The sequence below is a fragment of the Paenibacillus sp. MAH-35 genome (assembly GCF_058135425.1).
The window spans coordinates 1-57,671 of the sequence record NZ_JBYUPU010000008.1; the positions used below are offsets into that span (position 1 = coordinate 1).

The following is a 57,671-nucleotide window of genomic DNA, read 5'->3' on the forward strand; positions in this document are numbered from 1 at the left end:
TTGTTTGAGATTCCTTTTTGGGCCGATTACACGCCAAAGTGACTGTAAAAATAAGTTATTAATGTTCTTTGTTTACTAATAAATGAAAACTTAACGTTCTATGTTACTGTTTTTGCAACGCTAGTGCTGCAAACCACTCTTATTCCTTGCAAAACGGCGGTCGGTTGCCCCATCCCATTCCGCCCCTTTCCTTCTCACCTGTCCACAAGCATAGGGCCGGGCGGTCACGATTCATGATTCACGATTCACAAATCTGCACTTGCTGAACCGCTTAAGAAAAACTTCTTAAGCGAAGCCTTTGTCCCGAAGCCTGGACCCGGCGTATCAGATAGCTTTTTTTCGTACAGAAATTCGCTCTGAAACCTTAACAAACCGCGTTCCTTACGGACGCGGTCCATCTTGTATGGCCAGTCAGCTGCAGGTTCTTTACAGCGCTCCGGGTTCTTGTGCTTGCGACGCCCTTTCTCCCGCTCCCGCCTCGGCCTACAGCCGTAAATGCTGGTTTCCATGGAAAGCTCTCAGAATAAACGGCCCGTCTGGAACGTTCAGCAAGGAGTAGGATCGCAAAAACAAACTGTTATCGTATGGCGCTTCCTTCAGCTCGATCGCGACCTCCCCGTCCCGAACCGTGACGACGCCGTATCGGGCGACCGGCGTATCGCTGCAGCCGAGGGCTCCCGGATTCATGTACTGTCTGCGGACTGTTCTAAACAAATGAACAGGGTGATGGTGACCGAAGCAGACGAGATCATAGCCGCTATCTCCGTACAGCTTATCGAGCTTGACGCCGTCCGGATCGGGGTCGATCGCCGCATATTGGCCGTCGTTCCCGAGATGGTAATGCGTCAACAAGATTCGGCGTCCCTCGTGCCGCACCTCCTCCTGAAGCGGCAGCCGGCTGAGATACGGGACAAACTTGGAATCCAGCCGTCCCGCGATCCACTCATGATGGGCAAATGCTTGCTCGTGCCCCGGCAAACACCCGTCGCCCCGAATGATACGCAGCACAGCCTGCTCATGATTGCCGGTGATACAAAACATGTCGTTACGCGCCGTCAGTTGCTCCAGCACTTCGTTCGTATCGGGACCGATCCCGATCAGATCGCCGAGGCAGTAGATCCGGTCGAAATCGCCGGCTGCGTCGATGTGCCCAAGCGCCGCTTCGAGAGCCGGGCTGTTGCCGTGAATGTCGGTCAGTATCGCCGCCTTCATTGCAGTCCTCCTTGTTTAAGCTTGGATCGGCGTCCAAAACGTCTTCTCCACTTCGTCCGGCGGAAGCGGTCTGCTGAAATAGTAGCCCTGGATTTCCTTGCAGGCGTTCGCTTTTAATATTTCCAGCTGGTCCTCCGTCTCGATTCCTTCCGCGATAACGTTCATATTCAGATGGCGGGCCATCGAGATAATGGTCTCGACGATCGCTTTATCGTTGTCGTTCATCGTGATGTCGGCAATAAACGACCGGTCGATCTTCAGCTTATGAATCGGAAACTGCCTCAAGTAGCTTAGCGAGCTGTAGCCTGTGCCGAAATCGTCCAGACTGATCCGGATACCGAGCCGGGCCAGATCGTCCAGGATCGCCTTCGAAGTGGCCGGGTCCATCATCATGCTCTCCGTAATTTCCAGCACCAAATATTCCGGCGCCAACCCCGTTTCTTCGAGAATGCGGGTCACATAACCGACCAGGTTGTTCTGGTGAAACTGCAGCGAGGACAGATTGACGGATACCGGAATCCGCGGCCCTCCTCCATCGTGCCAATCCTTCATTTGCCGGCAAGCTTCGCGCAGCACCCACGTTCCGAGATCATAGATCAGTCCGGTCTCTTCGGCGAGCGGGATAAACGTTTTCGGGTACAGTAATCCTCTGGCAGGATGATTCCAGCGGACCAACGCTTCGATTCCGATCATGCTCCGGTCGGACGTGTCGAACTGCGGCTGGTAGTGAACGGTCAATTCGTCCCGCTCCAACGCTTTTCTCAGATCCGCTTCGAGCTCCATTTTCTCCGCCAACCCGGAATCCAGTTCGCGTGAATAATAACGATAGCCGTTTTTTCCGTGTTTTTTCACTTCATACATGGCCGTATCCGCGTTGCGGAGCAAGATCTCGGACATTAGGCCGTGATCCGGATAGGCCGCGATTCCGATACTCGCGGTTACATAATAATCGTTGTCCTTGATCCGGTAAGGAACTTGCACCGACCGGATGATCCGATCCGCAAGCCGCGCCGTATCACCGCTATATTCCTGACCGCTGCGGCACAGAATCGTAAATTCGTCACCGCCCATTCTGGCGATTGATACGTCGAACCCTTCCGCGTTAAGGAGCAGCCGCTCGCTTACTTCTTTCAGGAACATATCGCCGTAAGTATGGCCGAGCGAATCGTTAATGAGCTTGAACCGGTCGATATCAAGAATCATAACCGAAAACCGGCTACCCCGCCTCTCCCCGTCCTCGATCGCTTCCGCTAACAGCTGGTTGAACTTTCGCCGGTTCGGCAGCCCGGTCAGCTCGTCATGATAGGCCAGATAATGGATCATCTCTTTGGAACGTTTCTCTTCGGTTATATCTTTGATTAACAGATGGGTGCCTGCCGCTTCCCCGTCGATCTCGACGGGAACGGGATTCACGCTCAGCTCCACGCGGCTGTTATCGTTTCGTACGAAGGTCGTTTCATAACTCGAATCTGCCGAGAGGCCCCCAGCGATTCCACTGCCGAGCGACGCGATGGGCGCATCTTTGTATCCCGCCTCGGTGAATCCGGTAAGGATCGAAGCCGCCGGGTTGAAGCTGATAATCTTTCCCTGCGTATCGATCGATATAATCCCGTCCGAATTATTTTCGTACAGCGACCGGTACCACCGTTTATGCTGTTTGATCGCCGAATCTTTTTGCGAGAGCCGCTTGTTCACATAGACGCTGAACAGCGTGAAGCCAAGAGTAAGCAAAATGCCTGCCGAGATAATCAAAGCGAGCATACCGGGCTCAATCCGCATCCCCCCGCCGGTCGGACCGTCGCCGGATCGGAAAGTAGCCGCCGCCATCCCTGTGTAATGCATGCCCGCAATAGCCGCGCCCATTATAGTGCCGCAGCCGAGCTTGTACAGGACGACGTAACGGGACTGGTTTTTGCGAAAAACGTACAGCAGCCATAAGGCTGCAAGCGAAGCGGCGATCGCGATCGCGACCGACAGGGCGACGAGCATCGGGTTGTAGGTGATTTGAACCGTCATCGCGGCCATCCCGATGTAATGCATCCCCGATATTCCCGCGGCCATCAGAGCCGAGGCGGCCACCAGCTGCTTGGCGCCGAAGACGGTTCCGCTGACCGTATGCAACGCTACACTGGAAACGGCTATAGCGAGCAGAACCGACATAACAAACGGCCCGAACTTATACGATACGTCCATCGGCAAGGAAAAAGCGAGCATGCCGACAAAATGCATCGACCAGATGCCAAGTCCCATCGATACCGCTCCGCACCCAAGCCAGATCGAGCGAGCCTTCCCTCTCGAGGTGACGATCCTTCCGGCCAGATCAAGAGCCGAATAAGACGCAGTTACAGCGATAATATAAGATAACGCGACCAGAAAAAGGTTGTACGAGCCGTGCACATGATCCATCGGTTTCCCCTTTCCATCCGCATTGATTAAGTAGGTTATACGCAAGAAGGCCGGCTGCGTTGCGCGGCCCCGATATCCCAGGATGCCAGTGAAAGCTTCGCGGCGTCCTGAAAATAGACACCCTGTAGGTGTCTATTTGTGCGTCGCCTCGAACTCTTTCGGCGTACAGCCGACAAGCCTTTTAAACGTCTTCGCAAACGATTTCGGGTCGGAGAAGCCGACCGCTTCGGCAATTTCGTACACTTTCATCTCGCCGGAAAGCAGCTTTTTCTTCGCTTCCTCGATACGGATCCGGGTTAACGTCTCAGTCAGCGACTCCCCCATCTCCTTGCTGAACAAATCGCTGAGATAGCTGCGGCTCAGCTTCACGTGATCGGCGATATCGACGGTTCCGATGTTGCGCCGGTATTGCTCGCTCATGAACTGGACGGCTTTTTTGATAAACGGATTGTTCGACGCTTTGGAGCGCTCTCCGCCGTACGGCCTTCCCCACAGCTGCTCCGCTTCCTCGACCATGAACGAACACATCAAGTCGGCCCGCGGGATGGAGCGGATCTGCTCCAGCGACACAGATTCAGGCTCGTCTTCGCTTCGCCGGGACTGCTGCCTGGCGAAGCCGGCCGCCAAGCCCAGCATATCGCATACGAAGCTTTGAAGCTTGGCGACGTTAGGCTTATAGCGCCGGATGGACTCGGCAATCATCTCGATCCAATGGCCGGCCGCTTCTTTGTTCCCGTTGGATACGGCCCGCAAAAAGTCGTTTCGCTCCTGAACGGGTAGCGGTGCTTCTTCCGCAGCGGGAAAATCGTCAACGATCAGCGGTCCGGCTTCTCCATAAAAGTACCGGTGCCCTTGCCGGCGATGAACCGCGAGTGCATGAACGAAATCTTGTGCCTTCGGGATCACCGGGCCCAGCCCGACAAACCAATCCGCTTGCGGTGGAGCGGCTTCCTTCAATTTCGTATACACGCTTTGCGCGCATCCGAACATCCATTCATGACGTTCCTTCTCGGACAAGCTCCGGTCGGTGCCGCCCATCACGATCCATACTTTGTCGCTCCATTTCAATACGGCCTTACTGTGCGGGATCGTCCACTCCTCCAAGGAAGGGCGAAAGACGGAATCGGTCTCGACCCAGATGCTGAACGTTCCCGCCCCCCGCTGAAACAGCTCGGCCTCCAGTCTTGCCTCGCCCACGCCGGCCTGCACGTATTGACGCAGCCAATCGGCGAGACGATACGCTTTCGACTGCTTGAGCTGCTCCTGCCATTCCGCGATAACCCGCTTCGTATGGCGCTCTTCATCCAGCTTGGCGCGCACCGACCGGAGAATGTCGACCAGCCCGTCCGGCTCCATCGTCGGCTTCAGGATATAGTCCTGGGCGCCGAGCTTCATCGCTTCCTTCACGAGCGAGAAATCGTCGAGGCAGCTGAGGACGAGAAGCCCTACGTCTTCCTGCAATTCCTTCACTTCGCGCATCAGCGCAAGGCCGTCCATTCGCGGCATCCGAATATCCGTTATTACAATATCGATCTGTTCCTTGCGGAAACATTCCAGCGCCTCTATGCCGTCGGAGGCTTCGCCGACCAGATGGAAGCCGTGCTCCTCCCAGTCGACCAGCGTTCGCAAGCCGATCCGGATAATCGGCTCATCGTCGACGATCAACACATTCATAATCAGGACTCCTCATTTCGGTGTATAGGCAAAGACAAACGGACGGTAGTCCCCACATTCAACTTGCTGAACACATGCATCTTGTAATCCGGCCCGTAGTACAGCTTAATTCGCTCCCGGATATTGCGCAAGCCGATGCCGCTCATTCGTTCCTTGCTGCTCGCAGGGTTATGCTGCGGATTCACAACCCCGTCCGGCTCGGCTATGCCTATGCCGTTATCCTGTACCTGGCACAGCAGCATATCGCGGTCGAGCCAAGCCCGAATCGTAATCTCCCCTTCGCGGGGACTGTTCGCAAGCCCGTGAATGAGCGCATTTTCGACCAGCGGCTGCAGCATCAGCTTCGGCACGAGACAAACGGAGGCAAGCGGATCGACATCGAGGTTCAGCTTCACCAGATCGCCGTAACGGAACGACTGGATCGCCATATAGTCGCGCAGCAGCGCAATCTCTTCCTTCAGCGTAAGAAAATCGCCCTTCTTGCCGAGGCTCGCCTGCAGCAGACGAACGAGCGCGCTGACCGCGTCGGATATTTGCGGCGTTTTATGGATTTTGGCCACCCATTTGATCGTATTCAGCGTATTGTACAAAAAATGCGGATTCAGCTGATACTGCAGCGCTTCGATCTCCGCTTCTTTCTTAAGCGACTCCTCCAGCTTCGCCTGCTTGATCGTCTCCTCCAGACGATTCAGCATCTGGTTGTAGCTGTTTCCCAGTTCGTCGATCTCACGCACGCTACCGGAAGTCCAGTACGCCTTCAGATCGCCCGATTCGGCACGTTTCATAAGCCGGCGCAGCGAGTGCAGCGGGCGGGAGAACAAAGCGGAGAATAATACGGAGCTGACGATAGACACCGCGAGAACGATAGTGAAAAAGACGATCACCGTGTTGCGCATCGTTGATTTCAGCGCCATCCCGTCCGTATTCGGGACTTCAACATAACTCATCCACGTCTGTCCCGGTACCGATAACGGCCTCTGGGAGACGATCACATCCGGTCCCGCTCTCAAGAAAGCGTCTTTCTCCGAAAGAAACAAGGACGTGCCTTGCTCCGTACCGGGCTGCCGGGTTCCGCTCTCGAACAGCACGGAACCAGTATCCGGATCCCACAGCGCCAGATTGGATAAGCCGCTGTCGCCGCGCATCTCGTCGAGTATACGGGTCATATCCGCCAAGATTCGAATGGAGCCGTCCACATAATAGTCCGAACCGTACAAGGGACCGACCCAGGACATCCGGTTGCGGCCTTCTTCGCGTACGAAAAAGTCGGAGCGGTTAACCGGCATCCTCGAAGCGCGCGATTCGTAGTCGAACGGGCTGCCAGCCGCGCAGAACGAGCTGCCCTCTTCGATCGCAAAGCAAAAATCAATTATATGTTTCCGGTACTCCAGCCGGTACGAGGCTGAATGTACGATCGATTCCTTCACTCTGCGCATCGCGGCGTCTTCCTCTTCCAAGCCGGACTTGCCGGATTTGAGCCACAGTTCCAACCCGGGGGTTTCCAGGAGCGATCTATATACATATTCGAGCTCCCGCATTTCTTTCTCCAGCTGGCGCGTGACCCGGTCATGCTTGGCCGATACCGCCGCTTTCCATTCCGCTTCGGTACGCTCCGCCGACTGGACGTAAAAAAACGTTAAGGCAATACAAACCGGAACAGATCCGATTATAATCAAATAAAGGAACATACGCACCTGAAAGCTTTTGAACGGCTGTGCGGCGAATAAGGAAACCAGTCTCTGCATGTCGTCACCTGTATGGTTGATATTGCCGAATCGATCCTGACTTACTTCGACAAAGGAGCTCCGGAATCCTACTTGAAGGTGGAAGCGAATCGAATGCGCGCCTGAAAATCGGCGTACCGAGATCCGTTGTTGCAGCAGGACGGACGAAACCGTTATGATGAAGAGGTAGTAGCGAGGATCTCTACATAGAGGAGGCGTGACAACAACAATGACCTACACTCCTGCAAGCGACCGGTACGAATCGATGGTATACAACAGGTGCGGACGTTCCGGACTGAAGCTGCCCGCGATCTCGCTCGGGCTGTGGCACAACTTCGGCGGAGTCGATTATTTGGAGAACATGAGGGCGATGCTTCGCCGTTCGTTCGATCTCGGAATTACGCATTTTGACTTGGCCAATAACTACGGTCCACCTCCGGGAAGCGCGGAAGAAAATTTCGGTCGGATTCTCAAAACGGATTTTGCCGGTTATCGCGACGAACTGGTCATCTCGACGAAAGCGGGCTATCATATGTGGCCGGGACCATACGGGGACTGGGGTTCGCGGAAATATCTAGTTTCCAGCCTCGATCAAAGTCTGAAGCGGATGGGCGTCGATTACGTCGATATTTTTTACTCGCATCGTCCTGATCCGGACACTCCGCTGGAGGAAACGATGATAGCGCTCGATCACGTAGTGCGTCAAGGCAAAGCGCTGTATGTCGGGATTTCTTCGTACAATGCGGAGCAAACGGCCCGTGCCGCCGAAATATTGAAGCAGCTCGGCACGCCGCTGCTGATTCACCAGCCTTCCTATTCGATGCTGAACCGTTGGATCGAAAACGGTTTGCAGGACGTGCTGGACGAAACAGGGGCAGGCACGATCGCCTTTTGCCCGCTCGCCCAAGGGCTGCTTACGAGCCGGTACATTTCAGGAATTCCTGAAGATTCGCGCGCGGCCAAAGTGACCGGATTTCTGAAATCCAAAGATGTGACCGACGACAAAATTGCGAAAATACGCGCTCTGAACGAGATTGCCGAAGGACGCGGCCAGACGCTTGCGCAAATGGCGCTGGCTTGGGTGCTTCGAAGAGGCAAAGTAACTTCCGCCCTGATCGGCGCCAGCCGGGTATCCCAGATCGAAGAAAATGTCGCGGCATTAAATCGCCTGGGCTTCAGCGACGAGGAATTGGCAAAGATCGATTCCATATTGGCTTAAATGGCACAAAAAAGGCCGGCAAGGGGAACTGCCCTGCCGGTTTTTCTTGTCGCCAGAATGTTTAAGTTCTCTAAAGTGATAAAGCATCGATGTGAATAAGCGAATCCAAACATTCTGAACCAAGAAAAGCTGCCTCTTACGCAGGATCGTTTAGCGTGGTAAAGGCTTCGTTTAAAAGCTTTTCTTAAGAGATCAGAATGTTTTTGTTCTTCTCCGCATTAAAATGAAGATGAGCCCGGAATGTAAGCTAAACCATACTCTAACGGACATAGTAGAGGCTATTTCGCTGAAAAAACAGTTTTTTTAAATGTAACGGTCACCACGAGGCTGTCGATTCAATGTGGACAACCAAGTGGAAAGGGAAAAGATTACCTTCTGGCGAGTTTTGTCTGGAATCCCCTACCTTACAATCCTTATGAAATCAAGGGATTCCGGACAACCTGTCTGAGCAGAAGAAGGTAACTTTTCACTTGGAACGGTCTGCTAACACTTCTACACAATGAATCGACAGTCTCACCACAGCGCTTATTTACTCCGAACCACCTCTAAAAGTAACATTTCTCACCAAATAGTTGCATTCATGTCCGTTAGAAGTCAAATGGATCGAAATTCACCGTAATAACGACCGCTGTGTCCGTTAGAGTTTTTGTTCTTACACACCGTTCACAGCGGCATGTGCTTCGAGCCGATTCAATAGGGTTAGAGTATAACCGAGTAATCAGATCGTATCCGATACCGTCTATCGGGTCTGATTAGGAACTTGATTCGGATTTGGAACCGGCTGCTGCGTACTTCCGCCCCCTGTACCGACGGAGCCCGTCGGGGTCTGGTTGCCGCCGGATGTACTGCCCGTTCCGCTTCCTGTGCCTGAACTGCCGGTCCCGGCACCTGAATTCGAACCTCCGGGATTGCTTCCAGTGCCGTTGCCGGTGTTGTTGCCCGTGTTATTTCCGGTGTTATTCCCGGTATTGTTGCCAGTATTGTTACCTGTGTTGTTACCCGTGTTGTTACCTGTGTTGTTACCTGTGTTGTTGCCCGTGTTATTTCCGGTGTTGTTTCCGGTATTGTTTCCACCAGTATTTCCACTACCGTTGTTATTGCTATTGTTGCCTCCGTTATTACTGCCGTTGTTGTTTCCGTTAGTATTTCCGCTGCCGTTAGTATTTCCGTTGCCGCCATTATTGCCATTGTTACCGTTATTGCCATTGTTATTGCCGTTGCCGTTATTCCCGTTCCCCTCGCCGGGGCCTTGATTGCCGCCTGCCGGAATCTCGACCGTAACGATATTGGACTTCTCCGCTTCTATGCTCGTTGCCGAGTTGTACGGAACTACGTAATACTCGTACTTGTCGCCCGGAATCGCCATATCGCGCAGCTCCGGCGTCGCCGAGCTGGCCAGCAGCTTCGGCTCGCTGTCCTTCGTTCCTTTGCGGAACACTTTATATACGATATTGTCGCCTTGGACCGGAGACCAGGTCAGTTTGACGGTTTGTTCTTCCTTGATGTAGGTGCCGGCCAGATCGCTGACGGTTGGCGGCGGTGCGCTGATATCCTCGATGCCCTTCGGCTTCACGAACTGCGAAGGCTTATAATTCACAAGCGCCTTCGTCATAACTTCCTTGAACAAAATAGCGGGCCGCGCGCTGCCGTCCTTCACGTAATGCTGCGTGTCGGTCGTATCGAAGCCCATCCAGATCGCCGCCGACCATTCCGGCGTATACCCGGCGAACCAGACGTCGCGGTTATATTTCTCCAGCCCTTTCAAATCCAGCTGGGTCGTGCCCGTCTTGCCGGCTACCGCCCGGTTCATCTTGGCGCTGGCTCCCGTGCCGTTATCTACGGCGTTTTTAAGCATCTCGGTCATATACCATGCGGTTCTCGCGCTCATCACTTGTTCCGGCTTCGCCGGCTTGTACGTGTAAACCTCCGAGCCTGCACGTTCGATTTTCAACACCGAATGGCTTTCGTTCAGTTGACCGTTGTTGGCAAACGCGCCGTAAGCCGCAGCCATCTGGAGCGGAGTAGCGCCCTTGGTCAATCCGCCGAGGGCGATCGCGAGATTCCGGTCTTTCGTTTCGTCAAGCGGGATTCCGATCTTTTTGGAAAAGTCCATCCCCCGCTTCACACCGATTTCGTTGAGCAGCCATACGCTGGCGACGTTGCCGGACTTCTGGATCGTTTGCTTCATGCTCATTTGTCCCAAGTACACGTTATCCCAATTGGAAGGGGAATAACCACCGAACGACATCTTCTCGTCCTTCAGCATCGTATACGGATTGTACTTGTTGAAGTCGTACTCCATCGCCGGGGCGAACACAGTAATCGGCTTGAACGACGAGCCCGGCGCCCGCGGACGGACGGCCCGGTTCATATCTTTGGTCTTGTAGTCCCGGCCGCCGATCATGCCGATAATACCGCCTGTCTTATGATCGACGATGACCATCGCGCTTTGCATCTGCTGCTTCGGACCGTCGGCCTGGAACAGCTTGTCGTTGGCGTAAGCCTGCTCCATCGCCTTCTGCGCGGTCTGATCCATCGTCGTATAGATTTTGTATCCTCCGCGCAGCAGCTCATCCTCGGTTTTACCGGTTTTCTCGACCGCTTCGTTAACGACGTAATCGATAAAGGCGGCGTATTGGTTGCTCTTGGTCGGAGGCTTGTAGTCGTATACGACTGCGGCCGCATTCGCCCGTTCTTCCTCGGTAATGTAGCCCTGGTCCTTCATCAGCTGCAGAACGACGCCGCGTCTTTCTTTGGAACGTTCCGGATCGCTGATCGGATTATAATACGACGGCGCCTTGGGGATCGCCGCCAAGGTAGCCATTTCCCATACTTGGAGCGATGTCAGGTCAGATTTGCCGAAATACAGCTTCGCTGCCGCCTTGACGCCATAAGCCCGATTGCCGAAATAAATCCGGTTCATATAGGCTTCCAATATTTCCTCTTTAGTCTTATTCCGCTCCAGGGCCAGCGCAATGGCGGCTTCATTCGCTTTGCGGAAAATCGTCTTGTCGGCGTCCAAAAACATGTTTTTGGCCAGCTGCTGCGTAATCGTGCTGCCGCCTTCAACAAGACTGCGGTGCATAATGTCCTTGTACAGCGCGCGGCCGATCGACCAGAAGTCGATCCCGTTGTGCTCGGTAAACCGTTTGTCTTCGGTTGCGATAAACGCTTGAGCCAGTTTGTCCGGAATTTCGCTCATCGTCACCAGCTCACGGTTTTCCCTGGCAAGCGTCATCACTTCCTGATTGTCTCTGTCGTACACGATGGCCGCGTCGGCCATCACCATCTTATCTTTATTTTCCTCATAATACTTTTCCCCGTTCAGCATGATTACGATATATCCCGCCATCGCGCAAAAAGCGCCAAGCGCGCACGTAATCAAAAACCAGACAAGCAGCTTTTTCGGACGAAACTTCTTTTTCGCCTTTCTTTTTTTCGGTTGTTTTTTCGGCTGATTGGCGTTGGAGTTCCGTGTTGCGCTCATCGTCCGACTCCCTCCTTACCCGATTGAAGCAAAAGAACAACCCGGATGGGGTTGCTCTGCTTCTTTACTTGTTCATTTATTAAACGTAACGGAGGCGCAAAAAGTTTCATCCGCACGTCTTGGCCCCGCAGAAAGCGGGTTCCCTCACGATCAGGATTCGGCGGCGGGCTCTTGAGGCATCAGCGATACCGGACGCTGCGGCGTAAAGGTCGAGATCGCGTGCTTGTACACCATCTGCTGACGGCCTTCGCTGTCGATAATGATCGTGAAGTTGTCAAACGCCTTGATGTATCCGCGAATTTGGAAGCCGTTCGTCAAATAGACGGTGACTGCAATGCTCTCTTTGCGAAGCTGGTTCAGGAACGTATCCTGAATATTGATCGACTTGTTCATGAAAAGAGTACCCCCTAATCGTTTCGAATCATAAAATTCCACGGACGTATGCCGGAATTATTCGGATTGCTCCCTACTTATTCTGGATCGGGTGGAAACTTTCCTGCTATTATATCACTAATTATTTGCAAATGCGCAGAAATATTTGGCTCCGTCACGTCGACCCAGCGTATGTCCTTCATATGCCGGAACCAGGAAAGCTGGCGCTTTGCAAACCGCCGCGTATTCCGCTTCAGCAGATCTACGGCCAGCGGCAGCTCGTACTGCCCGGTCACATATCCGGCAATTTCCTTATAACCGAGACCCTGCATCGAAACGAGATCGGTCGAATACCCTTTGTCCAGAAGCGACGCCACTTCCCGGACCAGCCCCTGCTCCATCATCAGATCGATCCGCTGCTCGATTCTCTCGTACAGCAGATCGCGCTCCATCGTCAGCCCGACGATACATAGTTCGTAAGGAGATTGCTTTTTTTGTCGGGCCAAATGTTCGGATTGCGGGATTCCGGTCAATCGGTACACTTCAAGCGCCCGGATCGTGCGCCTGCGATCGTTGGAATGAATGCGCTGCGCGGACGGAGGATCGATCGCTTTCAGCTTGTCGTGCAGCGCCTCTTCCCCGTAACGATCCGCGTACTCGTTCAGCTCGCGGCGGTATTCGTCGTCCGAACCGCCCTCGCTGAACTGATAATCGTAACATACCGATTCGACGTAAAGCCCCGTTCCTCCGACGATAAAGGGAAGCTTGCCCCGGCTGCTTATCTCTTCGATCAAAGCCCGGCTCCGCTCCTGAAACTCCGCGACCGAAAACGGATAATCCGGATCATGAATATCGATCATATGATGGGGAACGAGCGAGCGCTCCTCCTCCGTCGCTTTGGCCGTTCCGATATCCATCCCCCGGTATACCTGCATCGAGTCTCCGGATATAATCTCGCAGCCGAACCGGCCGGCCAGCTCCAGACTCAGCTTCGTTTTGCCGACTGCCGTCGGTCCGACGAGAACGAGCAGCTCCGGTTTCTTTTCCGTTTCCGTCAAGGGTGAATCACTCCATATGCAATTTTCGTTCGGGTGCGCGCTGGCTGATGGAACCCGAGCCGCTCGAACTCCCCGCTGTCGCGGTGCTCCTTCAGCACGACGCTCCGGCGGGCGACTCGGACGGCTTCGCGGATCGCTTCCTCCTTCAGCGGCTCGTGATTGGCGGCCTGGCGAAGCGGGCCGATGCCGCTCGACTCCTCGACCGGCTGCCGGAACATCGGATCGAAGTAGACGATGTCGCAGCTGTCGTCAGGCATCATCCGGAGCACGTCCAGATGATGTCCCAGCTTCATCCGCACCCTTCGCATCGCTTCGTTAAAAGGCTCCAGATGAGTCACGTAGGAAGCGAGCCCTTCCTTGACGATCGTATACAACGCGGGCTCGCTCTCGACCGCGGTGACGCTGCCTTCGGCGCCGGCCACATACGAGAACACGATCGAGTCCGCACCGAGTCCCGCCGTACAATCGAGAATCCGGTCTCCGGGCTTTGCTCCCGTTATCTCGATCAGTCCGTCGTTCTCTCCGTTCATCAGCCTTTTCACACGGACAAACGAAAGGGACGGATGGAAGAAAAGCGGAGCGTCCCCGTCTCCGTAATAGTGCAGCTCCCGTTCGGACACCAGCATAAAACGGGAATCGCGGTAGCGTTCGCCCAATCTGCGTACCGATGAAGTGCCTCGCGGAACATAACGGACTCCGAGTTCCACTGCCAGCCGCTTCGCGCGCGCTTCCGTATCGGGCGAAGGGGAGTAGGAAGTCGTAACCAGCATCACATCACCCGCTTAAACATTTTTTCCAGCTCATAAGTGGAGAAGCTGACCACGATCGGACGGCCGTGCGGGCACGTATACGGGTTGCGGCAAGCGGCCAGCCTGTCGAGCAGCGCTTCGATCTCGGTCGTGCTGAGCGATTGGTTCGCTTTGATCGAAGCTTTGCAGGAACACATAATCGCCGCCTTCTCTCGTAGCTTGGTCAGCTCGACCGATTTTTTCTCGGCCAGCAGCCATTCGGTCATCTCCTCCACCAGAGCCTTTTCTTCTCCGGCAGGAAACCAGTAGGGAAGCGCCCTGACCAGAAACGTGCCGCCTCCGAACGATTCGAGATAGACTCCCACCTGTTCGAGCACCGGCAGCTTATCCCGGATGACGTCCGCTTCGGCAGACGTAAACTCCAGCGTAATCGGCACGAGTAGCTGCTGGCTCGCTTCGGCCGGCTTGCCGAATTTCTCGTAATAAAACTCGTAATTGATCCGCTCATGGGCCGCATGCTGGTCGATCAGATACAAGCCGTTTTCGTGTTGCGCCACTATGTAGGTACCGTGCATCTGGCCGATCGGGTCCAGTCTCGGAAATTGCGGAGCAGCGGGTTTCGTTTCCGCGGCATCCTCCTTCGCCGGGAGCATGTCAACCAGCTTGTCGTAAGAGAGCCCGTTTTTCGGCTGCACCGGATAGGCAGGCTCGCGGGAAACGGCTTGTTTCTGCGAATACGGGTTAACCGGCTGGCGTACCGGCTCGCGAAACTCCTTCGCAGCACCCGGATACGGCTCCTTCACGAAAGGAGGCGCCGGCTTCGCCGCCTCCCTCTGCTCCGAATCGGGCCGTGCCGCGCCCACCGGTAATTGCTCCGGCGCTTGGACCGTTTCCGACACAGTGTCGCGCTCATCCGGAATGCGAGGAAGAGGAGGAGGCTCCGGAAGCGGATGATCCGTCAGCGCGTCCGGAGCCGGGGCGCTCCGGTACAGCTCCATCCGCTCCTGGACGACAGCCGCCTTTGGCGTCGGTCTGGAGGCTTGCGGGATAAGAACCTGACCTCTTAGTATACTCCGAATCTGATCTTCGATAAACCGGACGAGCTCCTGCTCCTTGCTGAACCGGACCTCCAGCTTGGCCGGATGGACGTTTACGTCGACCAGCGACGGGTCCATGCCGATATGCAGCGCCGCGATCGGATACCGGTTGATCGGCAGCAGCGTGTGATAGGCGCTCATCACGGCGCCCGACACCGCGTAATTTCGGATAGTGCGGCCGTTCATAACAATCGTCATCCCTTGTCTGTTCGAACGGGTGACATCGGGACGGCTGACGTATCCCTTCAGCGTATAGTCGGCGTTCCCCCCTTGGACGGGAAGCAGCGCCTTGGCCGTCGACGTTCCGTATACGGCGGCCATCACCTGCAGCACATCACCGTTGCCCAGCGTCTGCAGCAGCAGATTGCCGTTATGCTTCACGCTGAACGCGACATGGGGGTGCGCCATCGCCAGACGGTACATATAATCGGATATATGCCCGAGCTCCGTCTGGATCGTCTTCATATATTTCAGCCGTGCCGGCGTGTTGTAGAACAGCTCCCTGACGGTCATATCGGTGCCGCGGGAAGCAGCCGTCTCCTGAAACGCCTTGATGGAACCGCCCTCGATAATCAGCTTGCGTCCGAGTCCGCCCGTCTCCGCAGCGCTGACGCACTCCACCTTGGAGACAGCGGCGATACTCGGCAGCGCCTCTCCGCGGAACCCTAACGTGCGGATATGGAACAAATCTTTGCCGCTCTCGATTTTGCTCGTCGCATGACGGAAGAAAGCGGCCTCGCAATCTTCCGTAGCGATGCCCGACCCGTTGTCGGTTACGCGAATCAGCTGTAGGCCGCCCTCTTCAACCGTCACATCTATTCGGGTGCTCCCCGCATCAAGCGAGTTTTCGACGAGCTCCTTCACGATCGACGACGGACGTTCGATTACTTCGCCCGCCGCGATCTGGTTTGCCACATGCTCGTCCAGCACTTTAATTTTTCCCATTAAACCCCGTTTCCTTTCGTGGTCAGCACCGTTTTCTCTGCATCGCTCGTCCATTCAATTCCGGGGAACTTCTCCTTAAACTTGGCCAGCTCGATAAAACCGGTACCTTCTACAATGCGGAAGCCCGAATTCGCGTCGAACAGGATACGTTCCGCTCCGGCGCCGATATCGACTCCCGCCGCGGTATCGTTCCACTCCAGCGGTTTGCCTGCGAAGGCGGCCAATACCCGGGCCGGCAAATAATCTTTGTCGTCCAGCTTCAGGCGGGGCAGACCGACATCGAAAAATTCCAAGCCGTTCACCTTGTAAGTGTGCCGGAACACTTCGAGGCGAAGCTCCTTAAGTCCGGCCGTATGAAGACCGATCAGAAGCTGCGGGACGTAACCTTCGGTGTTCACATCCGGCGTCAATCCGACGTTGTTGACCGTACGTTTTTTCGGCGACAAATATTCCTGGATCGTCAGCTTCAGCACGCCGCCGGATTCGAGCGGGTACAGCCCCTGTACGCTGCCTTTCCCGTATGTCTTGGTGCCCACAGCCGTTGCTTTGTGATAATCCTGCATAGCGGCCGTTAACACTTCGGATGCGCTTGCGCTGTTTTCATTGACGAGAATTACAACCGGGAATTCTACCGTTTTGCCGTTCAGGATCTCCAGAGGTTCATCGATATCGTCACGATCACGGGTATGGATCAGGACCCCTTCCGGGATAAACTGCTCGGCGATATGCTTCGCCGTTTCCAAATATCCGCCCGGGTTGTCGCGCAAATCGACGACAAGTCCTTTGATTTTCCGGTATTTCAGGTCGGAGAGCATCAAGGCGAACAATTCGTCGGCATCTTCCGAGAAGCTGTCAATGTTCAAATAACCGATCTGCCCTTCCATCATGCCGCCGTCAACGACCGGAAGGTGGATCTGCCCCCGCTTCGGCTTCAGGTTCAGCTCCTCGCCGCCGCGTCGGACCGTAATCGACACTTCCGTTCCTTTCGGCCCGCGGACGAGTTCCGTAACCTCATTAAGCGTCATGTCCGCCGTCGGCTTGTCCGCTACGGCTACGATATAGTCGCCGCGCTTCATCCCGGCCTTCTCGGCCGGCGATCCTTCGAAAATTTGAACGGCGATATAGCCACCTTCATCGTGGCCGAGCCGCATGCCGATGCCGGGGTAGTTCAGCTGGATGGAATTGTTGAACGAGTTCCATTCCTTCTCGTCGAAATAATCGGTGTAAGGATCGTTCAGCGAACCGATCAGTTCTTCGATCGAACCGTTCTCCGATTCTTTGACGGACGAACCGTTAATATGCATCTGATGGATCAGCTGATACACTTCCTTGTATTGCTGCTCCTTCGTCGCCTGTTCCGCCGAAACGGCGGCAGGGAACATCAGGGCGCCGAACAGAGCGAGGGAAGCGCTCCATGCGGGCAGTCGTTTCAAGAAGCCGGATACCGGGGCTTTTTTCATGTGGAGCCCTCCTCGTTATTTTAGGTCTGCAGATGCTTTCTGCTTTAGTTCGTACAGGAAATTCATCGCCTGAAGAGGCGTCATATTGATCAGATCGGCTGACTTCAGCTGCTCCACCAGCTTCTCGGCGGCAAGCTCCGACTTGGTCTTCGTCTTGCCCCCGGGCTTGTCCGACTTCTCGCCTTCGCCGAACAGGCTGAGCTGCACGATAGGCGAAGCTTCCATCACCCTGTCGGGTTGCGAAAATTCCACTTGCACAGCGGCGGACGGCGGTGAGGACGGCTTCGTCTCGTTTTGCCTCAGCGCCTCCTCGACGGAGGCCGCCGCTTCGCCGGGACTTTGCAGGACCGAGGAGATCGCCTCGAACCGGTTCAGCAAGTCATAAGCCCGGTCGATAATCGAGTCCGGAAGCCCGGCGACCCGCGCGCAGTAAATCCCGTAGCTCGTGCTTGCCGCTCCGCGGATCATTTTGCGTAAAAACGTAACGTCCTGCCCGCTTTCCTTGACGGCCATGCAATGGTTGCGGAGCGCGGACATCGTCTCCTCCAGGTGAGCCAGCTCGTGAAAATGAGTCGATACGAGCGTCTTGCAGCCGATCCGGTCGTGCAAATATTCGATGACCGCCTGCGCGATCGCCATCCCTTCGGCGGTTGACGTGCCTCTGCCCAGCTCGTCGATAATGACGAGACTGTGCGAGGTTGCCTTGGCGGTCATCGTCCGGATATCCATCATCTCGACCATGAACGTGCTCTGTCCGCCGACGAGGTCGTCCGCAGCGCCGATTCGGGTGAAGATGCGGTCGACGATCGGCACGACGGCACGTTCCGCCGGGACGAAGCAGCCGATCTGCGCCATGATGCAGATCATCGCCACTTGGCGCATGTACGTGCTCTTCCCCGCCATATTCGGTCCGGTGATCAGCAGCACGCGGCCGTCGTCCGCCGCCATCTGGGTATCGTTGGCAATAAACGAGCCGTCCTTCAATATCGCTTCCACGACAGGATGACGTCCGTCTTCGACGTTCAACTCATATTGGCCGGACAATTCCGGCTTGCGGTACCGGTAAGCGGCGCTTACCGCCGCAAACGACTGGAGCACGTCCGCGGTGGCGATCGTCTCGGCCAGCAGCTGCAGACGTTTGACCTCGCCGGCCAGCTTGTTCCGCAGCTCGATGAACAGGTCGTACTCGAGATCGACCATCTTCTCCTCGGCTTCGAGAATAAGCGCTTCTTTCTCCTTCAGCTCCGGAGTCACGAACCGCTCCGCATTGGCCAGCGTCTGCTTGCGCTCGTAGCGGTTCTCCGGCAGCGACCCGAGGTTGCTGCGCGTCACTTCGATATAATAACCGAATATTTTGTTGTAGCCGATCTTCAGCGAACGGATGCCGGTCGCTTCGCGCTCCTGGCGCTCCAGCTCGGCGATCCACTTCTTGCCGTTCGTGCTCGCTTCACGGAGCTGATCGAGCCGCCCGTGGAAGCCGGTCTTGATCAATCCGCCTTCGCGGACCGATACCGGCGGCTCCTCGGCGATTGCGTCTCCGATCCACTGCAGGATATCGCCGCAGTCATCCATCGTTTCCCCCAGCGTCCGGAGCGTCGCCGACCCGGAGGAAACACAAAGCTGCCTGACCGCCGGCACCTGCATCAGCGACAGCTTCAGCGCAAGCAGGTCGCGCGCGTTGGCGCTGCCGTATGAGATACGCCCGACCAGCCTTTGCAGATCGTACACTTCCTTGAGCTGCTGCCGCAATTCCTCCCGGACGATCAGCCCGTTGTACAAACAGTCGACGGCTTCAAGCCGCTGCTCGATCGCATCCCGGCTAGTAAGCGGTTTGTCGATCCATCTGCGGAGCAGCCTCGCGCCCATGGAAGTGACGGTCCGGTCCAGAAGCCACAGCAGCGAACCTTTTTTGGACCGCTCGCGGACCGTCTCGGTAAGCTCCAGGTTGCGTCTGGTGAACGGGTCCATCGTCATATGCTGCTGGCGGTCGTACGCCTCGATATGCGTAATATGGGATAAGGAGCGCTTCTGCGTCTCGTTCAGATAGGAGAGCAGCAACGAAGCCGCATCCCGGCATACAGACGGAATCGCACGCCGCTCCTCCTCGGGGAACTGGCTCTCGAACAACTCTTCGTCCATGCCGGATCTGGCAGTGAACAGCTTGGTGGTCAGCCAGCCGGACATCGAGCTTTGCAGCTTATCCAGCAGCTCCGGCTGTCCGATCAGCTCGGACGGAGCATAGACGTTAATTTCGTCGACGAGCTGCTCCAGCGTATCTTCGGTTTTCGTCACGAACAGCTCGCCGGTTGACAGGTCACAGGCGGCGAGCCCATATTGATCGTCCACGGAGGTGACGCAGACGAGGAAGTTGTTTTTCGTCTCTCCCAGCGTCTTGCCGTCCATGACGGTGCCCGGAGTCACGATCCGCACGATCTCCCGGCGGACGGGGCCTTTCGCTTCCGCAGGATCTTCGACCTGCTCGCAAATCGCAACCTTATATCCTTTCTCGATCAGCCGGGTTATGTACGATTCCGCCGAATGGTACGGAACGCCGCACATCGGTATGCGCTCCTCCATGCCGCCTTCCCTGCCGGTCAGCGTTATCTCCAGCTCTTGCGAAGCTTTGATCGCATCCTCGAAAAACATCTCGTAAAAATCGCCCAGGCGGAACAACAAAAAAGCGTCCTCCGCCTGCGCCTTGATCGATAAATATTGCTCGATCATCGGTGTATATTTGGTCATGTCCATCCCCCAACCGCGATTGATGCGCCAACGGATGCCGCTAACGTCTCTTCTCTATCAAACTATTATATCATAAATCGCGGCTTTCTCCTTGTTTTGCAGCCTTAGGAAGAATTTTATAGATAAGCATTATAAAAGTTCTTCCCTAGGTAGAATTTTATAGTTAAGCATTATAAAAGTTCTTCCCTAGGTAGAATTTTATCCTTCCGCTCGTCAGCGCTCCTTCCACGGACCTATTTTCCAGCCCATCCGGATATCGCGGGACTCGTCCCAGCTTATTCCCAATCGGACCATTCGTAAGAAAGGGGACACCATCTGCTCATACCGCCGGTATCCGTCAAGTCCGTACAGTTCGTCGATCAGCGGCTTCACCGCGTCCGCCAGCCGTGGCTTGTCGCCCTCGTAATAGGCCCGGAGCAGCTCGAAGTTCCGCAGCGGCCTCTGATGAAGGCCGCGATAAGAAGAAGAGAGCAGCGCAGCGAGCCCCAGCACGCCCTTCGTAATAACCGGGGTGACGAGCCAGCTGGGAAGCGTCCGGTATTCGAATCCTCCGTGCGGCTGGCGGCGGACATCCCCCGGCGCGCCGTACCGGGGACGCCTTGCCTGCGAACGTCGGTCTTCGATCAGCATGAGCGGCAGCGCCAAGTAATTGTCCAGTACGCGCAGCAGCGAGCTGTTCAGCCAGAGTCCGCTCAGATGGATATGCCCGCCGAGGGCGAATCCTTTGGCGGGCATTCCTCCGGCCAGCCATCGCATCCCCGGCCGATCGGGGATATGTTCGGCTGCAAGGTACAGCGCTTTGCGGATCGAAGCGAACAGCTTTCCCGGGTCGGGGCTGGGCTCCGGCCTCAGCTCGGCGAGCGGATACAGCAGCCGTTCCCCGATCCGCACATGATCGCAGCCGGCAAGTCCCCGTCTCGGAAGATAAGCGGATGCCGGCACAACTTGGCCTTCAGCGTTCATAAGCAGAAATTCCGGGTCCGCCCCCAGAGTAGCGTCACGGCTTCTCCCGCTTTCCTCCGCCCTTCTTTCGCGATATTCCGCCAGCGCCACACCGAACGCCAATGCGGCAGATTGCTCCAGCTCAGGATACGGCTCGACTCCGAGCAGAACCGGCTTGCCGTCCGCACCGATCCCGATGTCAACGACGCCGTAATCCAGCCCCAGCATATACAAGATCCGGCCCGCTGCTTTCTCGGCCCGTTTCAGCCTTTTGTCGAGTCTGTCTTCATCGGCGGCGGGTTCCCATTCTCTCTCGTATGTAGGCGGCAGAAATCCTTTCGCGAACCGCGACCCGGATACCGGCTGCAACCTTTCAGCCGTAAACACGCCGCTGGTGACGGAACGGTAGGTCGCTATCGTCTCCAGATGAAACAGACAAAACCGGTAACGGCGGGTGACGGCCCGCATCGTTCCGGTTGTCGATAAGTCCGAGTAGCCGAGCAGACCCGGCAGAGAGATCAACAGCCGCTGATTCCGCGCCGCCTCCACCGCCTCCCTGCCGTTCAGTCCCAGCCGCTCTGCTTCGGTGAACAAGACGTCCATCCGGCCACCTCATTTCCCCCATCTTTAGCAGATCGGAGCTTCTTTCAGCTCCGGTGCAGGAGCTAAAGTACGAGCCAAGCCTAATCTTACGTTCCCGATAAAAAAGAGGGCGGATGCCCCCTGGCGAAACGTCTTCTCCCGCATAGTATAACGTAAGTATTAATTCACATCGTCGTCGAGCAGATCCGGATCAAGATCCTCATAATCGCTCTCATCGTGGCTCGCGAACTCGACTTCTTTATCGAGATCGTCGCAGCCGCCCGGGCACACGGAGACGCACACCTTCGTCTCAGCGATCATCTCCACCTGGAACTCCCGCTCCACCCGGATAACGACACCGTTGCCGGAGGACGAAACGCCCGCTTCCACACAGTTCGGGTCTTGCGTTGCGACCGCAGCGACCTCCACCGTAGAAGCCCTATGTTTCGGATCAAGATACGACAGCGGTACTAACTCGACGTAAGAGATTGTCTCTTTCGCTACGTCTGTGCTCTTGTTTTTGTCGTAAGAATACCAAATGTTGATATCGTAAGTACCTACCACCTCGATCCCGTCGTTGCCTCTAACCGCTTCATACTCGTGGTTAATGACCCAGGCGCCAAGAATACTCGACGGATTGTGTGGCGGAGTTACGGTATGCGTCACTTGCGAAAACTTACGACCTTTGCCGCATACAGCTTTCGTAATGATTTCTCTGCAATTCATATCTCTATGTGCTATCGACATCCTGCAAACCTCCTCCATGACAAATCATTCATTAAAAGTGTATGCAGGACATTCGTCTAGGGTGACAACATTTTTTAGGTTCGGCCCACAAATTGTATTTCCAAAATATCTCTTTCCCTTTATTCCAATCCTATTGCTCCTCCGGGATGTCCTATGCACAATTCCGCCCGGCTATTTCTCATTCCTGAGCAGAGAGCAAATAAACCGTCCGGAAAACGTCCGGACGGTCCTTTGTCGTGCAAGCCCCTGCGTTGGTGCTTGGGAAGAGATCGGATTCCTTATGTCCAGCCGTTCGTCCACTATCGTGTTGTAGATCCGGGACAGGACGGCAACGTCCGGCTTCCCTTCCCCTGTAAGCTTTTTACGGAAGTTTTACTTCCGTTATTTGTTGTTCGCAGGTGAAAATGGACGTATAACGGAACATTTTGTTCCTTTATTCCCAGTTCAAACGTCTTTATCACTTTAAAAATCCAAAATTAAGGAAACGAAACTTCCGCTGTTGCGAGAGAACGGCGTACCTCTCGGGAATAACGGAAATCACTTTTCCGCTACACGTTGGACAGCCGGTGATTCATGGTGCATCCACCAATGGTAGTGTCCCAATCGCATCGTTCTTGTTTGCTTATCCTCCGTTTTTGTGGTCCTCGCTTTCCTAACAAAAAAAAGAGCGGCTGCCCGCTCCTTTCCGGTATTCCTTCCTCTCCTTAGCCTCCGACGTACTTCTTAAGCGGCACCAGATGCCGCTCCATCTCCGCCTTGGCGCTCTCCGTGTTTTTTTCCCGAATATACCGCACAATGTTGCGGTGCTCCTCGAGCGATTTTTTCGTATCCTCTACGTTGCCGAAATGGCTTTCGCGGATTTTGATAAAGAAGTTGTTCAGCACTTCGCTAAATTCGCAATACGTCTCGTTGCCCGTCGAGCGGAACAAAGCCCGGTGGAACTGCAGATCCTCCTCGATCGGAAGCTCGCCTTTTTTAATTCTGGCCTCCATTTCGCGAATCCATATATCCATCTCGCCGATCAGTCTCAGATCGTACAGCTCGATGGCCAGCTCTACTGCGCCCAGCTCCAAAATCCGGCGTGTTTGCAGCAGCTCCTTGATGATCCGGTCTTCCCGTTTCCAGCGGAAGCTGACCTGATCCAGCACGGGCTTCAGCGACGCTCCGTCCACATAGATGCCGTCACCGGGCTTGATTTTGATCAATCCGACGGTCTCCAGCGATTTCAGAGCTTCCCGTACGACAGTCCGGCTCACCCGCAGCGATTCGATCAGCTGTTTCTCCGAGGGCAGCTTGTCCCCCTCCTTCAGCCCTTCCTCCAAAATGTGAGTTTTGATTCTCTCCGTTACCACTTGCGACAAGTTTACTTTCTCCGGTATTTCCAAGACGCGCTCTCCTTCGCTTAGCACTCGGCTCCTGTTGGTTGGACCATATGATCCAGGCTTACGACTAATTTATCGATTCCTGCCGAGGTTGTCAACGGATTCCGCAGAAAATCCGGTTTTTTCCGCACGAAAAAAGGGAGCGGCTTCGCGCAGCCTCACTCCCTCTCACTTCCGGTTCATCCTCGCTTCGAAGTACGCCACGATCTGATACATGACGGTTGCGACAATCGCAATGATCACCAGGCTTCCGAGCACAAGCGTAAAGTTGAACACCTGGAAGCCGTAAATAATCAAGTAGCCGAGCCCTTCCTTGGAGACGAGAAACTCGCCGACGATGACGCCGATCCAGGCCAGACCGACATTCACCTTTAAGGTGGATACAATCGTAGGAAAGGATGCCGGCAAAATAACTTTCCGGTACGACGCGGCTCTCGAGCCTCCGAACATCCGCACCACCTTTACATAATTCGCGTCCACTTCCTTGAAGCTGGAATAGACGACCAGCGTCGTAATAATGACGGTAACCGCCAGCGTAATGGCGATGATCGACATCATATTCGGTCCGAGTCCGACGATGAACAAAGGGCCGAGCGCCACCTTCGGCATGCTGTTCGCTACGACGATGTAAGGGTCGAGCACTCGCGCCAGAAATGGCGACCACCAGATCAAGGTGGCCACCCCCGTTCCGATCAGCGTGCCTAACACAAAGCCGATTCCGGTTTCCAGCACCGTCGTCCACACATGCGGCAGCAGCGTGCCGTCGGCGATCTTATCCGCAAGCAGGGTGGCAATTTTACTAGGGTAGCTGAACAGCAGCACATCGATCCATTTGAACCGTCCGGCCAGCTCCCACAAGCCGATAAATAGGACCAGAATGGCGATCTGGGTCGTAATCACGGCAACGCTTCTGCGCCGGTTCCGGCTGCGGTGCTGCTTGTAAATGAGTTCCGGCAGGCCGGACGTCTCGCCGACATCCGCCGTTTGCTCGTGTCGAGGGGTCATTTACGTCTCCCTCCTTGCTTCCATCTCTTCGAATTCGTTCCATATCTCGTTAAACAGCGAATGAAATCCCGGCAGCTCCCTTGCTTTCATCGGACTCGCTTCGCGAATCGGACCGGGAATGCTCATCTCCCGCCGAACCCGTCCCGGGCTGTGATCGAGCACGATAACCCGGTCGCTCATCGCGATCGCTTCCGTGATATCGTGCGTTACGAGTATGGCCGACTTGCGTCTGGCTCGCAGCGTATCCAGTACGAGCTGCTCCAATTGGAGCTTCGTCTGGTAATCGAGGGCGGAGAACGGCTCGTCAAGCAGCATAATGTCGGGCGAGGTTGCCAGTGTTCTTACCAGTGCGGCCCGCTGCCGCATCCCTCCTGACAGCTGATGGGGATAACGGCTGACGACATCGGCCAGCCCCATCTCCCGGAGCATCCGGGTTACGCTTTTTTTGTGTTCGTCCGTCACTTTGCCTTGCAGTTCCAGGCCGATGCAGGCATTGTCGAGTATCGTCCGCCAAGGAAACAAATAATCGTGCTGCAGCATATAGCCGACCTTCGACGAAGGGCCGTCCACGGGCTGGCCGAACAGCTGCACTACGCCCGCCGTCGGCTCGATCAGCCCGGCTATGATGGAGAGCAGGGTCGTCTTGCCGCAGCCGCTCGGGCCGACCAGGCTGACGAATTCTCCTTGCGCCAGCGAGAGGCCGACCCGGTCGACCGCCAGGGATGCGCCTTTGTCAGATACATATACGTGAGTCACATCGTTCAGAACGACCGCAGGTTTCTTGTCCGTCACTTGCAGTCACCTACCTCCGGCGTCACTTTTTGGCGGACTCGATCGCCATCGCGGCGAACGTATTATCCACCAGCGCCTTGTAATCGGCACGCTGCTTCAGTTCTCCGGCCGACTGCATGACGTCCTGCAGATTGTTCCATTCCTTCTCGTCGACGATCGGATCGGTGGCGAATGATTGCTGCTCCTTGTACCGCTTCACGACCGCTTTGACGATTTCTTTATCGGTATCGGTGAAATACGGAGTGACCGCCTGGGCGATTTCATCGACCGATTTGTCGGCGACCCATTGCTGCGCCCGATAGACGGCGTTCGTAAACTTCTGGATCGTTTTCGCGTTTTTGGTCAGGAAGCTTTTCTTCGTCATGTAGACCGTATAAGGAAGCTGTCCGCTCTCCACCCCGAACGAAGCGATGACGAACCCTTTGCCTTCCTTCTCGATGACGGCCGCCTGCGGCTCAAACATTTGGACGTAGTCGCCGGTGCCGGACGAGAACGCGGCCGGAATGTTGGCGAAATCGACGTTTTGGATCAGCTTCAAATCTTTTTGCGGGTCGATCCCTTTTTTCTTCAGCGTAAATTCTCCGGCCATTTGCGGCATGCCGCCTTTTCGTTGGCCGAGAAACGTACTCCCCTTCAGCATGGACCAGTCGAACTTGTCGATTTTTTTGCGAGATACGAGAAACGTCCCGTCCGTCTGGGTCACTTGCGCGAAATTCACGACCGGATCGTCGGCTCCTTGCTGATACACGTAAATCGACGTCTCCGACCCGACCAGCGCTACATCAATCGTGCCGGACAGCAGCGCCGTCATCGTCTTATCCCCGCCTGCGGTCGTTGTCAGCTCGACATCCAGCCCCTCTTCCTTGAAAAAACCTTGACTCAACGCCACGTACTGAGGCGCGTAAAAGATCGAACGGGTCACTTCCCCGATCCGAATCTTTGTCTGGTCGCCTCCGGAGCCCGAGCAGGCGGCCAGCAGTACGGGAACAGCGGCCACGATCGCGATCAGGAGACACCTTAACGTTTTGCCCATGGGACAATCCTCCTTCACATCGGTTTGATGCCATCATCATATGCAGCCGCCTAGCGGAGGGTTAATAAAGTTGCGGCGGTCGGCGGCGCCAATTTCCCGCATCTTACGTAGCGCCGGCCTCAAGCTGCGCCGCTTGGCGCGAAGAACCACGCAAAAAAGCCGGTTATCCTATACGGATACCGGCACTTGATCTGTACACCTTCGTAAAATCCGATCGGCTACAGCTTGTATATTTCTTTATATTTGGTCTGCAAATAATCGACCAGGTAGTCCGGATTAAGCGGCTCTCCCGTAACCCGGGTGATGATCTCATCCGGCGTGAGCAGCTTGCCGTAACGGTAAATGTTGTCGATGAGCCAGTTTTTAATCGCCGCGAATTCGCCCTTGGCAACCAGATCGTCCAGATCGCCCAGCGCCTTCTCCATCGTATGACGGATCTGCGCGGAGTACAGGTTGCCCAGCGAGTAAGAAGGAAAATAACCGAAGCTGCCGCCGGACCAGTGGACGTCCTGAAGAACGCCTTCCCCGTCGTTGCCAGGCGTAACGCCGAGATATTCCTTGTACTTCTCGTTCCAATAGGCCGGCAAATCGGCGACGGCGAGCGAGCCGTCGAACAGCTTCTTCTCGATCTCGTAACGGATCATAATGTGCAGGTTGTAGGTCAGCTCGTCGGCTTCGATCCGGATCAGCGAAGGCTGAACGACATTGATTCCGCGATAAAACGATTCCGCCGAAACCTCTCCGAGACGGTCCGGATACAGCTCCTTAAGCTCCGGCAAATACCGGTTCCAGAACGACCGGCTGCGCCCGATCATATTTTCCCAAAACCGCGACTGCGATTCGTGAATCCCCATCGATGTGCCGGTGCATAACGTGGTACCGATCAATTCTTCGGATAGATTTTGCTCGTACAGCGCATGTCCGCATTCGTGGATCGTTCCGAAAAGGGCGCTTGTGACGTCGTCGGTCAAGTATCTGGTCGTAATCCGCACGTCACCGGGATTCAGACCGGATGCAAACGGGTGCACGCTTTCGTCCAGCCGTCCTGCGTCGAAATCGTAACCGAGCTCGCGCAAGATGTACCGGCTGAACTTCTTCTGCTGTTCGACGTCGAACGATTGCTTCAAAAAGGAAGTATCCGGAACGTTCGCCGACTGCTGGATCTCCGATACAAGCGGTACGAGCTTCTCCCGGAGCCCCGCAAACAGCGGGTCCAGCTTCTCGACCGTCATGCCCGGCTCGTACATATCGAGCAGCGTATTGTATTTATGTCCCTCGTAGCCCCACAGCTCGATAAACTCCAGATTGGCGGCCACGATTTTTTCCAGATACGGCTGGAACATGGCGAAATCCGACTTTTCTTTCGCTTCTTCCCACACCGACTCCGCTTGGGAAGTCAGCACGACGTACGCCTGGTACTTGTCGGCCGGAATTTTCTTGCTGCGGTCGTACTCTTTCTTGCACTCCTCGACGAGCTTGCGGTTCAGCTCATCCAGCTGCCCGAGTACGCCGGGCTCCGTCAGTTCTTCTATGTAACGCCCCATCTCGTCCGATACGGACATTTTGAACATTTCCGCGGACAGCTCTCCGATCGCCTCGGAACGGACTCCGACACCTTTTTTGGGCGCGCCGGTGCGCAAATCCCAATACATCACATCCAGCGCTTCGCCGTAACTTTTCATTTTCCTGACATAGCTTCGAAACGACTTCAGCTTGTCGGCCAGCGGTTCAGTTACACTCATCTGCGAATCGTGCCTCCTTCGGAATATAAGTACAGATGGTTTCATCATACTTGTTCAAGAAAGAGGAAGCAACTTTGGGCCCCGGCCCTCCTGTATGGTATAATAAACGGTCATACGGCACCGAATAGGGGAGGGGAACGAGATGAACATCCAATTTACCGATGAAGCCGCCGCTCATATACGGGATACGTATTTTGCCAAAAGCGCGGCAGGCGCGATCAAGCTTGCCTATGATACGGAAGGCTGCGGATGCGCCGTTAACGGGGTAGCCGCCCTGTGGCTCGTCGACAGTCCGGAGGAGGACGACATGCTGGCGCGCAGCAACGTGTTTACGATCTTTTACGACCCTCGGCACGAGGTGTATTTCGAGGAACGGCTGCTTGTCGACAAGCGCGGCGGTGCCGGAGACTTGGTATTAAAAAGCAGCGCGCAAACGTACAATCCGTCCATGAAAGTGATCGACCGCCGCACGTCCGCGGCAAACCGTTCCTAACCTGCAGCGGCAATGCCACAGCAAAAAAGAGGCTAACCGGAGTCGTGCTGCACTCCCGGAAGCCTCTTTCTTTTTTTCATTTCGGCTGTTCAGTCAGCTCGTAGCCGGCGTCGACGACGTCCAGCTTGCCGGTTTTCGGATCGATCACCAAGCCATGGACCGGAATTTTCGGCACAAGCGGATGGTTGCGGATCAGGCTAACGCTGCTTTTGATGCTCTCGGTAACGTCTTCGAAGCCGCGAAGCCATCTTTCGATATGAAGGCCGGAGTTCTCCAAAATTTCGAGCGTTCTCTCCTCGATGCCCCGCTCCAGAAACTTCTCCTTCATCCGGAGAGGATTCAAGTTGCTCATCCCGCAATCGTAATGGCCGATGACGAGCACTTCCTCCGCGCCGAGCTCGTAGATCGCAACAATAATACTGCGCATAATGCCGCCGAAAGCGGTCGATACGACGCCGCCTGCGGATTTGATCATTTTCACGTCGCCGTTTTTGATGTTCATGCTGGCATGAAGCAGCTCGATCAGCCGGGTATCCATGCACGTCAGCACGACGAATTTTTTATCGGGAAATTTGGAAGTCAGATAAGGCTCGAATTTATTTTGCTCCACGAAGGAACGGTTGAATTCAATAATTTGATCCAGCAGTCTTTTCATCGCAGTAGTCCTTCCTGTGTCAGTATGAGTTTCGCGCTGCAAGGGCTGCAGCTTATTTCGCAATAAAACCTTTCTCGACGGCTTCGGCGACCAGTCGCTCGGCGTATCTCCACAGCTCCGAAGCTCCTTCGCCGATCTGACGGTTTCTGGCCAGCACCCGGTCGCTTGTGATGCCATGCTCGTTCCACGACTGTCCTTCATTCTCGAAATTAAGCAGCATCGGCTGCAGCCGGTCGACGGCGGAAGCGAATCTCGACTCGCTCGTCTCCCTCGCTTCGAACTCTTCCCATAAGGCGATGCATTCCTGCCTCTGGTCGTCCGGCAGAAGGCCGAATATGCGCTGTGCCGCTGCCATTTCCCGGTCATATTTGCCTTCGAGACCTTTCTCGTCGTAGGCGAACGTGTCTCCGGCGTCTATTTCTACGAGATCGTGAATCAATAACATCTTCAAAGATTTCAGCAAGTCCGGTTTCGGTTCGTTCGCATGCTCATGCAGCATCATCGCCATCATCGCCAGATGCCACGTATGCTCCGCATCGTTCTCGAACCGCTCCTTGCCGATAATGCGGCTTTTGCGGTAAATCTGCTTCAGCTTGTCAATCTCCAGTATGAACCGGATTTGCTGTTCCAGCCTGGCGTTCATCCACTCACCCTTCCGCTTGAATGGCTGCGTTCCGTCTCCGTTCAGCCTCCCTTTGCCTGGCTTCAATCACCTCACTCCGGTCGCGCAGCGTATGTTTGTGAATCAGATAACGGTTGGCCGAATCGCTCGGCTGCCTCCAGACGAGTCCCCGCTCCCTGCATACGTTCTCGCACAATGCGAGTAAAGCGTCGTCCGTAAGCGGCAAATCCATATCGGTGAAAGGAATCGCATCATCCGAGGATAGTTCCTCCAGCTTGCGCCCCACTTGCTCGCGAAATGCCGGCGCATCGATACCCAGCGACTGCAGATGACGATCATCCGTATTGAGCAGCGACGCCGCCAACATCTTCACGGCGCCTCTCCGGTTGCCCCGCCTGTGGTGGTACAGCGCAACAGCCACTTGGATAAGCCCGACCCAGGTTTTGCTTCTCGGATCGTGAGGGTGTTCCTTCCAGTATTCCTCCAATATTTCGTGACACTCGAACAAGTCGCGATCCGCATGGAAATGAATCAGGTATTCGACGTAAGCTTCGGGATACACGCCGGCCACCGCCTCTCACTTCTAAGTTGGATTCCATCCCTATATTATATCACGATGGTTTTGAACTCTACAATTGGCAGATTTTCATCCGGCATCCGTTCCTCTCGGCGGCTCTGCCGAAAAAAATATTTAAAAAACATTAAAAAAAGTTAATAAAAAGCGAAACCGATGCCCAGGCTATTCGTAGTACATAACGCAGTGCAAATTTTAAACGCTTTCCACAGGAGGGTAATTACAATGAAAAAATGGATGCTGGTACTGATGGCTAGCCTGCTGTTCGTAGCATTCAGCGGCGTGGAGTCGGTAGATGCCAAACCGAAAGTCGGCGGTTATAAGTCCGGCAACAAATCGTATTCGCCGACCGACAATGCGACGAAGACCGATCCGGGCAAATCGACGACGAATCCGACTACCCCTGCTACCGCAGGAGCTGCAAAACCCGGCCTCTTCGGCGGCGGCGGCTTTATGAAAGGCTTGATGATCGGCGGTCTGGCCGGCATGCTGTTCGGCGGATTGTTCGGAGGCATGGGCTTCCTCGGCAATATTCTCGGACTGTTGATTAACGTGATGGCGATCGTCGCGCTGATCGTACTGATCCGTTACGTGTACGTGTACTTCCGCGACCGTAACAAAACGAAGAAGAGATTCCAAGAATGATATTAAACGAACAAGAGATCATTAACGCGATCTGTACGCATATGGCCGAACGCAAAGGCGTTCAACCGGCGCAAGTTAACGTTCAGCTGGAATGGGACGAGAGTCTCGGATTTTCCGCTGAGGTTACGATTGACGGCCGTTCCCAATATATCGTCGAAGCGAATATGCTGGAAGCGATCGAGCGGTACATGCTCAGCCATTACGACCGCCGCGTATTCCGCAGTGATCTGGAGCTCGACGTAGAAGACGAAATGTTCTGCAGAATTAAAGAGTAGCCGCCAGCCGGCTGAAGTGGTTGACGCCCCGATTCATCGGGGCGTTTTTCGCGCTTTCTCTTCTTTTTTGAAATCTCGCAACTATTTCCGTTTTGCGGCGTCTGATATAGTGCGAGATTGCGAGAGAAAGAGGTCGAGAGATGACAGGGAAAAGATGGATTGCCGCCTTGCTCGTGTCGGTTTTTATGCTGGCTGCTCCTTTTACGGCCGGCGCCGCCCCGAACAAGACGACGAAGTACCGCGTGTATCAGAACGAAGCCGCATTATCCGAGTTTTCCGATCTGAAGCAAGCGATCGCTTACGCCAACTGGTTCACCCACAGCTACGTCGAGGAAATCGAGACGAGGAACTGGGTCCACCACACGTACCCGCGTTACAAACTTTATCAGTATGACGTATCGCTCCCCGGTTGGGAGTTCGCTACGCTGGAGCAGGCCAAAGCCGTTGCCCAGTATTACGGCCACGCGTCGATCCGCGATATGCAGTCCGCCGGCTGGGTGTGGAACAACTACCCGCGCTACCGGCTGTACCAGGGCGGGATTACGCTCGACACTTGGGAGTTCGCCAATTTGAACGATGCGATCAAGGAAGCGACGTATTACTTGAACGCTCACGTCATCGATCTGGAGACGAACCAATGGGTATGGGACAACCTCTCGGCCGCCGACAAGCAGAAAGCCAGAGAAGGAGCCGCCGTTTACCAAGTGTACCAGAAGGGGCAAACGAAGGAAGAATGGAAGTTTGCTTATTTGGAAGACGCCGTGAACGAATCGTTGAAATGGTCCAACTCGATCGTCGTCGACAACTCGAACGGCAAAAAAACCGTCTATTCGAACGAAAGCAAATACAAAGTGTACCAAGGCAATAATCTGATCAACGAATTCGTCAGCATCAACGATGCGATTTATTATGCCCAATGGTTTTTACATATTTCCATTAAGACGGACGGCAAAGAAATTTGGAATAATTATCCATACTATCAAGTCTATCAAAGCAACGAGAAGGTTGCGGAATTCAAGACGATCGGCGAAGCGCTCCAATATGCGCAGTGGTACAAAAACATTTCGATCCGGACGTACCATGGGGACCGCATCTGGAACAATTTCCGCAAGCTGCTGTTCTGGGGCTGGAACGGCTCCTCGGCTGCCGACACGATCAAGAAGCAAGTGCAGACGACCGCGGGACTCGATGTCGATTCTCCGACCTGGTTCCAACTGGAAGATGCGGACGGGAATTTGAAAGATATGTCGAACAAGGAAAGCGTCGCCTGGCTGAAAAGTCAAGGTCACGAAGTCCATCCGCTCGTAGCCAATCAGTTTAATTCGACGCTGACGACCCAATTTCTCGCGAATCCGGCCGCCCAGCAGAAGTTCATTGCCGCTCTTGTGGGCCGCTCCTCCGATCTGGGCGTGGACGGGATCAACGTCGATTTCGAGAATTTGTCCGGCAAAGACCGCAAAGCTTTCACAGCCTTTATCGAATCGCTTACGGCTGCAGCTCATGCCAAAGGATTAAAAATCTCGATCGATTTGCCGCGAGGCAGCGTCAAATGGAACCATCAAACCGCCTTCGACCACGAGAAGCTTGGGAGCATCGTCGATTACATCATTACAATGACCTACGACCATCATTACTCCGGCAGCGACAAGCCGGGCTCCGTAGCGGGACTCGCCTGGGTCGAGGAAGGTGTGAAGGAGTTTCTCGAATACGGGATTCCGCGGGATAAGCTGATGATGGGCATTCCGTTTTATGTGAGAGAATGGAAAATCAACTCCGCTACCGGAGCGCTCGAGAGCAACCGCGCCATCTATATGAAAGATCTGCCTGCTCTTATCGAATCCAAAAAAGCCGTGTCTGTATGGGACCCGCAATTCGGCCAGTACAAGGTCGAATATACCGACGGCGAATACAAATACGTATTTTGGCTGGAAAACGAAGAAACCGTCAAAGCCCGCGTAGAGATCGCCAAAAAGTACGATCTTGCCGGAGTGGCCGCCTGGCGGTTAGGGTACGAGACGACCGATGTCTGGAATGCGATTTTGCCGCAAAAATAAAAAAGAGGCACGCGTACCGCGATTCGAGCTATGGGGATGTCCCAAAAGTGCCTGCACGATAGGGCGTGTCCCCATTTCCAATCGAAAGAACCTCAAATTCCATTGTTACGTGGAAGCTGAGGTTCTTTTTATCGAGGAATGCCGAGTTGAAGCTGTGCAAAATCGCAAGCGACTTTTAGCACAGCCTCTTTTTCCCCGCTGCAATTTTTGGCATTGTTTGACTGCACTTTTGGCGTACTTGCCGGGTGCGCCCGATATATACTCAATACAAATACCCCCGAGCGGGGCATGGAGGTATCAACCATGTACAGTTGCAGACCGGCGGTGCCTGCCGACTATCCGGCAATCTGTTCGTTACCGCAAACCGAGGAAGAGCTGTATTTCATGTTCCCTTCCGCAGCTTACCCGCTTACTCCGGAGCAGCTCGATGCGGCCGTGAGAATGCGCTGGCGGCCGACCGTCGTTACGATTGACGGCGTTATCGTCGGATTCGCCAACTTTTACGGCTGGGAGGAAGGCCGTCACTGCCATCTCGGCAACGTCATCGTAGCGGCGGAGCACCGGGGCACCGAGGCAGCGGGCTGCCTCATCCGCACGATGATCGGCAAAGCGCGCGATGAACTGAACGTGCCGAGGCTGCTGCTCGTCTGCCATCATACGAACCCCAGGGCCATGCTGTTTTATGACAAGCTCGGCTTTGTCCCGTACGGAATCAAGCGTATGAAAAACCGCCAAGGTGAGACGATCGTCGGTATTTTGATGGAGATGGCTTTGGCTTCGGGAGACGATGGACAGAAGTAAAAGAGATCCGCTCCGTGTGCTGTTATCAGCGTGCGGAGCGGATTTTGTATGACGTAGAGTATTGATTAACCTTACCTAATCGCAGAGAAACTTAGGTCGGGTCGTTCAACTAGTTGACGTCAGGCGGTTACCAGTCATCCGCAACTCCGTCCAGCATCTCTTCAAGCTCCTCCACATCGCCTGTCGGGGATTGGCACGAAAAGCCTTCGCACACGTAAGCCGTCGCTCGGCCGCCGAGCGCCCGTTTGTCCGCAACGAGCGGAATCGCCGCCCTTACTCGCTCGCCTTCCTCTCCGTCCGGGATAAGAATGATGATCGCATGCGGCAAAAACCGCGTCTGTACCGCTTCCAGCATCCGTTTCGTATCGTCCCGAGCCGGATCGCCGGCAATGACGATCTCCATTGGAGAGGCTACCGCAAAGTCCAGGGCGGTCAGCAGCATCGAATGTCCGCCCGGGTAACGGTCGGCCGCTCCGGCGAACGTCTGCAGTTGCTCGTCGGCTTGTTGCGACAGGACGGCGTCGTAGACGTATTTGGACAAGCGCTGCAAACTGTAGGCGGCGACGGAGTTGCCGGACGGCAGCGCGCCGTCGTACGTTTCCTTCATTCGCATCAGCAGCTGCTCGGCATCGTGCCCGTAGAAAAACAAACCGCCCTTCTCCCGGTCCCCGAACAGCTCCAGCATGTCGTGGGCGAGCCCTGAAGCTTTGTGCAAGTAATCCGGGTCGAACGTCGCTTCATACAGCTCGAGGAGCCCCCAGATCAGAAACGCATAATCGTCGACATAGCCGGCGTAAGCCGCTTCCCCGTCTCTGTACCTCGCCAGCAGCCTTCCGTCTTCCCGGCGCAGCTTGGACCCTAAGAATGACTCGGCTTTTTGCGCGGCATCCCGATAAGCCGGACGGTTTAACGCCTTGGCCCCCTTCGCTAGCGCCGCAATCATCAGTCCGTTCCAGGACGTCAAAATTTTATCGTCCTTGTGCGGATGAATCCGCTTCTCGCGATGGTTGAACAGCTTCCGGCGCCATTCGCTCACCCGGCTCTCCAGCTCGGAGACGTCGATGTTTTTCCGGCGCGCGAACGAATCCGGCATTTGCGTAATCCAATTGGGAATATTGTCTCCCTCAAAATTGCCTTCGGCCGTAATATCGAACAGCTCGCAAAACAACTCCCCGTCTTCGGCGCCGAGCACTTCAGCGATCTCCTCCGGTTTCCACACGTAAAACTTGCCCTCGCACCCTTCCGAGTCGGCATCCTCCGCGGAATAAAAGCCGCCCTCCGGATCGCTCATATCCCGCAGCACATACGTAAAAATCTGCTCCGCGACCTCGGCGTACCGGCGGCTGCCGGTCACTTGATACGCTTCCAGGTAAGCGATCGCCAGGAGCGCGTTATCATACAGCATTTTCTCAAAGTGCGGAACCAGCCAGCGTTCGTCCGTCGAGTAACGGGCAAATCCGTAGCCGATATGATCGTACATCCCGCCGCGGTGCATCGCGTCGAGCGTCTTCTCGACCATGTCGAGCGCCCGCTTCTCCCCCGTCCGCTTGTAATACCGGAGCAGCAGCGACAAGTTATGAGCGGCCGGAAACTTCGGGGCGGTACCGAACCCGCCATACGTCTCATCGAACGTCTGTGTATAATGCTGGAACGCCTTGTCCAGCGTCTGCTCGTTCAGCTCGCCCTGCAAATTGGAAAGCATTCGCGCTTTCGTCTCCTCAACGATCTGCTCCCCGATCTCCTCCACCCGGGTGCGATCCTCCCGCCATTTGTCCGCTAGCTGCGGCAGCAAATCCATCAGACCGTACCGGTTGTACTTACGGTTTTTGGGATAATACGTCCCGGCAAAAAACGGCTTCTTGTCCGGCGTCATGATCACCGTCAACGGCCACCCGCCCTGCCCGGTCATCGCCTGACAAACGGACATGTACAAGTGATCGACATCGGGCCTCTCCTCGCGGTCTACTTTGACTGCTATGTAATGCTCGTTCAGGATCGAAGCGACTTCTTCGTCTTCGAACGATTCTTGCTCCATGACGTGACACCAATGGCAAGTTGAATAGCCGATGGATAAGAAAACAGGCTTGTTGTCGCGCCTTGCGATCTCGAAAGCTTCTTCACACCAAGGGTACCAATGTACCGGGTTGTAGGCGTGCTGGAGCAGGTATGGCGATTTTTCGGCGATCAGCCGATTAGGTTTATGATTCATGGGCAAGTGAGTCACTCCGTCCTATCTGGTATTTCTCTTATCATATTCGATAAACTGCTTCAAAGCCATTCTCGCCGCTACTGCCCCCAATCCACTAAATCAAACTTTTTCTTGAAATCCCCCGCAGATTCTCCGATAATACGTTGTGTCGTTGTTCTTGTCTGATTCCAATTACCCATAAATCCAAGTCATAATCTCCACTTCCCCGTCATCCGACAAAACCATTATGACACACACAAGCTCATATCAGGAGATACCCTCATGAAATTCGCAGTTTCCGTGTTTTTAATGCTGTTCATTTGGTGTCATGCACCGCTATCGGTAACGGCCACGGTTGCGGTTGACACTCCCTCATCGCCGGATGCACAAAACCTGCAGCAATGGCACCCGGGCAAAGACGGGATCGTCGCCTTGAGCGGGCCTTGGGAGTTTTACTGGAACCGCTTGCTGGAACCCGGCGATTTTGCCGGGGGAATGCCGGACCAGCCGCTGACCGTTTCCGTACCGGCGGAGTGGAAGTCGTACACGATTGACGGACAAGCTTTGTCTAACGAAGGCTATGCGACCTATCGGATGAAGTTCGTTATATCCGGCGAGACGGGCGGCCGGCCGCTCGGGCTTTATGTCCCTAATGTCGCTTCCGCTTACCGGCTCTGGATCAACGGTGAGCATCTGGGCGGCAACGGGACAGTCGGCACGGATTCAGCAAGCATGATCCCGAGAAGCCACCCGAAGGTATATTCCTTTGTCCCGCGACCGGGCGACAACGAACTTATCATTCAAGTTTCCAACTTTGCTCAGCGGACGGGAGGCATCTGGGAGACCGTCGAATTGGGAGATGCGGATAAGATCGCTTCGCTGCACCGCAACCGGGTTCTGGTATGGGCGTTTCTGACTGGATGTTTGCTGGTCATGGCGGTGTTCTCGGTGTTCCTCTACTTGTTCCGCAAGCAGGACCGGTCCGCCTTATGGTTTGGCGTAATCTGTCTGGCCATCTGTACGAGGTCTTCCCTGTTGGGCGAATCGTTTGTTTACGTGCTGTTCCCGGGATTATCCTGGGAATGGGGAGTCAAGCTGGAGTACTTTTCGGAAATCGCCACCATTCTCAGCTTGGCCGCCTTTGTAAATAAGCAGTATCCGCAGGAAGCGACGGTGCGCCTTTTCCGCTTTTTTGCGGCCGCCTTGGCCGGATTCGGGTTGTTTGTACTCGTTGCGCCAGCTAGGGTGTACACTCATTTCATGCTGCCCTACGTGATCGTTTTGCTGCTTCCCGTTTTTCTGTATGTGATGTACGTTTATATTCGTGCCGCTCTTCGCCATAGAACCGGATCGCGAACGAACGTCATCGGCTTTTTAGGCTTTTTCGCCACCGTTATCCACGAAATGATGTACTATACCGGTCTCGTACCGTTCGGAGGGCTAGTTTCGTTCGGCTTGCTGTTTTTTCTGCTGACCCAGCTGTTGAACTTATCGCTGCTGTTCACTAGGGCCATCGCCCGGTCGGAGCTGTTGTCGGTCGAGCTGAGCAAGGTGATCGAATCGCAGGAGGAAACGATCCGGCAGCGAACCTCCGATCTGCAGTCCTTAAATGTGCAGCTGGAGCAGGGCAACCGGGAACTGAGCCGGATCGAAAACGTACGGAGCGCGCTGCTGGCCGAAGTTTACCACGATTTGTCGACTCCCATCACCGCTATGAAAGGGTTCTCCAAAGCGATTCATACGGCGGTCATCCCGCAGGAGGAAGCTCCTGCATACGCCGGCCGTATCTACGAACGCAGTCTGATGCTGGAGAAGCTGATCGACAACGTCCTTGAGCTAAGCCAATTGAATACCGGAGAAATTCAGTTTCAATTTGTGGAAGTGCCGCTGCTGCCGTTGTTGCGCCAATGGAGTGACGGGTATGCAGCCGAAGCAAGCGCGCAGGGAGTCGGGTTGATATGGGAAGAACCGGATCTTCCGCTTCCCCCCGGTCAGGAGCTGCTGGCGGTTCTGGACCCGTTCCGGTTCGAGCGGGTATTCGCCAATTTGATCTCCAATGCGGTGAAATACACCCCGGGCGATGGCCGCATTCGAGTGTGGACCGAGTTCGCACCTGCCGCCGATCCGGATCACGGGCCTGTCGTCGTCATCCATGTAGCCGATTCGGGCATAGGCATTCCGGAGGAGGCGCTGCCCCATATTTTCAAACGCCGCTACCGGGTCCCCGGCATTCACCAAACCAAGGCCGGAAGCGGTCTCGGGCTGGCGATCTGCAAGGAAATCGTGGCGCGTCATCAAGGAGAGATAGGCGTCAAAAGCATAATCGGCGAAGGAAGCGACTTCTATATCACGCTCCCCGTCATTGTCTGCGCTTCAAAGGCCGGCGCCGAAGCTTATGCCGAAGGAGGATACGATGGAAACGACGATTCTGCTGATTGAAGACGATCCCGATATCTGCGAGCTGGTAGCCCTTTATTTGCATAAAGAAGGATTCCGAATCGACATCGCCGGGAATGCGGAGCAGGGGCTGAATCTGTTTCAGCGCACGGCCTACGATATGCTGATTACTGATATCATGCTGCCGGGTATGGACGGTATGAAGCTCGTGCAGACGATTCGCGACCGCTCGGACCTGCCGATTATTTTCATAACAAGCAAAAAAGAACCGCGGGATATTGTGGCCGGATTAAACCTGGGCGGGGACGATTATGTAACGAAGCCGTTCGAACCGGAGGTGCTCGTTGCCCGTGTACAAGCAGGGCTGCGCCGCCAGCGCTCTACCGGAGGAAAAACCGGCGGACTAGCGGACGACGTCTGGAAAGACGGATGGCTTACGATCCGCAAGAAGCGGCTGGAGGTATTCGTCGACAACAAGCCGGTATCGATTCCGGCGAAGGAGCTTCAGCTGCTGCTGCATCTTCTGGAGCATCCCAAACAAGTGTTCAGCGTTAATCAGCTCTACGAAGCAATATGGGGCTGGGACGGCGCCAGCGACGACCGGACCGTCATGGTCCATATCCACAATCTCCGCAAAAAAATCGAAAAAGACCCGGCACATCCCCGATACATCGTGACGATCCGCGGTTTCGGCTACAAATTCGGCGTTGAGACCTGAGAGGTGCGCCTGATTCTAAACGGGTCAGCGATCCAGCCGCCTGAAGACGGATAAACGAAAAAGCCCCACAGCTGTATGCAACATACGGCTCGGGGCTTCTTTTGCCCTGCTGGCTTGACCCTGTTGAAGGATATTCCAATTACGGACGAATCGTAACTTTCTTCACGATCGGTTTCGTGCCTGTTTTCAAGTCTCCGCCTTTCACGTCCTTGAGCTGCTGCTCGGACATTTCCTGCGACAAATCGGTAAGCTCGACGGATTCTGATTCGCCGGGCTGCTTGTTTTTTTGTTCAGTCATTTCCATTACCTCCCTCCTCGTAATGGGTGTATTATACAACGGCAAGTTTAAGTTCCGTTAAAGTCCAGAAAAATAAAGAAATCGCCTTCAAACGGCTCCGCGTGCTAGAATACTCTCAGAAACGAACGAACAAACGAGGAATGAAACGTTGACTACAGCACCCTTGACAGCACTCCGCATCCATCATAAAACCATGAGTTTGAAACAACTTCTTCAGCGGCTGCGAATCGATCCGTCACTGGCGGAGATCGGACGCTGCAAGCACGACCTGATTGTGGAACATTGGGCCGAAACGTTAGAGCTGACCGCTGACCGTACCGAACTGCAAACGGCAGTTAACCGGTTCCGCCGCTCGAACGGTTTATATACGGCGGCTCAAGCAACCGAATGGCTGGAGCTTCGCGGAATGACGCTGGACGACTTGCTCTCTCTGCTGAAGCCGCAAGTGCTCCGGGAAGTTTTGGTCCGGCATACGGTAGACGAGGATGACATCCGTCGGCGCTTCCTGGAGGTCGGCCACACGTACGACCGTGCCGAAATCTCCACGATTGTGACGAGCGGGTACGGAGCAGCCCAGGAGCTTCGGTTTCGCGTGGAAGAAGGCGCCGATTTTCACTCGCTGGCGCGCGAGTATTCTTCGGAAGTGTCTACCGCCAAAGCCGGAGGTTACGCCGGTTTCGTAAGCCGGGAAGACTTGGAACCGGAAACGGCGGCGGCTGTATTTAACGCTTCCGCAGGAGCGCTGCTTGGCCCGTTCGAGCATAGACACGGGTACAGTCTTTTTTGGGTGGAAGCGATCTACCCCGCGGAGCTTAACGAGACGGTGGCAGGCCAAATACGGGAACAGCTTTTTCAATATAAGCTGGATTCCTATGAGCGTACGCTCGATATTCATGAAGACGTATGGAGCTTGGGTGAGGGATGGGGCACGTGAACGAAAACGGTATTCAAGTTTTGAATCGACACCCGCTGTTTAATGTATTCACAGACGAAGAAAAGCAGGCACTTGCAGGCCAATTTCAGTTGGAAACCTTCGCGATGGGGGAAACGATTCTGGATCGGGACCGTTCTCCGGAAGCCTTCTATCTGATCGTAACCGGCAAAGCGAGAAAAATCGGAACGAACACTGCTGGCAAAGAAACGAATCTGGGCTTGCTGCAGCCCGGGGAGCATTTCGGCGAACAACGTCTGCTGGGCTCCGAGACGGCCCCGCCCGTTACGATTCGCGCCTCCACCCCGCTGGAGGTGCTGCGGCTCGACCGCCGTCCGTTCCAGCAGATGGTTGCCCGGCACCCCGCCATCGACAACTATTTCAGGCAATATATTTCCTCGGACATCATCCGTACGTTCCTGAAAAGCAATACGGTCCTTTCTCATATCGACCATGCAACACTTCGTTCGCTGCTGGACCGGCTGGAGGTCCGCCATTACGAGCCCGAAGCCTGCCTCGTTCTCGAAGGGGAAGCCGGAGACGCCTTCTATATAATGAAGAGCGGGTCTGCACTAGTCGAAAAAGGGCCGGAGGCGACAATTGTCAACCGGCTGTACCCCGGGGATTTTTTCGGAGAGCTTGCCTTGTTGACGGGCGAAGCGCGCAAAGCGACGATCCGGGCTGCCGAGGCCGTAACCGTTTTCCGCCTTGCGAAAACGGAATTTGACGAGCTGATCCTCAAACACCCGGTCATCCTGGAAGCGATAGGTTCGATTTCTTCCCACTACACGACGCAAGCGATGACGATGATCGATAATCCGGAGAAGGCCAAACCCGGGACGGCACTCCCGAGCGGGGCCGATGCGTCGGACGATCTGCCCGATCCTCTCTCCGGATTATCCGGTAAACCGTGGAAATTGTGGTCAAAGCGGATGAAATATCCGGTGATTATGCAGCAAAGCGAGATGGATTGCGGTCCTACGTGTCTAACGATGATTTGCCGGTATTACGGATTACGCACAAGCGTCAACCGGATGCGCGAACGCTGCAACATAGGCGCGGAAGGAACATCCATGCTCGGGCTGATCGAAACGCTGGAATCGCTCGGTTTCTCGGCCAAAGGACTGAATACGGCTGCCAGCCTCCTGCATGAGCTGACGACTCCGTTCATCGCACATTGGGACGGCAACCATTATATCGTCGTTTACGAAGTAAACGAGCGCGGCCTCGTTGTAGCCGATCCGGCTCTGGGCTACCTCAACACCGTCTCTTCGGACACCTTCGGCAACCATTGGACCGGCTTCGTCATCGACGTGCAGCCCGCCGGGCCGCTCACACCACTGGACGACAAGGAGATGTTGTGGAGACGTTATCTCGGCTATGCTTCCCCTTCCCGGAAACTCCTCGTGTCTGCATTGGGGTTATCCGCAGCGATCGAGCTGGCGTTCCTCGCCTTTCCGGTTGTCACGCAGCAAATCTTTGACCGGGTATTACAGGCGGACAATTGGCCGCTGCTTCATATTCTTACGGCAGCTATGCTGGCGCTTGTCTGCTTGAATACCGCCGGCATCGCCATCCGCCAGATCTTGATCGGACGGCTTGCATTTGCGATCGATCGCGCGATGCTGGACAGCTTTTACCGGCAGCTCTTCCGGCTTCCTTACTCCTATTTCACGAAACGGACGTCGGGCGACATCCTGACACGCGTGCAAGAGAACGAAAAGATTCGCCGATTGATGACGGACCATGCGATCGAGCTGCTGCTGGATCTGTTGACCTTGCTGGTGTACGGAGCCTTGATGGCGTATTACCATATCGGTCTGGCCATCCTCTCCTTCGTATTTTTGCCGCTGTACATCGGTCTCTACGCCTATCTTCTGCCCAAAATACGCCGCAATCTCCGCAAACAGCTCATCGCCGAAGGCGAATCCCAGACGCAGATTGTGGAGGCGGTGCACGCGATCGCGACCGTCAAAGGATTATCGATGGAACGGACAATTCGCAGAAAGCTGATGAACAAGCTGGGAAGCTTGTTTGTACTGCGGCTAAAGGGCAACCGCCTGGAGGCCGCCGCCAAAGCGGCCGGATCGGGCCTTCGCTCGTTAAGTCATGTGGCGCTGTTGTATTTCGGCTCCATTTTCGTCTTGGAAGATCAGTTGAGTGTTGGCGCTCTGGTGGCGTACACCGTTCTGTTCACTTCCTTTATGTTCGCTTTGGAAATGATCTCGCAGCGGTTCGGGGAGCTTGCGGAAGCGCGTATCTCGATGGAACGGCTGAACGATGTGTATGAAGCGACTCCCGAACACCCGCAGCCGGACAACATGCGATTGCTTCCGTCCATTCAAGGCCACGTTCGTTTCGATAACGTATCGTTCCGGTACTACCGGGGCGGGAAGATGGTGCTGCAAAACCTCGACCTGCAGCTTAAGCCCGGACAAACGGTCGCGCTCGTCGGGCGGAGCGGCTCGGGAAAATCGACGATTGCCCAGCTGCTGCTCAAGCTTCTGGAGCCGTCGGGCGGAGCTATCTATGTCGACGGTTATCCGCTGCGAGACGTGCACGCCGCTTCCATCCGCAAGCAGATCGGCGTCGTTCAGCAGGAAACGGTGCTGTTCCGCGGCTCGGTGCGGGAAAATATCGCCATGAGCGGCGAGGACGTCGACTATGAAGATATCGAGCGGGCTGCCCGGCTGGCGGGGGCGCATGAGTTCATCGAAGCTTTGCCGCTCGGCTACGAGACGATTGTCGGCGAAGGTGGCATCCGGCTGTCCGGCGGTCAGCGCCAGCGGATCGTCATCGCGCGCGCCCTCGTCCGCAATCCGCGGATTCTCGTCTTTGACGAAGCGACAAGCGCCCTCGATATGGAATCGGAGCGAATCATTCAACACAATATGAGCGAGATGCTGCAAGGCCGCACGACGCTAATCATCGCACACCGGCTGAGCACGATCCGCCATGCGGATCTGATCGTCGTGCTAGACCAAGGCGCCATCGTCGAGAGCGGCACGCACGACCAGCTTGTCCGGCATCAAGGCTTCTACCACTACCTGCTCCAGCAGCAGGGAGTGTAGAAGGTTGCGGGCGCGGGCGTGGCCGGTTCTCCGGTTAGAATATCGCGTCATGCTTAGTCGGCCCTGCTCAGTCGGCGCCCCATTGTGTTTTTTCGGAACGCGTCCGTCAACCGGGAATAGAAGCGGGACGTGAAAAGCCCATCCCGTAGACGAGGCTGCCAGGATCGATTTAACTTTTAAAGATGCAAAAGACCGTTTGAGCCCGCGCAATGGCTTTATACGGTCTTTTCGCATTCAGCCCTGTTCGGCAGGACTGTTCGGCTCTCTCTTTCTTTTTTTCACTAAAAATACCGCGACATTCGATAGTGCTTCAAAAACCGAAATGTAGATCACAAAAATATTCAATGTACTAACGCTGAACGCTTCAAGATAGCCGTAGTCCTTCTTACATGCCTTATATTCTTCGAATGTCGAAACGAGGTCCAGACAATCGAAGCTTTCCAGCGAAAAATGAAATAAAAGGGTTAGTAATGCAATCATCGAATAAAAAACGAATTTAATCAAAGGATAAAACACTTTAACTGACATCAGCACAGAACAAAAAAGGACAAGAGCAAAAAGATCCGTTGCCACAACAAGAACGAACTTGATGATTTCAGCTGCCGCTGCTGTGGATAAGTCCGGTCGTTGGGTAAGTATGTGATGCAGCATAAGCTGCGCTGCGAAGCCCATAATAAAAACTCTGGTATAATGAAAATACTTGATAAAATAAAACAAGACCATTAACACCGCAATCACGATTTTGGCAATTACAATTTCCTTTGCTGCATCAAAATCCGCAAATCCAATAATTCCAAACGAATAAATGACTAAAATCAGCTTGAAGACGTCGTCCATAAAGCGACAAAATGTTGTTCTCCTAAAGTTACTAAAAATTTCTCTAAGTCGCTCCACACCATTTCCCACCTATCTTTCCTTTTTTTATATTATCGGTGGGGACCTTCAAATTGTTAATAGATTACTGCTACATCGACAAATTGCCATTAAACGTTCTACGAGGCAAAGCTGCAGCTTCCGAATTTATTCCGGAAGTAACACTTCCGTTATCTGTTTCCCGCGGCCGAAATTGGGCATATAACGGAATAATCAGTTCCGTTATTTCACGCACAATCTCCCGTACCGCCCTAAAATTCGCAAATAACGGAAACCATATTTCCGAAATGGCGTGAAAATCGCATACCGTACAGGAATAACGGAAGTCATTCTTCCGCTACGCTACCGAGTTGATGATCGTTCCGGCCAATTCCGGGATCGAACTGTGCTCCCGCCGAGTTGGTTATTACATAGAGAAGTCTCGACGCACTCCAACCTGCCTCTCTCGTTGCCGCACCTGCCGCATCGTACCGCTTCGTTTCACCGAAAGTTACGCTTCGAGCACATCTCTGTATAGGCAAAGGGGCTTATCCCCGAAAAGAATTGCATGTCAGGGGAACCTCCCAATTTCCAAACCGAAAGGACCTCACATTCCACGATAAACGCGGAGAATGAGGTCCTTTTTCTCAAGAAAATCGGTTCGAAGCGGGGCTTAAAAATTCGAACAATACCTGTTGGGCTAGCCTCTTTTTTGTCGCAGCCGCCTCTATTACCCCAGCTTCTGTCCGCAATTGCCGCAGAAGTTCGCCCCTTCGTTTTTCGTGCCGCAGTTCGGGCAGAAGTTCGGCTTTTGGCCGCTGCCGGAAGAAGAGGGAGCAGCATTCCCGCCTGTCTGCGGCTTCTGGTTTGGATTAATATTTTTCATCATTTCATTCGCCATGTTCATGCCCATCATCATACCGGCCATATCCGCAGCGGCACCTCCGCCTTTCACATTGCCCGAGGCGATGCCGTCCGTCATGGAAATCTGCTGATATTTTTGCAAATTGCCGACCATCTCGTGGGAAGCCGTCTTCGCGATCATATCCTGAATTTCTTTCGGATAATTAAAGCTCATCACGTTAAAACCCGTGATCGTCATGCCGATATCCAACACCTGCATATCCAGATCTTCGCGGATGCCCTTGGCAATATCGAACGCATTCGCTTGCAGGTTGAACATATCTTTGCCTTCCCGGCTGATCCACTTCATAAGCAGCTGATCCAGCACGGACGTGATCCGGATTTTGACGTCTTCCACGAGATAGCTGTTTTTGACCCCGGCCACTTTATCGATCAACGTCACATAATCATTTACTTTAAAATTAAACGTGCCGTTGGCGCGAATCGGCATGCCGCCCGGAAGCTGGGGAGTCGGGATCATTACCGGATTTTGCGTTCCCCATTTCACGGTAAATTCCTTCGTATTGACGAACAGCACTTCCACCCGCATCCCGCTGTTGAAGCCGAACTTGAACCCTTTCAAAGTCGACAGAAACGGGATAATCTGCGAAGCGACGTTATACTCCCCTTCATCTTCGAAGATTCCTTCGATTTTGCCGTTATGCAGGAAGATCGCGTCTTGACCGGGACGTATGATCAGCTTGCTCCCCTTTTTGATTTCCCGGTTGCTCCACTTCCAGAAAATCATATCCTCGCGAAACTCTTCCCATTCCACCACATTTGCAAACTGGTTGCTAAAAAAAACCATCGCCGTTCCATCTCCTTCAAGTTAAAATGATCCTCTGCTGCCGCTATGCGAATGGCCGCCTCCGGTAGTTCCGCCGCCGCCGCCGCCCGAGCCGCCGCTTTTCTTCTCGATCTTCTGTCTCGTTGTCGTCGTATGAAGGTACCGGTCGTTTTTATCCAGAATAGCCGAGGTACCGGCATCCTCATACGTTTGCCGGGTTACGGTAACGCGGCCGCCCGAATGATAAGCCATCATCCCCACGATGACTCCCGCCAGAACAAGCGACACCGTCAACTGAAACCAGAACTGAAACAAGATGTTGTCCGGATTCACGCCCGGCCGGTATCCCATATAGCGATGAGCAGTCGCAATAAACGTCTCGAAAGCAAGCTCATAATCGCCGCTCGTCAAATCCGAGGTAATCTTGGTACGTATTTTCGTCAGCCGGCTGTCGTCCAAATATTCCTTCGCTTTATAAAAACCGGCCAGATACACTTCGCGATTGCGCATATCCAGCATCAAGATGGCGGCATTGCCGTGAGGCTTGTCGTAACCGGGCGCATGCAGATCGTAAAAGTCCTGCGTCATCTTCATCACATCGCCGTTTTCAGCGTTTTTGGAGGTGACGATCAGAAAGTCGGTCTCTCTCTCGGCTCCGTATACGCTCGCCAGCTCCGTCAGTTTGCCGATTTGTTCCGGGTTCAGCAGCCCGGCTTCGTCATAGATCAATTGCTTCTGAACCTGCGCAGCCGCTTCGCCCGGTACCGCTACCAGAGCAAACGCCGCGAACAAGGCGAGGAACATCAAGACGAACGCAGTCGCTCTATTTCTGTTCACCAGAATCCTCCTCCCATCGACCAGGAGATCAGCTTCAGGGACAGCAGAGAAATCCCGGATATGCCGGCAAACCAGGCGGTCACTTTCGCCTTGCTGATCGGCGGCTTGCCGACGACTTTGCCGGTCTGCCCGTTCATCGCAAACGTATGCTCCAGCTTGTTGTAATCGTAATGGACAACCCATACCGGAAGCAGCACATAGTCGGCACGGACCGACCGGGTATCGATCTGCTTGTTCGTATAGTTCACGCTCGAATATCCGCTCATCGTGGACTGTATGTAAGCATCGATATAAGAACTGATTTTTTCTTTAACCCGCGGGAACAGCTCCTTATCGGTATAGCTGTACTTTTCCGCAATATAACCGGCAAGATAAGGCGTTTTAAACGATTTCAGCTGATTGTACGGAAACGGCTCCAATTTATCCATCAGCTCGTCATTCATTTTGGCCGCGGCGTCGATCGGCACTTTCACGTAATTCAGCCGGATGTTCCGGTACACATCGAAATGCGACGTTTCCGTAATATGGTAGTCGCCTCGGGTATAGCTTTTTACTTTGGTCGCTTTCGCCCGGACCTCGATTTGATTATTCAAATCGTACAGCCAAAACGGCACATAAATGCCGGTGATCCCTTTGATCCGATCCGCCGTCATAAACCCTTTCGGCGTCAGCAGCCCGTTTCGGCACCATTTCCGGAACGTGGTCATCGCTTCTTCCTTGCTGATCACAAACGGAATGACCTGGGCCGGAGCGAGTTTGCCGGTTAACCGGTCGCCAAGCACGACGCCGGAGCCGCAAAAGCTGCATGTCGTAGCGGCCGTCTCCGCTTCCGTCAAGATGACGGCACCGCAGCTGTTGCAGTGATATTCGTGGGCCTCGTCTCCGGCAAACGTCGGATTCACCGAAGCAAGAGGATCGGGCAGCGTCTCAATATTGTCTTGCCGGCCGCAGCTATGACAGGACAACATCCCGGATTCGCTGTCATACACCATGCCGCTGCCGCAGTTAGGGCACTTGTAGTCGATTACCTGCATCTGTTCACCTCATGCGCGAAGAGACTGTTACTCGTTCGGCTTTTTATTCTCCTTGATGACGGCCCGTTCCTCTTCCGCCTTCGTGCTTGTGCCCGTCTGTTTCTCGAACTCGGCGAATAATTCGTCGATATCTTCCTTCTGTTCTCCCCGGAGCTCGGCTACAGCCATAGCTTCATAGTAGGCGCTGTTGACCTGATCTTCCAGCTTATCGAACGCCGACCCGTCGCGGCCTCCGACCGGCGAGCCCGCTTCGTTGATTCGCTGCTGCGCTTTGGCCGCCGCCATTCGCGTCTTCAACTGAAGACGGCGCTGTTCCAGCCCGCTGATGTCGGATTCGAGTTTGTCCTTCATCTGCTTCATGCTTGCCGCGTTCGCAGCCGCCAAGTCGTATGAAACTTGCAGCCGGGCCGATTTCTCGATGAGCGGCGCCTTTTTCTCCAAAAACTTTCTGGCGTCGGCATCGCTGCCGGCTACCACGGCCTTCTCGGCATAACGTTGCAGCTTGGCGATTTCCTCCGTACATTCATCGAGCGCTCGCTTCGCTCTTCGCTCGTCGGCCAGAACCGAGGCCGCCTCCGCCTTGATTTGACCCAAATCGATGTTCGCTTGCCGCATGAACGCGTCGACCGCTTGTTCCGGATCTTCGGACTTCTCCAATAAGGCATGAACATTGCTTGCCATAATATCTTTAAATCGCGACAATATCCCCATACGAACCTCCTGCGATTTCATGTTTTGTATTATAACTTATAATACTTCGATTTGGGCCAAAAGGATTCATTTTTTACGAAAAGCTTTGGCTCAAGCGCTTCAAACGTAAAAAAACGCCCTATTCGGCGCGTTTTTCTTTATCTTGCAAACTCCTTCCTCTCGCAACTCCCTCAATTCCGTAAAACAACCCGCTATCTCGTAAGCCTTAATGTCCTTATCAAAGCAGAACGGTTCGCACCCGCTGTTAATCCGATGATTGTTCCGTTTCCATTAAAAATTGTGCCGCAGCGGAGATTGGACAACCTATGCGCTTCAGCCATTTCGGCTTGTCCGCAATTGTCCGGGACCAGGCGGGCGGCCGTCTCTTTCCGTCTTCCATCGGATAGTCATGCCGCAGCCAGAATGAAAACTGCCGCCTGTCGGGTTACCGAGGCGGCTTTTAATATCGCGATTTGAATTTAACGATTGCCTTCCTCAAGAATGTACTTGTTCCCTTTCTCTTCCGCTTCCCGGAGCACTGTGTTTACGTCTTTATTTTCAGTGACCATCGCTTTGACAGCCTCTTTCAGAAATGAATACATTTTCGTATCGAATTTTGTTGCTTCCGGCAATGGAGCCGGCTTGGCCGAGAAAACCCCCGCCAGGTTTTTGTCCTCGTACAACTTGGTGCTGCTTGCAAATTGCTTTTTCAAGTTCAAATCTTTAAGAATGGTCAATCGAACTCCGCTATTCATCGATTTCTGCGCTTCTTCACCCATCATCGTTTGCAGCACGGCGAAAGCAGCCTTCTTGTTGTCGCTGGTCGGGGTAACAACGCCGAGATGAAAATCGATTTCTCTGCCGATTCCCGGTTTATCGTCAAACGAAGGATAAGATACGACGTCCCAGTTGATCGCTTTGCCTTTTTCTTTCATCGACTGTAATCGGGTAGTCAGAGCGGCGATCCAGTACGGAAACATCGCCATCTTCTGATCCTTCAGAAAGTAGTCGACTCCGTACGTATATTTTTTGTTGCCATCCACTATTCCCGGAATCTGATATAACTGCTCGTATAACCGAAACACTTTACCGTATGCGTCATTTGTAAAAACAGACTTTTCTTGCTTCTCATCCACAACCGGCAGCGAGTACGCACGGGTCAACGAAGCCGGATCGCCCAAGTCGATGCCGATATATTGCGTTCCCTGATCGAGTCGGGTTGCTTTTCGGGCCAATTCGATCGTTTCGTTCCATGTCATGTTATCTTTGGGATAAGGCAACGCCAGTTTGTCGAATATATCTTTGTTATAGGCCATTACGCCGTAGTTCATTGCATAGGGGATGCCATAGATTTCGCCGTTTTTGCCGAATTGCTTAAGCAAATTTACTGCTTCCGGCTCGAGTGGACTCATGTCGACTTTTTGCGTCCGGATCGTCTCGGCCAAATCAACGGCAATCTTTTTTTGAAGAAGGTCATGCAAATAATAATTGCTGGTCAGAATGATGTCCGGCAGATCCTGAGCCCCGATCATGTTGTCGAGCGTAGCCCCGGAAATATATTCCATCTTAATGTTCGGAAACTTTGCTTTTACGGGCTGGGCAAGAACGTCCAAATCCGATTGACTGAGAATCCCCGCATAATAACTGTAGAACGTTAAAGTGACCGGCTCATTATTATAGGCGTCCTCTTTGCCGCTGATCGTTTTCCCTCCGTTGTTTCCGCAGCCGGCGAGCAGGACAATCGACAAACCTGCCCCGATTATTGCTGTTAGTCGCTTCTTCATGAATAAGATCCTCCCAACGAACTTAAATTGCAATACGAGATAAACTGTTATTATACTAGACCAGGTTGATAACGAATTGAATGAGCAATATAATTAAAACATCAACTATTCTGCTATTTTCTACGGTGATCCAATGGACCAAAGTGTTTTATTGTGTGGCTATGGCTACCATTTAAAGCAGCAGTTCAGGGGCTCCAAAAATGCTCCTGTACGAAATTATTTGTTCCGATTGCAAACGGAAGGGACTTGCACGATATCGGTAAACGGAGACAAAATGACGATTGTGTCAGGAGATCTTTTGCTGCTGCAGCCTGGAAGCATGTATTACTTGCAGACAGAGGAAGGCTTGGGCAGCGGGGACTATTACATGTACTGTCAAGGAGCCTGGGTGGACGAATGGTGGAATCGGTATGAAAAAAATATTAAGACCTCCATTCAAATCGGGGGATCCGTTTTGTACCCGTGGAGGCAGATTATTAAAGAAAAAAGCCGGCTTTCCGATGAAAATTCAGAGCTGATCGAAAGTTTGCTAAAAGTTCTTTGCTTGTCGCTGGATCGGGCGATGACAGATTCATTCGCTTCCTACAGCCGGTCATACACGGCTTTTCGAATGAAACGATATATTGAATTAATTGCTTACGAGCCGTTCAAAGTGGAACAGGTCGCCAAACATGTTAATTTGAGTGTTTCGAGAGCCTCTCATTTTTTCAAAGAATGTTACGGCAAAACCATTGTAGAATATGCTCTGGAAGTACGGCTTAGCGGTGCGCTCGACCGCATCAAACATACTAGCATGACCATGGAGCAAATTGCCGGGTGCTGCGGTTTCGGAAGCTATACGTATTTTCATAAAGCATTTAAAGAAAAGTTCGGGATGCCCCCTACGGTTTTTCGCAAAATGGAAAATACTTTAAGGTAGACGTTACTTTTTTTGATGCGGACGACGAGAACGTTTTGAAACGCGATAAGAGGCAGCCGATCTCCTAAATCGGCTGCCTATGCAGTTTTGCGGAAGTTCATCCTCCTGAACCCATTCCATCGATAGCTTTACGATGCTCGCAGCCGCTGTTCCGTGGTTTTTTCCTCAGCAGTCCGTTATCCTCAAATGCCGCAAGCACAAACCCCAATCTCTTAATTTATACAATCCCACGTTCCCAGACAGAAAAAGAAAGACGCGGGAACTTTGGGTTCGCCGCGCTTTTAGGGATACAACTTCGAATTTCATACAGCAAGCGATCATTTCCCGAGAGCGCCGGGCCAATTGTCACTTTCGCAAGTCGCGGTGGGGGCATTGCCTTCGACCGTGCTCTCTGACACTTTTTTACCGTCATAGAAAATGCGGCAGGTAATGGACTTCGCCGCAGCAGACGCTTCAGCAGATAATTTCGCAGATTTGAAGTTCATGGGCTTGCTATGGTCTACCGGAAGCTCCAGCGTATAGGGAAGCAAAATGTCGGCCTCCTCCCGAGAGTTCGTGCCGTTTCGAGTTTTCAGTTCGAGAAAGACCTTGGCAGCGGTAGACACATCGCTCTCTATGATGAATTTCACGACACCATTCTTTGTCGCAGGCGTACTACCGCAACCAAGCAAAGGGATCACCGTCATCACCGCAACACCCCATCCTGCTGCGCGCTTTAGCGGATGCCAGAGCTTGTTTGCGCCGGCTGAAGTTCTCATACGTTCATCCTTTCCGAGAAAAAGTCGGACATCCGGTCCGAGGAACCGTTTTGGGGGATTAACAAGCCGTTATTGCTGAAGGCCACTCATTGCGGGTTGTCAGGCTTCCCCCTGTTCCGTTTCTCCTTCGCTCGAAGAAACAGACCGTAGACGACAAACCCCGCACCCAAAACAATCAGGATGCGCCCTGTACCCGGCAGATCAGACAGGATGGCAATCCCGTTTATTGGGACAGTTAAAAATTGTAAGATTACGCCTGCCAAGATAAAGGTCGCACCCCAAATAAACTCCTTGCCGCTGTTGCTCACTGCCTCAACCCCATTTCTGTGAAATTGTGCGGGGGCTTGGCGCCAGTCGGAGGCCCAGCCGCGTACAGGAACGAAAAGTGTTCTGCTTTTCATGAATCTTTTCAATACAGCTGTATTATTTGAAACATGAAAAGCATAACACGCTCGCCGAAATAATACAAGTGTATTATTTCGTTGTATATAAGGAGATCCTTTGTTATAATGTGGCCATGACAAAAATTGTGGATCACGATCAACGAAGGTTAGTAATTGCCGAGGCGGCATTGCGTGTCATCAGGCTGATGGGCGTAAAAGGAGCGTCGGTTCGAAATATTGCGCGGGAGTCGGGCTTGTCGCTTGGCGCTTTGCGCCATTATTTCTCAAGTCAGGACGAGCTGCTGGATTTTTCCATGAAGCTGGTCAAGGAACGGGCGATCGATCGTATTAATCAACTTGTCGTGTTAGACATACCGCTATTTCAAAAGGCGCTGCGGATTTTGTTGGAGCTGCTCCCGACCGATGACCATAAACTGGCTGAAATGGAAGTTTGGCTATCCTTCACCGCTCATTATCGAAGCAGTAACACCGCATTTGATGCGCAGCACGACGGGGTTCTGGACCTTGTCGAGCGTCTGGTTCGCAGCTTGAAGCAATCGGGCGTGCTTCGGCCCGAACTTGATTGCGCGATGGAGACAGAACGGTTATACGCTTTTATCGATGGAATAGCGTTGCATGCCTATCTGGATACGAAGCGGGTAAATTACGAACGTATCGTAAGTGTAGTGACCTATCATATGAAATCGATATGTACGGAGGAATCTCATCTCAACATCAAATAAACCTTGCTTCGTTGGCGAAGTCAAAGGGAATGTTAAGCCGACAAGCCGGATATTTTAATAGGCTCACCGATCTGAAATAGTGAAATCACTCCGAATTTCGCAGGCTCCGGCGAATCGGACAAGCATATGAAATCGGATTCACAGAAAGGTTTCTATCAGTTTTCTCCATTTCGCCGCGACGGACCAGATAGTATCAATTATGGTGTTTCTTAAGCAGTTCCACATAAAAATTGGAGGGAAACTTTACGGGTTCCCTCCAATTTTACAAGGCTCTATACTTGAGTTAGCCCTTGACAGAGCCCAGGAGCATGCCCTTATTAAAATATTTCTGCAGAAAAGGATATACGATCAACAACGGCAGAGCCGTAATGATGACCGCCGCCATCCGAACCGCCTGCGTAAACTCATACCCGCTTGCGCTCGCTTCGATCGCCTGATCCGACTGGCTCAGCATTTGTCTCAAGAATACTTGCAGCGGCCACATATTGGAGTCATTCAGGTACAAAATCGCATTAAAGTAGGTGTTCCAATTATGGACTGCATAGAACAAAGTAAATGTAGCGATAGCCGGCATCGAGAGCGGAATAACAATTTGCCAAAATAGCCTAAGCTCGCTGCAGCCATCGATATGCGCGGACTCTTCCAGCTCCCGGGGGATGTTCTGAAAAAAGCTGCGCAGCACAATCAGGTGGAAAGGAGCGATAGCTCCGGTCAGGAAGATCGACCAATAGCTATTTAACAAATCGAGATTTTTGACTATCAGGTAGGTCGGTATCATTCCCCCGCTAAAGAGCATCGTAAAAAGAATCATGAAATTCAAGGCGCGTCGGCCCTTCAGCCACGATTTGGATAAGCCGTAAGCCATTAAGCTGGTCAAAATCATATTGATGGTCGTGCCCACCACTGTCATATAAATGGAGTTGGACATAGATTGCTTGAAATTGTGGTTTTCCATCAAATATCCGTATGCGTTCCAGGTCCAATCGTCAGGAATCAGGAAGAAGCCTCGGGACAAAATCTCCTCCTCGGAAGCAAACGAGGTCGAAAGCACGTATATGAACGGAACTGAAATTGCCAGAAGAAATAAAAGAAGAAGTCCGTATACGAGAATTAAAAAGACCGGGTCCTTGCCGCGCAAATCGTAGCTTTTCATTCAGTATACCCCTTCCTCTCCGAATTTCTTGGACAATTGATTGGCAAATATAATCAGAATCAGACCGATAACGGATTTAAATAATCCGGCTGCCGTTGTAAAGCTGAACTCTCCCTGAATAATCCCTGCACGATATATATACGTGTCAAACACGTCTGAAACCTAGAGATTTAGCGGATTTTGCATCAGAAGCACATGCTCGAACCCTAGGTCCATAACATGACCTAATCGTAAAATAAACAAGATGACGATCGTAGACTTTAATGCGGGTAACGTAATATGCCATAGCTGTCTCCAACGGTTCGCACCGTCCACCACCGAAGCTTCGTACAGCGTCGGATCGACCGCGGCCAGCGCAGCCAAAAAGATGATGGCGTTCCAGCCCGCTTCCTTCCAAATGTTCTGGAAGACGAACACATAGCGGAAATAGGACGGATCGGTTAGCAGCGGAATCCGCTCGACTCCCAGGCTCGCCAGCAGATTGTTGACCGCGCCGTCCTGCGTGGAGAATAGCAGCACCGTAATACTAACAACCAGAACCCAGGATAGAAAGTGAGGCATGTACGCAACAGTCTGGACCAGCTTACGGAACCAGGCTCGGCTAACTTCATTTAACAGCAGGGCAAGCAGTATTGGAGCCGGGAAGAACAGAAACAGATTTAAACCACTTAAGATCAACGTGTTGCTGAACAATTTCCAGAAGTCTTCTTCTGTAAACAGCCGCTGAAAATGATCGAACCCGACCCACGAACTCTCCCAAAACCCAAGGAACGGGTCATACTCCTGAAACGCGATAATGATGCCGCCCATAGGAATATATTTAAAAATTACAAAAAAAGTAATTCCGGTAAAATCATGGCATACATAGGCAAGGCCCGGTTCCACGACATTGGTTTACCAACTCCCTCACATGTTGCATTAAGAATAAGCCGGGGCCAGCCCTGACAGGCTAACCCCGGTGCACGATCCGCTATTTGGATTTCTTATACTGCTCGTTTATCTCTGCAATAATCTTGTCTCCGCCATCCTTCTTCCACTTCTCGTCAGCCTGGTCCAGTGCGTCGAGCGGCTGGGAGCCGATTATAATGTTGGTCATCGTCTCGACAGATTTTGATCAAGCGCGAAATATCATTTATTTTCAGATTTCCCAACTACACCCATTTCAACCACACCTTTAAAGCGCGCACCGGTCAATCGCCAAGCCAGTATGAGGAGCACAACAAAGCTCATTACGGCGCAGCCAAAGATTCCGAAGATGAATAAAGCCACTGCTCATCGACTCTCGTTTGGGTAGCTGCATGTCAGTAACTCGCTTGAACAAAGCCTCAGATAAACTAACCTTGGCGTCAAACCGCGAATCCTGTTACTGCGAGTAGTTAAGAGTTAAATATAAAAAGCCTCCCGCAAATCTATGCAAGAGACTAAGGACTCGATACAGCTATCTGAGCTACGATCACGACCGCTATTTGCGCTTTAAGTCAAAAGAATCCATCAGCTTCCCCTTCACATCGTAAGCCTGGTAGGACAAAGTATCCCCCTGAATGCGGATGGCGGCGAACATCTGATTGCCGTTCTGAAAATGAACCCGGTGATAAAACTGGTCGTCCTTTTTCTTGTTGAATTTGGGACCGGACGTATTGAGGGTCACATAAACAGTGCCTCCGGATTCGACGATCCGCCCTTCCTGAAGCGGATACGAGCGGGAATACTCGTGATTATGGCCCTGCAGCACGAGATCGACCCCGTACTTGTCAAACACCGGCACCCAATGCTTCAGCACGGATTTATCCTGATTTCCGCCGTAAGCCGGACGGTGAATGGACACGATCGTCCATAGTTTGTCGGTTGCTTTCAAATCCTTCTCCAGCCACGCCGCCTGCTCCTTCAGCTTCGACTCCGAATTCAACATAACGAAATGGACCGGACCGTAGTCGAACGAATAACTCGTCCCGGGAATGGAGCTGGGCGAGCCGTTATCCGGCACCATAAAATGCAAGACGAACGCATCCGCTTTTTTGTCCACCTGCTCATGGTTTCCGGTGACGGGCATGAGCGGATAACTCGCTACCCAAGGACGCGCTTTGCCCAGCAAATGCTTCCATGCCTCGGGATCATCCGGGTTTTCGGTCATATCGCCATTATGTACAATAAACGCCGCATCGGGAAACAGCCCGAACGCTTTGTCCAGCGTCCGTTTCCATAGTTCAAAGTCCCGCTCCGTTACCCCTTGCGAATCGGTGACATTCAGAAAAGTGAACGCATCGGTTTTCGCCGGTTCCGTCGTAAAAGCTGCTGGCTCGCTCCAGCCTTCCGCACTCCCGTCGCCGACCCGATACCTGTATCCCGTCCCCGGCTCCAAGCCGACCGCTTCCGTTTTGTGTACACCTTGGGATGAACCGTCTATCAGCTTGAGGACCGTCGTCGTTCCTTGGAATGTGCGTACCCCCGCCCCTTCAAATGAAGCGTTCCCCGTATCCTGGACCACCTGGAGGACGGAAGCCGCTTCCGTACTTGCCGTATGCCAGGTGAAGGCGCGGCTTGTTTTCGGATCGCCCTTGAACGTTGTTACGAGCGAAAACGGCTTTGCCGATTCCGTTCCGGCTCCCTGCTGCGGCGACCCGGCCTCCTGCCCTAACCGGCTCGGCTGACGTTCCGGCACCCGGCCTTCGTTTTGCTCCGGGCCAAAGTAAATAAGCAGCGCCGCCGCCACCAGTACGGCCAACAGCGCCCCGAAGA

At 53.8% G+C, this 57,671-nt stretch carries 48 protein-coding genes (1 of these 48 running past the window's edge); 13 read left to right on the plus strand and 35 right to left on the minus strand.

Translation table 11 applies throughout. The features are described from left to right. Window positions 1–483: 483 nt before the first annotated feature. The 4 genes from AC3Y2E_RS10620 to AC3Y2E_RS10635 form a co-directional block, all read right to left on the minus strand. A complete protein-coding gene (locus tag AC3Y2E_RS10620; protein WP_379209936.1) occupies window positions 484–1,212 on the minus strand; it encodes a metallophosphoesterase family protein in 729 nt (242 codons plus the stop codon). 15 nt (window positions 1,213–1,227) lie between these two features. Beyond that, entirely contained in the window at window positions 1,228–3,618 is a 2,391-nt protein-coding gene (locus AC3Y2E_RS10625; RefSeq protein WP_379209938.1) for a bifunctional diguanylate cyclase/phosphodiesterase, read from the minus strand. 132 nt (window positions 3,619–3,750) lie between these two features. Then, window positions 3,751–5,292 (minus strand): response regulator, encoded by a 1,542-nt coding sequence (locus AC3Y2E_RS10630; protein ID WP_379209940.1) that lies wholly within the window; start codon window positions 5,290–5,292, stop codon window positions 3,751–3,753. 2 nt (window positions 5,293–5,294) lie between these two features. Continuing rightward, window positions 5,295–7,037: a sensor histidine kinase gene (locus AC3Y2E_RS10635; RefSeq protein WP_379209942.1), complete on the minus strand. Its 1,743-nt coding sequence runs from the start codon at window positions 7,035–7,037 to the stop codon at window positions 5,295–5,297. Window positions 7,038–7,245: 208 nt separating this feature from the next. Between AC3Y2E_RS10635 and mgrA the strand changes: the two genes are divergently transcribed. Continuing rightward, window positions 7,246–8,235 (plus strand): L-glyceraldehyde 3-phosphate reductase, encoded by a 990-nt coding sequence (gene mgrA, locus AC3Y2E_RS10640; RefSeq protein ID WP_379209944.1) that lies wholly within the window; start codon window positions 7,246–7,248, stop codon window positions 8,233–8,235. 739 nt (window positions 8,236–8,974) lie between these two features. On the opposite strand, the gene AC3Y2E_RS10645 is transcribed toward mgrA, so the two are convergent. The 14 genes from AC3Y2E_RS10645 to AC3Y2E_RS10710 form a co-directional block, all read right to left on the minus strand. Next, window positions 8,975–11,722, minus strand: a complete 2,748-nt coding sequence (locus AC3Y2E_RS10645) for a transglycosylase domain-containing protein (RefSeq protein ID WP_379209946.1) — start codon at window positions 11,720–11,722, stop codon at window positions 8,975–8,977. Between the two features lie 150 nt (window positions 11,723–11,872). After that, window positions 11,873–12,115: an RNA chaperone Hfq gene (gene hfq / locus AC3Y2E_RS10650; RefSeq protein WP_190924873.1), complete on the minus strand. Its 243-nt coding sequence runs from the start codon at window positions 12,113–12,115 to the stop codon at window positions 11,873–11,875. A gap of 77 nt (window positions 12,116–12,192) precedes the next feature. Continuing rightward, complete coding sequence (miaA, locus tag AC3Y2E_RS10655) at window positions 12,193–13,152, minus strand: tRNA (adenosine(37)-N6)-dimethylallyltransferase MiaA (RefSeq protein ID WP_379209949.1); 960 nt, start codon at window positions 13,150–13,152, stop codon at window positions 12,193–12,195. Beyond that, window positions 13,149–13,922 (minus strand): class I SAM-dependent methyltransferase, encoded by a 774-nt coding sequence (locus AC3Y2E_RS10660; protein WP_379209951.1) that lies wholly within the window; start codon window positions 13,920–13,922, stop codon window positions 13,149–13,151. The genes miaA and AC3Y2E_RS10660 overlap by 4 nt, the downstream gene beginning before the upstream one ends. Then, window positions 13,922–15,943 carry a DNA mismatch repair endonuclease MutL gene (gene mutL, locus AC3Y2E_RS10665; RefSeq protein WP_379209953.1) on the minus strand — a complete coding sequence of 674 codons (2,022 nt, stop codon included), beginning with the start codon at window positions 15,941–15,943 and terminating at the stop codon, window positions 13,922–13,924. The genes AC3Y2E_RS10660 and mutL overlap by 1 nt, the downstream gene beginning before the upstream one ends. Then, the gene (locus AC3Y2E_RS10670; RefSeq protein WP_379209955.1) at window positions 15,943–17,403 is read right to left on the minus strand and encodes a S41 family peptidase; all 1,461 of its coding nucleotides are present in this window, start codon (window positions 17,401–17,403) and stop codon (window positions 15,943–15,945) included. Before AC3Y2E_RS10670 ends, mutL begins: the two co-directional genes overlap by 1 nt. Before the next feature lie 15 nt (window positions 17,404–17,418). After that, complete coding sequence (mutS, locus tag AC3Y2E_RS10675; protein WP_379209957.1) at window positions 17,419–20,145, minus strand: DNA mismatch repair protein MutS; 2,727 nt, start codon at window positions 20,143–20,145, stop codon at window positions 17,419–17,421. Window positions 20,146–20,358: 213 nt separating this feature from the next. Then, window positions 20,359–21,690, minus strand: coding sequence for a putative amidoligase domain-containing protein (locus AC3Y2E_RS10680; RefSeq protein WP_379209959.1), 1,332 nt, complete (start codon window positions 21,688–21,690; stop codon window positions 20,359–20,361). Between the two features lie 159 nt (window positions 21,691–21,849). Beyond that, window positions 21,850–22,416: an outer spore coat protein CotE gene (locus AC3Y2E_RS10685; RefSeq protein ID WP_190924887.1), complete on the minus strand. Its 567-nt coding sequence runs from the start codon at window positions 22,414–22,416 to the stop codon at window positions 21,850–21,852. A 704-nt stretch (window positions 22,417–23,120) separates the two neighbouring features. Continuing rightward, window positions 23,121–23,801, minus strand: coding sequence for a FadR/GntR family transcriptional regulator (locus tag AC3Y2E_RS10690; RefSeq protein ID WP_332073598.1), 681 nt, complete (start codon window positions 23,799–23,801; stop codon window positions 23,121–23,123). 165 nt (window positions 23,802–23,966) lie between these two features. Next, entirely contained in the window at window positions 23,967–24,803 is an 837-nt protein-coding gene (locus AC3Y2E_RS10695) for an ABC transporter permease (protein ID WP_379209962.1), read from the minus strand. Beyond that, a complete protein-coding gene (locus AC3Y2E_RS10700) occupies window positions 24,804–25,595 on the minus strand; it encodes an ABC transporter ATP-binding protein (RefSeq protein ID WP_379209965.1) in 792 nt (263 codons plus the stop codon). A 22-nt stretch (window positions 25,596–25,617) separates the two neighbouring features. Further along, a complete protein-coding gene (locus AC3Y2E_RS10705) occupies window positions 25,618–26,628 on the minus strand; it encodes an ABC transporter substrate-binding protein (RefSeq protein ID WP_379209967.1) in 1,011 nt (336 codons plus the stop codon). A 218-nt stretch (window positions 26,629–26,846) separates the two neighbouring features. Further along, window positions 26,847–28,370 carry a carboxypeptidase M32 gene (locus tag AC3Y2E_RS10710; RefSeq protein ID WP_379209969.1) on the minus strand — a complete coding sequence of 508 codons (1,524 nt, stop codon included), beginning with the start codon at window positions 28,368–28,370 and terminating at the stop codon, window positions 26,847–26,849. A gap of 142 nt (window positions 28,371–28,512) precedes the next feature. Between AC3Y2E_RS10710 and AC3Y2E_RS10715 the strand changes: the two genes are divergently transcribed. After that, window positions 28,513–28,863, plus strand: a complete 351-nt coding sequence (locus AC3Y2E_RS10715; RefSeq protein WP_379209971.1) for an iron-sulfur cluster biosynthesis family protein — start codon at window positions 28,513–28,515, stop codon at window positions 28,861–28,863. A gap of 76 nt (window positions 28,864–28,939) precedes the next feature. Here the strand turns inward: AC3Y2E_RS10715 and AC3Y2E_RS10720 are convergent, their stop codons facing one another. From AC3Y2E_RS10720 to AC3Y2E_RS10730, 3 genes are read right to left on the minus strand one after another with little or no spacing between them, the layout of a single operon-like run. Further along, window positions 28,940–29,518: a beta-class carbonic anhydrase gene (locus AC3Y2E_RS10720; RefSeq protein ID WP_379209973.1), complete on the minus strand. Its 579-nt coding sequence runs from the start codon at window positions 29,516–29,518 to the stop codon at window positions 28,940–28,942. A gap of 52 nt (window positions 29,519–29,570) precedes the next feature. Further along, window positions 29,571–30,227 carry an HD domain-containing protein gene (locus AC3Y2E_RS10725; protein ID WP_379209975.1) on the minus strand — a complete coding sequence of 219 codons (657 nt, stop codon included), beginning with the start codon at window positions 30,225–30,227 and terminating at the stop codon, window positions 29,571–29,573. Continuing rightward, entirely contained in the window at window positions 30,166–30,711 is a 546-nt protein-coding gene (locus AC3Y2E_RS10730) for a DUF309 domain-containing protein (RefSeq protein ID WP_379209977.1), read from the minus strand. The genes AC3Y2E_RS10725 and AC3Y2E_RS10730 overlap by 62 nt, the downstream gene beginning before the upstream one ends. 228 nt (window positions 30,712–30,939) lie before the next feature. Between AC3Y2E_RS10730 and AC3Y2E_RS10735 the strand changes: the two genes are divergently transcribed. The 4 genes from AC3Y2E_RS10735 to AC3Y2E_RS10750 all read left to right on the plus strand — a co-directional run bounded on the left by AC3Y2E_RS10735 (window position 30,940) and on the right by AC3Y2E_RS10750 (window position 34,489). Next, a complete protein-coding gene (locus tag AC3Y2E_RS10735; protein WP_379209979.1) occupies window positions 30,940–31,359 on the plus strand; it encodes a hypothetical protein in 420 nt (139 codons plus the stop codon). Then, a complete protein-coding gene (locus tag AC3Y2E_RS10740) occupies window positions 31,356–31,634 on the plus strand; it encodes a YxcD family protein (RefSeq protein ID WP_190924905.1) in 279 nt (92 codons plus the stop codon). Before AC3Y2E_RS10735 ends, AC3Y2E_RS10740 begins: the two co-directional genes overlap by 4 nt. Before the next feature lie 140 nt (window positions 31,635–31,774). Continuing rightward, a complete protein-coding gene (locus AC3Y2E_RS10745; protein WP_379209982.1) occupies window positions 31,775–33,688 on the plus strand; it encodes a glycosyl hydrolase family 18 protein in 1,914 nt (637 codons plus the stop codon). 303 nt (window positions 33,689–33,991) lie between these two features. Then, window positions 33,992–34,489, plus strand: a complete 498-nt coding sequence (locus AC3Y2E_RS10750) for a GNAT family N-acetyltransferase (RefSeq protein ID WP_379209984.1) — start codon at window positions 33,992–33,994, stop codon at window positions 34,487–34,489. Window positions 34,490–34,616: 127 nt separating this feature from the next. On the opposite strand, the gene AC3Y2E_RS10755 is transcribed toward AC3Y2E_RS10750, so the two are convergent. After that, complete coding sequence (locus tag AC3Y2E_RS10755; protein ID WP_379209986.1) at window positions 34,617–36,698, minus strand: thioredoxin domain-containing protein; 2,082 nt, start codon at window positions 36,696–36,698, stop codon at window positions 34,617–34,619. 261 nt (window positions 36,699–36,959) lie between these two features. Here AC3Y2E_RS10755 and AC3Y2E_RS10760 point away from each other — a divergent pair, with 261 nt between their 5' ends. Then, window positions 36,960–39,116 carry a sensor histidine kinase gene (locus tag AC3Y2E_RS10760; RefSeq protein ID WP_379209988.1) on the plus strand — a complete coding sequence of 719 codons (2,157 nt, stop codon included), beginning with the start codon at window positions 36,960–36,962 and terminating at the stop codon, window positions 39,114–39,116. Beyond that, the gene (locus AC3Y2E_RS10765; RefSeq protein ID WP_379209991.1) at window positions 39,091–39,792 is read left to right on the plus strand and encodes a response regulator transcription factor; all 702 of its coding nucleotides are present in this window, start codon (window positions 39,091–39,093) and stop codon (window positions 39,790–39,792) included. Before AC3Y2E_RS10760 ends, AC3Y2E_RS10765 begins: the two co-directional genes overlap by 26 nt. Window positions 39,793–39,931: 139 nt before the next feature. Here the strand turns inward: AC3Y2E_RS10765 and AC3Y2E_RS10770 are convergent, their stop codons facing one another. Further along, a complete protein-coding gene (locus AC3Y2E_RS10770) occupies window positions 39,932–40,090 on the minus strand; it encodes a hypothetical protein (RefSeq protein WP_379209993.1) in 159 nt (52 codons plus the stop codon). A 199-nt stretch (window positions 40,091–40,289) separates the two neighbouring features. Here AC3Y2E_RS10770 and AC3Y2E_RS10775 point away from each other — a divergent pair, with 199 nt between their 5' ends. Next, window positions 40,290–41,024 (plus strand): peptidylprolyl isomerase, encoded by a 735-nt coding sequence (locus tag AC3Y2E_RS10775; RefSeq protein WP_379209995.1) that lies wholly within the window; start codon window positions 40,290–40,292, stop codon window positions 41,022–41,024. Continuing rightward, window positions 41,021–44,092, plus strand: a complete 3,072-nt coding sequence (locus tag AC3Y2E_RS10780) for a peptidase domain-containing ABC transporter (protein ID WP_379209997.1) — start codon at window positions 41,021–41,023, stop codon at window positions 44,090–44,092. The genes AC3Y2E_RS10775 and AC3Y2E_RS10780 overlap by 4 nt, the downstream gene beginning before the upstream one ends. Window positions 44,093–44,326: 234 nt before the next feature. On the opposite strand, the gene AC3Y2E_RS10785 is transcribed toward AC3Y2E_RS10780, so the two are convergent. The 6 genes from AC3Y2E_RS10785 to AC3Y2E_RS10810 form a co-directional block, all read right to left on the minus strand. Further along, complete coding sequence (locus AC3Y2E_RS10785) at window positions 44,327–44,998, minus strand: hypothetical protein (RefSeq protein ID WP_379209999.1); 672 nt, start codon at window positions 44,996–44,998, stop codon at window positions 44,327–44,329. Between the two features lie 676 nt (window positions 44,999–45,674). Beyond that, window positions 45,675–46,655 (minus strand): SPFH domain-containing protein, encoded by a 981-nt coding sequence (locus AC3Y2E_RS10790; protein ID WP_379210001.1) that lies wholly within the window; start codon window positions 46,653–46,655, stop codon window positions 45,675–45,677. A 21-nt stretch (window positions 46,656–46,676) separates the two neighbouring features. Next, entirely contained in the window at window positions 46,677–47,471 is a 795-nt protein-coding gene (locus tag AC3Y2E_RS10795; protein WP_379210003.1) for a TPM domain-containing protein, read from the minus strand. Then, window positions 47,468–48,505 carry a TFIIB-type zinc ribbon-containing protein gene (locus AC3Y2E_RS10800; protein WP_379210005.1) on the minus strand — a complete coding sequence of 346 codons (1,038 nt, stop codon included), beginning with the start codon at window positions 48,503–48,505 and terminating at the stop codon, window positions 47,468–47,470. The genes AC3Y2E_RS10795 and AC3Y2E_RS10800 overlap by 4 nt, the downstream gene beginning before the upstream one ends. 27 nt (window positions 48,506–48,532) lie before the next feature. Beyond that, the gene (locus AC3Y2E_RS10805) at window positions 48,533–49,216 is read right to left on the minus strand and encodes a PspA/IM30 family protein (protein WP_379210007.1); all 684 of its coding nucleotides are present in this window, start codon (window positions 49,214–49,216) and stop codon (window positions 48,533–48,535) included. A 458-nt stretch (window positions 49,217–49,674) separates the two neighbouring features. Continuing rightward, window positions 49,675–50,979, minus strand: coding sequence for an ABC transporter substrate-binding protein (locus tag AC3Y2E_RS10810; RefSeq protein WP_379210009.1), 1,305 nt, complete (start codon window positions 50,977–50,979; stop codon window positions 49,675–49,677). A 133-nt stretch (window positions 50,980–51,112) separates the two neighbouring features. Here AC3Y2E_RS10810 and AC3Y2E_RS10815 point away from each other — a divergent pair, with 133 nt between their 5' ends. Next, window positions 51,113–51,898, plus strand: a complete 786-nt coding sequence (locus AC3Y2E_RS10815; RefSeq protein ID WP_379210011.1) for an AraC family transcriptional regulator — start codon at window positions 51,113–51,115, stop codon at window positions 51,896–51,898. Window positions 51,899–52,215: 317 nt separating this feature from the next. Here AC3Y2E_RS10815 and AC3Y2E_RS10820 read toward each other — a convergent pair whose 3' ends face one another. Continuing rightward, the gene (locus AC3Y2E_RS10820) at window positions 52,216–52,656 is read right to left on the minus strand and encodes a hypothetical protein (RefSeq protein ID WP_379210013.1); all 441 of its coding nucleotides are present in this window, start codon (window positions 52,654–52,656) and stop codon (window positions 52,216–52,218) included. An 86-nt stretch (window positions 52,657–52,742) separates the two neighbouring features. Continuing rightward, on the minus strand, window positions 52,743–52,964 hold the full coding sequence (locus AC3Y2E_RS10825; protein WP_379210015.1) for a hypothetical protein: 222 nt from the start codon (window positions 52,962–52,964) through the stop codon (window positions 52,743–52,745). Window positions 52,965–53,173: 209 nt separating this feature from the next. On the opposite strand from AC3Y2E_RS10825, the gene AC3Y2E_RS10830 reads away from it, so the two are divergent. After that, window positions 53,174–53,782 carry a TetR/AcrR family transcriptional regulator gene (locus tag AC3Y2E_RS10830; protein ID WP_379210322.1) on the plus strand — a complete coding sequence of 203 codons (609 nt, stop codon included), beginning with the start codon at window positions 53,174–53,176 and terminating at the stop codon, window positions 53,780–53,782. A gap of 283 nt (window positions 53,783–54,065) precedes the next feature. Here the strand turns inward: AC3Y2E_RS10830 and AC3Y2E_RS10835 are convergent, their stop codons facing one another. From AC3Y2E_RS10835 to AC3Y2E_RS10845, 3 genes are all read right to left on the minus strand, one after another. Continuing rightward, entirely contained in the window at window positions 54,066–54,935 is an 870-nt protein-coding gene (locus tag AC3Y2E_RS10835) for a carbohydrate ABC transporter permease (protein WP_379210017.1), read from the minus strand. Window positions 54,936–55,097: 162 nt separating this feature from the next. After that, window positions 55,098–55,745, minus strand: a complete 648-nt coding sequence (locus AC3Y2E_RS10840; RefSeq protein WP_379210019.1) for an ABC transporter permease subunit — start codon at window positions 55,743–55,745, stop codon at window positions 55,098–55,100. Window positions 55,746–55,905: 160 nt separating this feature from the next. After that, entirely contained in the window at window positions 55,906–56,031 is a 126-nt protein-coding gene (locus AC3Y2E_RS10845; protein ID WP_379210021.1) for a hypothetical protein, read from the minus strand. A 14-nt stretch (window positions 56,032–56,045) separates the two neighbouring features. On the opposite strand from AC3Y2E_RS10845, the gene AC3Y2E_RS10850 reads away from it, so the two are divergent. Further along, window positions 56,046–56,198 carry an AraC family transcriptional regulator gene (locus tag AC3Y2E_RS10850; protein WP_379210023.1) on the plus strand — a complete coding sequence of 51 codons (153 nt, stop codon included), beginning with the start codon at window positions 56,046–56,048 and terminating at the stop codon, window positions 56,196–56,198. Window positions 56,199–56,397: 199 nt separating this feature from the next. Here AC3Y2E_RS10850 and AC3Y2E_RS10855 read toward each other — a convergent pair whose 3' ends face one another. Beyond that, window positions 56,398–57,671: the 3' portion of a purple acid phosphatase family protein gene (locus AC3Y2E_RS10855; protein ID WP_379210025.1), read on the minus strand. The gene runs 25 nt beyond the window's last position; the window shows 1,274 of its 1,299 coding nt (coding positions 26–1,299); its start codon lies off the right edge, out of view; the stop codon is at window positions 56,398–56,400.

What these genes read in the sequence shown, in the direction of transcription:
- AC3Y2E_RS10770 (WP_379209993.1), bottom strand. Translation starts at nt 40,090, where the DNA reads ATGACTGAACAAAAAAACAAGCAGCCCGGCGAATCAGAATCCGTCGAG.
- hfq (WP_190924873.1), bottom strand. Translation starts at nt 12,115, where the DNA reads ATGAACAAGTCGATCAATATTCAGGATACGTTCCTGAACCAGCTTCGC.
- AC3Y2E_RS10845 (WP_379210021.1), bottom strand. Translation starts at nt 56,031, where the DNA reads ATGACCAACATTATAATCGGCTCCCAGCCGCTCGACGCACTGGACCAG.
- AC3Y2E_RS10620 (WP_379209936.1), bottom strand. Translation starts at nt 1,212, where the DNA reads ATGAAGGCGGCGATACTGACCGACATTCACGGCAACAGCCCGGCTCTC.
- AC3Y2E_RS10810 (WP_379210009.1), bottom strand. Translation starts at nt 50,979, where the DNA reads ATGAAGAAGCGACTAACAGCAATAATCGGGGCAGGTTTGTCGATTGTC.
- AC3Y2E_RS10720 (WP_379209973.1), bottom strand. Translation starts at nt 29,518, where the DNA reads ATGAAAAGACTGCTGGATCAAATTATTGAATTCAACCGTTCCTTCGTG.
- AC3Y2E_RS10695 (WP_379209962.1), bottom strand. Translation starts at nt 24,803, where the DNA reads ATGACCCCTCGACACGAGCAAACGGCGGATGTCGGCGAGACGTCCGGC.
- AC3Y2E_RS10765 (WP_379209991.1), top strand. Translation starts at nt 39,091, where the DNA reads ATGGAAACGACGATTCTGCTGATTGAAGACGATCCCGATATCTGCGAG.
- AC3Y2E_RS10670 (WP_379209955.1), bottom strand. Translation starts at nt 17,403, where the DNA reads ATGAAAAAAGCCCCGGTATCCGGCTTCTTGAAACGACTGCCCGCATGG.
- AC3Y2E_RS10815 (WP_379210011.1), top strand. Translation starts at nt 51,113, where the DNA reads ATGGACCAAAGTGTTTTATTGTGTGGCTATGGCTACCATTTAAAGCAG.
- AC3Y2E_RS10645 (WP_379209946.1), bottom strand. Translation starts at nt 11,722, where the DNA reads ATGAGCGCAACACGGAACTCCAACGCCAATCAGCCGAAAAAACAACCG.
- AC3Y2E_RS10710 (WP_379209969.1), bottom strand. Translation starts at nt 28,370, where the DNA reads ATGAGTGTAACTGAACCGCTGGCCGACAAGCTGAAGTCGTTTCGAAGC.
- AC3Y2E_RS10745 (WP_379209982.1), top strand. Translation starts at nt 31,775, where the DNA reads ATGACAGGGAAAAGATGGATTGCCGCCTTGCTCGTGTCGGTTTTTATG.
- mutL (WP_379209953.1), bottom strand. Translation starts at nt 15,943, where the DNA reads ATGGGAAAAATTAAAGTGCTGGACGAGCATGTGGCAAACCAGATCGCG.
- mgrA (WP_379209944.1), top strand. Translation starts at nt 7,246, where the DNA reads ATGACCTACACTCCTGCAAGCGACCGGTACGAATCGATGGTATACAAC.
- AC3Y2E_RS10630 (WP_379209940.1), bottom strand. Translation starts at nt 5,292, where the DNA reads ATGAATGTGTTGATCGTCGACGATGAGCCGATTATCCGGATCGGCTTG.
- AC3Y2E_RS10755 (WP_379209986.1), bottom strand. Translation starts at nt 36,698, where the DNA reads ATGAATCATAAACCTAATCGGCTGATCGCCGAAAAATCGCCATACCTG.
- AC3Y2E_RS10835 (WP_379210017.1), bottom strand. Translation starts at nt 54,935, where the DNA reads ATGAAAAGCTACGATTTGCGCGGCAAGGACCCGGTCTTTTTAATTCTC.
- AC3Y2E_RS10750 (WP_379209984.1), top strand. Translation starts at nt 33,992, where the DNA reads ATGTACAGTTGCAGACCGGCGGTGCCTGCCGACTATCCGGCAATCTGT.
- AC3Y2E_RS10735 (WP_379209979.1), top strand. Translation starts at nt 30,940, where the DNA reads ATGAAAAAATGGATGCTGGTACTGATGGCTAGCCTGCTGTTCGTAGCA.
- AC3Y2E_RS10840 (WP_379210019.1), bottom strand. Translation starts at nt 55,745, where the DNA reads ATGGGCGGCATCATTATCGCGTTTCAGGAGTATGACCCGTTCCTTGGG.
- AC3Y2E_RS10820 (WP_379210013.1), bottom strand. Translation starts at nt 52,656, where the DNA reads ATGAGAACTTCAGCCGGCGCAAACAAGCTCTGGCATCCGCTAAAGCGC.
- mutS (WP_379209957.1), bottom strand. Translation starts at nt 20,145, where the DNA reads ATGACCAAATATACACCGATGATCGAGCAATATTTATCGATCAAGGCG.
- AC3Y2E_RS10830 (WP_379210322.1), top strand. Translation starts at nt 53,174, where the DNA reads ATGACAAAAATTGTGGATCACGATCAACGAAGGTTAGTAATTGCCGAG.
- AC3Y2E_RS10680 (WP_379209959.1), bottom strand. Translation starts at nt 21,690, where the DNA reads ATGGACGTCTTGTTCACCGAAGCAGAGCGGCTGGGACTGAACGGCAGG.
- AC3Y2E_RS10635 (WP_379209942.1), bottom strand. Translation starts at nt 7,037, where the DNA reads ATGCAGAGACTGGTTTCCTTATTCGCCGCACAGCCGTTCAAAAGCTTT.
- AC3Y2E_RS10685 (WP_190924887.1), bottom strand. Translation starts at nt 22,416, where the DNA reads ATGTCGATAGCACATAGAGATATGAATTGCAGAGAAATCATTACGAAA.
- AC3Y2E_RS10625 (WP_379209938.1), bottom strand. Translation starts at nt 3,618, where the DNA reads ATGGATCATGTGCACGGCTCGTACAACCTTTTTCTGGTCGCGTTATCT.
- AC3Y2E_RS10760 (WP_379209988.1), top strand. Translation starts at nt 36,960, where the DNA reads ATGAAATTCGCAGTTTCCGTGTTTTTAATGCTGTTCATTTGGTGTCAT.
- AC3Y2E_RS10800 (WP_379210005.1), bottom strand. Translation starts at nt 48,505, where the DNA reads ATGCAGGTAATCGACTACAAGTGCCCTAACTGCGGCAGCGGCATGGTG.
- AC3Y2E_RS10705 (WP_379209967.1), bottom strand. Translation starts at nt 26,628, where the DNA reads ATGGGCAAAACGTTAAGGTGTCTCCTGATCGCGATCGTGGCCGCTGTT.
- AC3Y2E_RS10660 (WP_379209951.1), bottom strand. Translation starts at nt 13,922, where the DNA reads ATGCTGGTTACGACTTCCTACTCCCCTTCGCCCGATACGGAAGCGCGC.
- AC3Y2E_RS10790 (WP_379210001.1), bottom strand. Translation starts at nt 46,655, where the DNA reads ATGGTTTTTTTTAGCAACCAGTTTGCAAATGTGGTGGAATGGGAAGAG.
- AC3Y2E_RS10715 (WP_379209971.1), top strand. Translation starts at nt 28,513, where the DNA reads ATGAACATCCAATTTACCGATGAAGCCGCCGCTCATATACGGGATACG.
- AC3Y2E_RS10740 (WP_190924905.1), top strand. Translation starts at nt 31,356, where the DNA reads ATGATATTAAACGAACAAGAGATCATTAACGCGATCTGTACGCATATG.
- AC3Y2E_RS10805 (WP_379210007.1), bottom strand. Translation starts at nt 49,216, where the DNA reads ATGGGGATATTGTCGCGATTTAAAGATATTATGGCAAGCAATGTTCAT.